Raw genomic sequence first — 56,016 nt, forward strand, 5'->3', positions numbered from 1 at the left:
GGTCTGCGCGATGATCCGCGCCCGCCACCCCGCCACCAACCCGGACAGCACTGCACCCCAGAGCCTGGGCAGGCGGTAGGCGACCTCCACACAGTCGGTGAGGAACCGACCAGCGGAGTCGTTGGTCCGACCCAGCATCGCCGCGAACTCCGGCACACAGAACTCATCGATCGACGGGGACCCCTCGCCGGCGAACGTCTTCGGAGACGTGAAGCACGCCTCCGCGAACTCCGGGTCCGCGATGTGCAGATCCGCCCAGTGCACCGCCAGGCGCATCATCTCGACATCGGCCTTGTCGGCGGCCTTCTTCTGCTCGCGCACCGCGCGCAACAGCTCGGCCGGGGAGTCCGGCAGAGCGGGTGCGGTGGTCGATGACATGACTCCAGCCAACACGAAGCCACCGACAATCAGGGGTCGAAAAGACCGGTTCTGACCGGATGGTGGACACGACTTTCGACGACTTGCACGGACCCCGGGGCCGGCGTGGTTTCGAGGCTCGCTGCGCTCGCACCTCAACCACCGAGAGCACGGTCCCGGCCGGGCGGATTAGAGGGTTTCGAGGGGCCTGCGCTGCTCACACCTCGACCACCGAGAGCACGGTCCCGGCCGCGCGGATGACAGGGTTTCGGGGCGTCCGCTCCGCTCACACCTCAATCACCGAGAGCACTGACCCGACCGGGCGGGCAGCTTGGTTTCGAGGCTCGCTGCGCTCGCACCTCAACCACCGACGGGATGGTCTGCGCTGGCACCTTCGACCACCGAGACCACGGTCCTGGCCGGGCGGATGACAGGGTCTGAGGGGCCCGCGCTGCTCACACCTCGACCACCGAGAGCAGAGGTCTCGACGTCGCTCGACCAGCCACGGCGTGGCACGCGGTAGCGTGGCGCGCGCCCCGATCTCCGTCCAGGAGGACCTGTGAACCGACACCAGCTGCTCCGCAGCCTGCACGAGACGATCGAGCCGAGGACCTACCTCGAGACCGGCGTCAACCGCGGCGCGAGCATGGCCCTCACCCGGGTGCCGAGCATCGGCGTGGACCCGGAGTTCCGGGTGGTCTCGGAGCTGCAGGCCGACGTCCACCTGGCCCGCACGACGAGTGATGAGTTCTTCGCCCGGCCGCGCCCGCTCGCCCACCTCCCGGTCCCGGTGGTGGACCTGGCGTTCGTCGACGGCATGCACCTGGCGGAGTACGCCCTGCGCGACTTCCTCGCGATCGAGCGCTTCACCCTCCCGACGAGCGTCGTCGTCATCGACGACATGCTCCCGCGGACGGTGGAGATGGCCAACCGGCAACGCACCACGCTCGGCTGGACCGGGGACGTCTACAAGGTCGCCGACGCGCTGCGGCGGCTCCGTCCCGACCTGCTGGTGCTCGACGTGGACACCCACCCCACCGGGACCTGCGTGGTGCTCTTCCCGGACGCCCGCCGCGACGGGGTCCTCGAGGGGTACGACGAGTGGGTCGCGACCGAGGCCGTGCGTCCCGACCCGCAGCCGGTGCCCGAGGCCGTGCTGGAGCGGACACAGGCGTTCGACCCCGAGGTGCTGATGGAGAGTCCCGGCTGGCGCCGGCTGGCCGACCTGCGTGGGTCCTCGCGACCGGGTGACGACGCGGACGTCCGCGAGGCGTTCAGCGACCTCGTCGGGGCAGCGTCCGCACGCGTCGGCTGACGGCTCGCTTCGTCCGTCCCGCGAGGGAACGAGCCCGCTGGACGGGAGTCCGACGCTCCTGAGGCCGCTCGTGCGGCACCGGGAGCCGCGACTTCGACGCCTCGGCGCCCCACAGGAGCACCAACGGTCGCGCGCCCTGGACGAGCAGCCGACAGCCGAGGGGCCGCTCGTCGGCACCGTCCGCGAGCAGTACGGCGTACTGGCCGTCGGTCAGGGCCGGACGACCGAACCGTACGACGCCGCGCCGGCCACCGTCCCCGTCGCCGTCGAGGAGACCGAGGGTGGCCCGGAAGGACGCTTCCCGCCGCCGCAGGACGATCGTGGCTCCGTCGGCGATCTCGGGACCGGGGGAGGCCAGCACGACCTCCACCTCCCCGCCCATCTGGCGGGCGTAGCTGTCGACCAGGTCGACATCGGCAGCGGGTGGCCTGGACGAGCCCACGGGTGCTCCTCGGGGGTGCGGGGTGCGGTCGTCAGCAGCCTAGCCACTCGTCCGCCTCGGCCGGCGCAGGCTCAGACGTCCCCGGGGTCGACCTGCTCGCCGGGCGCCCCGATGTCGAGGTCCCCCTCGACGATCATGGCCAGCATCCCGGTCGGGGAGCGTGTCTCGTGCACCTCACCGGGCTCCCAGACGGCGGCGTCGCCGGCCGCGAGGCGTCGTACGGACCCCTCGGCACCCGCGACCTCGGCCTCACCGGACAGCAGGACGAGCAGCTGGCGACCGTTGGCCGGGTGTGGCCCGATCACCCCGCCCGGCGCGAGGGTGACCGCGACCAGGTGTGCGTCGGCGCTGATCCCGAACGCCCCCACCGAGAAGCCCCGGCTCCCGTGGGCGTCTATCGACCGGTGGGGCAGGTCGGCCAGCGACAGGATCCGCACTCAGGACTCCGCGGGTGCCGAGTAGTCCGGGTCGGCGGCCGGGGTGTCGGACGACGCGCCGGCGCCGGCCTGGGCCTGCGAGGACCAGCTCTCGAGCTCGGTCATCACCTCGGCGTGCTTGTCCACGCAGACGACGACCAGGTCGCCCTTGTTGGCGCGGCCGAGAGCGTGCCGGACCGCCGAGATCTCGTCGAGCACCTCCTCGGCCTGCTTGCAGCGCGAGCCCTCGGCCATCGCCTGCCGCACGCCCTCGAGCACGAGCCCCGCGACGTCGCCGCGCTCGCGGCCCCGGAGGGACACGTCCTCACGGACGATGCAGACGTCGAAGTGCTGGGCCGCGATCTGCCCGAGCTCGCGCATGTCCTCGTCGCGCCGGTCGCCGGCGGTGGCGATGATGCCGATCCGCGAGGGACGGGCCAGGTCGTGCGACCCCTCCAGCGAGTCGCCGACCCGGTCGACGAAGTCGCCGAGCATCTTCATGCCGGGCGCGTTGTGGCAGTAGTCCACGATGACGTTGACGCCGTTGACCTCGACCTCGTTGAGGCGGCCGGGGGAGAGGTAGTAGTTGGTCGAGAAGCTTCGCAGGCCCTGCCGGATGTCGTGCAGGGGCGCACCGGCGGCGAACGCCGCGGCGGCCGCGGCCAGCGCGTTCTGGACGTTCATCCGGGCCCTCCCGCTGAAGGTCGCGGGGAGCAGGTGGGTCCAGGCGAGCTGCATCTCCCGGCGACCGTGGCGTACGACGATCATCTCGCCGCGCTCGGACGGGTCGAGGACCAGCGCCTTGCCGCCCCGGCGGCAGTGCGCGTCGATCATGTCGCGTGCCTCGGAGCCCGGCTCCTCCATCGAGAACCACACGACCTGCCCCGAACAGCGGCGCCGCATCTGGCGCACCAGCGGGTCGTCGGCGTTGAGGACCGCGTGGCCGTCGCGCGGGACCGCCTCGACGATGACCGCCTTGACGTCGGCGAGCTGCTCGACGGTGTCGATGCCGCGCAGGCCGAGGTGGTCGGGCTGGACGTTGAGGACCACGGCGACGTCGTTGCGCTCGTAGCCGAGGCCCTCGCGGAGGATTCCGCCGCGGGCGACCTCGAAGACGGCCGTGTCGACGCGGGGGTTCTGGAGCACCATCCGGGCCGAGCGGGGGCCGCTGGCGTCGGCGCGGATGACGAGGCGCTCGTCGATCACGACGCCGTCGGTGGAGGTCATGCCGACCTTGCGGCCCATGCCCTTGAAGATGTGGCTGATCATCCGGCTGGTGGTGGTCTTACCGTTGGTGCCGGTCACCGCGATGATCGGGATCCGCGACGTCGCACCGGGCGGGAAGAGCATGTCGACGACCGGCTTGGCGATGAACTGCGGCTCGCCGATGGTCGGGTGGGTGTGCATCCGGAAGCCCGGAGCCGCGTTGACCTCGCAGATCGCGCCGCCGGCCTCGCGCACCGGCTCGGTGATGTCCGGGCAGATGAAGTCGATGCCGGCGATGTCGAGGCCGACCATCCGGGCGGCCTCCTCGGCGATCTCGACGTTCTCCGGGTGGGCCTCGAAGGTGCGGTCGATCGAGATGCCACCGGTGGACATGTTGCCGGTCAGCGCGAGCTTGACCATCTCGCCCTCGGCGGGGACGGACTCCAGGGTGTGTCCCTGGCCGGCCAGCACCTCGAGGGCCCCGGCGTCGACCTTGATGCGGGTGAGGACCTTCTCGTGGCCGACGCCGCGGCGCGGGTCGGCGTTGGTGAGGTCGACGAGCTGCTCGACGGTGGACGTGCCGTCGCCGGTCACCGAGGCCGGCACGCGCTCGGCGATGGCGACCATCCGGCCGTCGATGATCAGGCAGCGGTAGTCCTTGCCGACGACGTGGGACTCCACGATCACGACCCCGCGACGCGACTGCTCGCGGGCGATCTCGAAGGCGCCGCGGACGTCGTCCTCGTCCTGCAGGTCCAGGCAGACGCCGCGGCCGTGGTTGCCGTCGAGCGGCTTGACGACGACGGGGTAGCCGATGCGCCGGGCCGCGGCGACAGCGGCGTCGGCGCTGCGGACGGACTCCTGCTTGGGGACGGGCAGCCCGGCCGCGCCGAGGAGCTTGGTGGTGAGGTCCTTGTCGGAGGCGATGTCGACGGCGATCGAGCTGGTCTCGCTGGTCATGGTCGCGCGGATGCGCTTGGCGTGGACGCCCTGGCCGAGCTGGACCAGGGAGTACTGGTTGAGCCGGATCCAGGGGATGTCGCGCGACACGGCCTCGTCGACGATCGCCTGCGTGGAGGGGCCGAATGCGGTCCGCTCGGCGCGGCGGATGAAGGAGTCGCGCTCGGTCTCCCAGTCGAAGTCCGGGTCGCCCTGCACGAGGTGGTTGACCAGGCGCACGGCGAGCTTGCCGGCCTCGAGGCCGACCTGCTCGTCGACATAGCCGTAGATGATGTTGTAGCGACCCTTGTGCCCCTTGACCGAGCGGGTCTTGCCGCGCCGGATGTCGTGGCCGACGACCTGCTGCAGCGCGAGCGCCGCGTGCTCGGCGACGTGGCCGAGCCACGTGCCCTCCTGCAGCCGCTCCAGGAAGCCGCCGCGCCGTCCCCGTGAACACGAGTGCTCCCGCAGGCCGGGCAGCATCGCGACGAGCTCGTCGGTGAAGCCGGGCAGCGTGTTGGTCGGGAACTCCTCCAGCGAGCCGAGGTCCACGACGAGGTGCACCGACTTGTCGTACGACCAGACGTTGGCGCCGCGGTAGACGCGGGTCTCGAGGATCGTCAGGTCAGGGGTGGGACGCTCGCTCATGCACGTACTCGCTTCGCTCCGTGCGCGCATGAGGCACATGTCGCACTGTGTTGGATGACTCGCTCGCTTCGCTCGCTCATGCATGGTCTCCGGTCTCGACGGGGGCGGTGGCGGGGGCAGTGGTGGCGGTGACGCGGCGCGCACGCGTCAGGCGGCGGCGCAGGTTGGACGGGGAGACGTCACCGGCCGCGATGTCGCGGGCCAGCTGGCGCAGGTCGCGCCCGGCCTCGGCGATCTCCGCGGCCTCGCTGGCGTCGACCACCGGCTCGCGGGGGACGAGCGCACGGACCGTGAGGTCGTACGCCGAACCGGCCGGCAGGACGTGCAGCGTGAGGCCGCTGGCGAGCAGGGGGGCTGACCGCCGGGCCTCGTGGGCGTTGGACACCATCTTCGCCGGGTCCATGATCGTGACCGCACCCTTGCCGGCCACGCGGAGCACCTCGTGCCCGTCCACGACCTCCACGATCGCCGCCGTGTCCTCGTCGACGCCGATGCCGAGCAGCTGCGGGCTCTGCGCCACGATCATCAGCAGCCGCCCGTAGCGGTTGCGTTGGTCGAAGTGCTGGTCGATCACGGTCGAGCCGACGAGCCCCAGGCCGGCGGCGACCTGGGTCATCCGCTGCTTGGGGGTGGCCCCGCCCGAGCCGAAGGCGACCATGTGCGACGACTGGATGCTCGCGCCCGCCGAGGTGCCGGCGACGACCGCACCCCGCTCGTGGGCCGCGACGATCGCGTCGCCGAAGGGCGTGCCGCAGACGACGCCGGACAGCTTGAGCTGGTTGCCGCCGGTCATGAAGATGCCGGTCGCGCCGTCGATCGCGGCCACGAGGTCGGGGTCGTGCGCGTCCTCGCGGCTCTCGGGCCGGGCGGCGCGCACCTCCCCGGCGCCGAGCTTGGTGAAGAGCGCCTCGTAGACCTCGACGATCTCGGGGCCGAGGGACGAGGCGGTGGGGATGACGACGATGCGGGCGTCGTGGCCGCCACTGGCGACGACGAACTCCTTGAGGATCGTGCGCTTGCGCAGCTTGTCCTCGGCGCCGCCGATGATCATGAGGGGTCCTGAGGGCATGACAGGCAGGCTATCGGCTGCCACAGTGACCCCGTGCACGAGACGCAGCCAACCCCCACGACACCCGCCCGCAGGCTGGTGGTCATGCGCCACGCCAAGGCCGAGTCCTGGGGTGAGTCCGACCAGGGACGCACCCTGGAGCCCCGCGGACGCGACGACGCAGCGGCCGCCGGACGGTGGCTGGCCGCCCTGGGCTTCGTGCCCGACCACGCCCTGGTCTCGACCTCGGTCCGCACCCGCGAGACGTGGGAGGCGGTCGCCGGGGCGGCGGGCTGGGAGTCCGAGCCCGACTACGACACGGGCCTGTACGCCGCAGGCCCCGAGGCCGCGCTGGACCTGATCCGCGAGGTCCCGCCGCACGCGACGGCCGTGATCGTCATCGGCCACAACCCGACGATGGCCTACCTCGCCCAGCTCCTCGACGACGGCGCAGGTGACGCCGACGCGGGCGCCGCGATGGCCGGCGGCTACCCGACCTCGGCGCTGACCGTCCTGGAGTACGACGGGGCGTGGGTCGAGCTGGACATGGCGTCCGCCTCGGTGGTCGCCTTCCACGTCGGCCGGGCCGAGTGAGCGACCGCTGACCGGTCCCGCGGTCCCTCCGGACCTCGTCGACCGGCTGCGGGCGGCCGGGTGCGTCTTCGCCGAGGACGAGGCCCGGCTGCTGTCCGGCAGCGGAGCCACCGGGGAGGTGCTCGAGGCCCTGGTCGTCCGACGTATCGCCGGTGAGCCGTTGGAGACGGTGCTCGGCTGGGTCGAGTTCGCCGGCCGGCGGCTGGTCGTCGCGCCGGGGGTCTTCGTGCCGCGCCGCCGCACCGAGCTGCTGGCGCGCGTCGCCGCGGCGTACGCCCATCCCCGGAGCATCCTCCTCGAGCTGTGCTGCGGCGTCGCCCCGGTCGCGGCCGTCGTCGAGGCCGGTGAGGTGCACGCGAGTGACGTGGACCCCGTGGCGCTCGGCTGCGCGCTACGCAACGTGCCGCACGGGCAGGTCCACCTGTCCGACCTGTACGACGCCCTTCCGGACGTCCTGCGCGGGCGCGTCGACGTGCTGGTGGCCAACGCGCCGTACGTGCCCACCGACCGGATCGCCCTGATGCCGCCCGAGGCACGCGACCACGAGCCGACCGCCGCGCTGGACGGCGGCCACGACGGCATGGACCTCCACCGGAGGATCGCCGCCGGTGCGCCGGGCTGGCTGGCGACCGGGGGAGTGCTGCTGGTCGAGACCAGCGCGGCCCAGGCCGGTCTGACCACCGAGGCGATGCGGGACGCCGGTCTCGCGCCGCATGTCGAGCACGACGACGACCTCGAGGGGTGCGTCGCCGTGGGCGTCAGACCGGGGGAGCCGGGGTGACGATTCCGTCGGCCATGTCGGCGGCCTCGATCTCCTCACGAGAGATGCCGAGCAGGTAGAGGATCGTGTCGAGGTAGGGCACGTTGACCGAGGCGTCCGCCGCGTCGCGCACGACCGGCTTGGCGTTGTAGGCGATGCCGAGGCCGGCCGCGTTGAGCATGTCGAGGTCGTTGGCGCCGTCGCCGATGGCGATCGTGGCGTCCACCGGGACCCCGATGTCGGCGGCGAACTCCCGCAGCGCGGTGGCCTTGCCGGCCCGGTCGACGACGTCGCCGACCACCCGGCCGGTGAGCCGGCCGTCGACGATCTCGAGCTCGTTGGCCCGTGAGTAGTGGATGCCGAGGTCCTCGGCCAGTCGGGCGGTGATGTGGGTGAAGCCGCCCGAGACGATGGCGAAGCGGTAGCCGAGCCGCCGCAGCACCCGCACCATGGTGCGGGCCCCCGGGGCCAGGGCGATCGACTCGTAGACCTCGTCGAGCGCCGTGGCCGGGACGTCCTTCAGCAGGGCCACCCGTGCGCGCAGCGACTCCTCGAAGTCCATCTCCCCGCGCATCGCCTGCTCGGTCACCGCGGCCACCTCGGCCTCGCAGCCGGCGTGCGCGGCGATCATCTCGATCACCTCGCCCTGGATGAGCGTGGAGTCGACGTCCATCACGATGAGTCGCATCGATCGACGCAGCAGGTCGGCGGGCTGCACGGCGATGTCGATGCCCTGCGTGGCGGCCTCGGTGGCCAGGAGCGGGCGCAGCACCTCGGGCTCCACCCCCGAGATGGCGAGGTCGATCGCGGTGACGGGGTAGCGCGCCATCCGCTCGATGCGGTCGATGTTGGCCCCGCAGTCGGCGATCCGGCCGGCGATGGCCGCCATCGCCGACGCCTTGAGCGGCGCGCCGAGCACGGTCACGTGGGAGCGTCCGGAGCCGCGTACGCGGTTGTCACCGACCCCGCGGTCCACGTCGACCTGCATGCCCAGCGACGCGGCGGTCTCCTCGATGGCGTCCCGCAACCTCTTCCAGTCCCGGGGGGCGGTGATGAGCACGCCCAGCACCAGCCGTCGCCGGAGCACGATCTGCTCGATGTCGAGCACCTCGACCCCCGCGGCCGAGAGGGTCGCGAACATCGCGGACGTGACACCCGGCCGGTCCTTGCCGGTCAGGGTCACGAGGAGGGTCCTGGGCTGCTCGTCGACGTCGCTCATCTCGGGCCCGAGGCTATCCCCGTCGCGGGGGGTGCTCAGGGATCCGGCCACACCTCGGGCGAGCACGCCGCGACCACGGCCCGGCGCGAGGCCCGCTCCAGCGGCGCCAGGGCGTCACGGCGCTGCCCGATCTCGTACGACGACAGCGCACCGCCGTCGTCCTCGAGCGCGAGGTCGACGATCGACCACCCCTGCAGCCCGCGCGCCGCCAGGTCGACGCACCGGGCGGGGATGCCCAGCGGGGGCTCGAGCGCCGGCCGGTGCCGCAGGTTCATCAGCCGGTCCGCCACCTCGGGACGCCAGCGCGCGACGTCCAGGTCCGCGAGCAGGTTGGCGGAGTCGACGAGGGCGGCCCGCATGGACCGGTCCGCTTCACCCACGTCGGGCAGCTGGCGCGGCGCCGCCGGCGCCACGCGCCACCGGACGACCTCGCCGACCACGGTGGGCACCAGCGCGAAACCGGCCAGCACCACCGCCTCGCCGGAGTCGAGGGCGGCGTCGTTGAGTTCGCGGGGCCCGCCCAGGCCCAGCAGGTCGCCCTCGACCGGCAGGGCCAGTCCGGCCCGGTCGGCGCCGGTGCGCCGGGCCGCGACGAAGGCGTCGAGCAGCGTCGTACCGCCGTCGGGCAGGCCCTCCACCACGTGCCCGAGGTCGCCGTGGGTCACGGCGTCGAGGGCGTGGTCGGTGACCTCGTCGCCGCGCAGCCACGCGGTCATCCACCAGGCGAGGCGGGCGGACAGGGGGAGTTCGGGTGACACGGCTGGAGACGATACGTCGGTGTCGTCGGGAGTGCGGCGCCCGCTGGATAGGGTGAGCCGCATGAGTGCCGTGATCGAGTGTGCAGGTCTCACGGTGCGCCGTGGCGAGGCGACGTTGCTCGACGACGTCGACTGGACGGTCGAGGAGGACGAGCGCTGGGTGCTCATCGGTCCCAACGGCGCCGGCAAGACCACCCTGCTGCAGGTCGCCTCGGCCCAGCTGCACCCGACCTCCGGCGTCACGGGCATCCTCGGCGAGGTGCTCGGCACCGTCGACGTCTTCGACCTGCGTCCCCGCATCGGCCTGACCAGCGCCGCCCTCGCCGACCGGATCCCGCGCGGCGAGCTGGTGCAGGACGTCGTCGTGTCGGCGTCGTACGGCGTGCTGGGCCGGTGGCGCGAGGAGTACGACACACTCGACCACGACCGGGCCGCAGACCTGCTCCGCGAGGTGGGCGCCGCGCACCTCGTCGACCGCACCTTCGGCACCCTCAGCGAGGGCGAGCGCAAGCGCGTCCAGATCGCTCGTGCCCTGATGACCGACCCCGAGCTGCTGCTGCTCGACGAGCCGGCCGCCGGCCTCGACCTCGGCGGTCGCGAGGACCTCGTGTCCACGCTCAGCGTCCTCGCCCTCGACCCCGACTCGCCCGCCACCGTGCTCGTCTCCCACCACGTGGAGGAGATCCCGCCCGGCTTCACCCACGCGATGATGCTGCGGCAGGGACGCGTCGTGGCGCAGGGGCCGCTGGAGCGCGTGGTCACCGAGGAGGCGCTCTCCGAGACCTTCCAGATGCCGCTGCGGCTCAGCGTCGAGGACGGTCGGTACGCCGCGCGGCGACGCACCCACCGCGCTACCGTTTGAGGCTGCGTCCCACCGGATAGGGTCGGGACATGGACTGGCTCGCGCGACACCTCTGGGAGGCCTGGCTGGGTCTTGCCATCGTGCTGGGCGTGGCCGAGATGTTCAGCCTGGACCTGATCGTGGGCATGCTCGCCATCGGCGCGCTCGTCGGGATGGTGCTCGCGATCGCCGACGTGCACGTCGCGATCCAGGTCCTCGGCGCCGCGGGGGCATCGATCGCGATGCTGGCGTTGGTGCGCCCCTCCATGATCAAGAAGCTCCACTCCGGGCCGGAGCTCGAGCTCGGCCACGGCAAGCTGGTCGGCACCCAGGGGATCGTCATCGCGGAGATGAGCGGACTCAGCACCGGCCGGATCACGATCGGCGGGGAGGACTGGTCGGCGCGTCCCTACGACGAGACCATGACCATCCCCGCGGGGGAGACCGTCGAGGTCCTCGCCATCAAGGGCGCGACGGCGTACGTCCACCCCGTCGCCCGACTCGACTACTGACCGCTCACCACCCATCACCTTCCACGGGGGAAATCCATGACAGCAGCCTTCGTCCTGTTCGTGCTGTTCCTGCTGTTCGTCGTCGTCCTGCTCGCCAAGACGGTCCGGATCGTGCCCCAGGCACGCGCGGGCATCGTCGAGCGGTTCGGCAAGTACAAGGGCACCCTGCCCGCCGGCCTCAACATCCTCGTCCCCTTCATCGACCGGCTGCGCTACCTCATCGACCTGCGCGAGCAGGTGGTGAGCTTCCCGCCGCAGCCGGTGATCACCGAGGACAACCTGGTGGTCTCCATCGACACCGTCATCTACTTCCAGGTCACCGACCCGGTCGCCGCGACCTACGAGATCGCCAACTACATCCAGGCGATCGAGCAGCTCACGATGACCACCTTGCGCAACATCGTCGGTGGCATGGACCTCGAGGAGACGCTGACGAGCCGCGACTCCATCAACTCCGGCCTGCGCGGCGTCCTCGACGAGGCCACCGGCAAGTGGGGCATCCGCGTCAACCGGGTCGAGCTCAAGGGCATCGACCCGCCGCCCTCCATCAAGGACTCGATGGAGAAGCAGATGCGTGCCGACCGCGAGAAGCGCGCGGTCATCCTCACCGCGGAGGGCCAGCGCCAGGCGGCGATCCTCACCGCCGAGGGCTCCAAGCAGTCGCAGATCCTCAACGCCCAGGGTGACCGGGAGTCGCAGATCCTGCGCGCACAGGCCGACCGCGAGGCCTCGATCCTGCGTGCGCAGGGTGAGGGCCAGGCCATCCAGACCGTCTTCCAGGCCATCCACGACGGCCAGCCGGACCAGTCGCTGCTGGCCTACCAGTACCTCCAGATGATGCCCAAGATCGCCGAGGGCAGCGCCAACAAGGTCTGGGTCATCCCCTCCGAGATCACCAAGGCGATGGAGGGCCTCGGCTCGTCGATCCACGAGATCGCCGGCATCCCCCGCGACGCCACGCCGCGCACCCGTGTCGACATGGGCCCGACCGAGCCGCAGGGCGGCATCAACGCCTCCGCCGACGCCGAGCTCAGCGACGCCAGCAAGGCCGTCGAGGAGGCCATTGCCGCCGCCGAGTCGGCCGCGCGCCCCAGCCGGGCCACCTCGGGCCTGACGCCCGACGCGCTGGGCGGGACCACCCCGCCGGTCGCCTCCGAGCCGACGGACCCGTCGGCCGGCGAGGGTCCGGTCGACCCGAGCGCCCCGGGGGCAGCCCCGGCGTGACCTGGGTCGAAGCCGTGCTGATCGCCCTCGCGGGCGTGGCGGCCGGCACCATCAACACCGTGGTGGGGTCGGGGACGTTGATCACGTTCCCGACCCTCCTCGCGTTCGGCGTACCGCCGGTGACGGCCAACGTCTCCAACTCGATCGGCCTGGTGCCGGGGTCGGTGACCGGGGCGATCGGCTACCGCCGTGAGCTCCGCGGGCAGCGCTCACGCCTGCTGCACCTGGCCAGCGCCTCGGGGCTGGGGGGCCTGCTGGGCGGCGGCCTGCTGCTCTGGGCGCCGGGTGCCTTCGAGGTCGTGGTGCCCGCGCTCATCCTGCTCGGCCTGCTGCTGGTGATCGCCGGTCCGCGCATCTCGGCGTACGTCGCCCGCCGCCACGAGGCGAGCGGCGGACTGCCTGAGCGCGGGGCCTGGTGGGTGTGGCCGGGGATGTTCGCGTGCGGCGTCTACGGCGGCTACTTCGGTGCCGCCCAGGGCGTGCTGATGATGGCGGTGCTCGGCATCGGCGTCGACGAGACCCTCCAGCGCCTCAACGGCGCCAAGAACGTCCTCGCGGCCCTGGTCAACGGGATCTCCGGGGTGCTCTTCGTGCTGCTCGCCGACGTCGACTGGAAGATCGTCGGCCTCATCGCGGTGGGCGCCGTCATCGGTGGCGTGATCGGCTCCTCGGTGGGTCGACGGCTGCCGGCGCCGGTCCTGCGCGGCTTCATCGTCGTGGTGGGCGTCGTGGCCCTCGTGGCGTTCCTCGTCTGACGGCCGCGGCTCAGCCGTCGACGTAGGTCGACAGCCAGCGGTCCATCTCGTCGTACACCCGCGCCCGGACGTCCGGTAGCGACAGCACCACGTCGTGGCGGGCGCCGTCCACGGCGATGCTGGTGACGTGGCGTCCCAGGCTGGAGGCCCAGCGCCGGATCTGCTCGACGTCCAGCACGACGTCGTTGCTGTGCACGGCCTCGCCCATGGTCGTGGGCCAGGCAGAGGTCGTCGAGGAGAGCACCAGGCACGGGGCGGGGACGTCGAGGCCGCGGTGCAGCTCGGCGTGGCCGCGGCGCACGGCGCGCAACCACCCGGCGTACACGGGGTAGGACTCGACGGGCTTCCAGTCGAGGTTGAAGTCGAACTCGCCGTGGTGGTCGCGGTGCAGCGACTGGGTGTAGACGCCGCTGACCTTGCGGGGGATCAGGCGGCGCGGCTGCCGGGCGCCCATCCGGTCGAGGGCCAGGCGCGCGGCGGGGTTGCGCAGCCAGGCGCTGCCCTGCAGGTCGAACCAGGGGGAGTTGAGGACGACGCCGGCCAGGCCGGCGGGCCGGCGGTCGTGCAGCCACAGCGGCAGGGTGAGGCCGCCGGTGGAGTGGGCGGTCGTGACGATCCGGGTGTGGTCCACCGCGACGCGCCCCCAGGCGGCGTCGAGGTCGGGGAAGTACTCGCGCAGGTCCTCGACGTAGTTGGGCGTCTGGTGCTCCCGCAGCGAGCGGCCGTACTTGCGCAGGTCGAGGGCGTAGAAGTCGTGGCCGCGGGCGTTCCACCACTCGGCGTACTCGGTGTGGAAGAAGTAGTCGGCGAAGCCGTGCACGTGCAGGACTGCCCGCTCGGTCGGCTCCGGGGCCGGGCGGTGCACCAGGGTCGCGTGCACCGGGCCCTCGGCGTCCTCGCCCAGGTCGAGGGTCTCGACGGTGTACGGCGCACCGAGCACGTCGTACGTCGGGTCAGGGGCCATGGCGCGCACGATAGCGGGCCGTCGCCCGGAGCCCCGGACGGCACGTGGGCCCCGGACGGTGTCCGGGGCCCACGTGGGTCAGGCAGGTGCCCGTGATCGATCAGCGGGCCGCGTGCGTGTCGCTCTCCGTGACCGGGTCCGAGGCGTCGTCCTGCGCGTCGTCGGGCTGTCCGCCGGGGTTGTCGTTCGGGCCACCGGCCCGCACGAGCTCCTCGATCTGCTTGCCGCAGTCGGCGTCGACCGCCTTCCAGTAGGCGAAGGCGCGCTCGAGGACGTCGCCCTCGACGCCGCCGAGGAGGTGGCCGGCGACGGTCTTGACGAAGTTGGCGCGGATCTCGTCGTCCCACACCTCGCGGACCAGCGTGCCGGCCTGGCCGAAGTCGTCGTCGTCCTCGCGCAGTGCGTAGGCCTGGCGCACCATTGCGCCGTCGGCCTCCCAGCCGTCGGAGACCTCGCCGACCTCGTCGGCGTAGCCGCGACCGAAGGAGTTGGGCGCGTAGACCGGGTCGTCCGAGCGGTGCTCGAAGGCCATCGGGCCGTCCTGGGTGTAGGTGTTCATCTCCACCCGGGGACGGTTGACCGGCAGCTGCAGGTAGTTGGGGCCGATCCGGTAGCGGTGCGTGTCGGAGTAGGCGAACGCCCGGCCCAGCAGCATCTTGTCGGGGGAGAAGCCGATGCCGGGCACCGTCGCGGACGGCTCGAAGGCCGCCTGCTCGATCTCGGCGAAGAAGTTTTCCGGGTTGCGGTTGAGGGTCATCGTGCCGACCTCGATGAGCGGGTAGTCGCTGTGCGGCCACACCTTGGTGAGGTCAAACGGGTTGTAGCGGTAGGTCTTCGCGTCCTCGTAGGGCATCGCCTGGATCGACAGCGTCCACGACGGGTGCTCGCCGCCCGCGATCGCGTCGTACAGGTCGCGGCGGTGGAAGTCGGCGTCCTCGCCGGCGATGCGGGTCGCGTCGGCGTCGCTGAGGCTCTCCACGCCCTGCTTGCTGTGGAAGTGGTACTTGACCCAGTGCTTCTCACCGGCGGCGTTGGTCCACAGGTAGGTGTGCGAGCCGTAGCCGTTCATGTGGCGGTAGGACTTCGGGATGCCGCGGTCGCCCATGAGGTAGGTGACCTGGTGGGCCGACTCGGGGTTGAGCGACCAGAAGTCCCACTGCATGTTGTTGTCGCGCAGGCCGCTGCCGCCGCGACGCTTCTGCGAGCGGATGAAGTGCGGGAACTTCATGGTGTCGCGGATGAAGAACACCGGGGTGTTGTTGCCGACGAGGTCGTAGTTGCCCTCGTCGGTGTAGAACTTCAGCGCGAAGCCGCGCGGGTCGCGCCAGGTGTCGGGGGAGCCCTGCTCGCCGGCGACGGTGGAGAAGCGGGCCAGCATCTCGGTCTTCACGCCGGGCTGGAAGAGGCCGGCGCGGGTGTAGGCGCTCACGTCCTCGGTGGTGACGAACTCGCCGAACGCGCCCGAGCCCTTGGCGTGCACGTTGCGCTCCGGGACCCGCTCACGGTTGAAGTGCGCCATCTGGCTCAGGAAGTGCACGTCGTGGAGCAGGATCGGGCCGTCGGACCCGAGCGTGAGCGAGTTGCGGTCGCTGGGGGCGGGTGCACCCGTGTCGGTGGTCGATCCGAGCCGGGCCTCCTCCGAGGGGGCCGTGGCGATCGAGCTGTCCGTGGGCTGGGGCAGGTCGGGCATGTCACTCCTTGGGGGCGGGGTCGGGTGGGGTCGGTACGACGGTGCAGGCCCCTGTCTCCAACGTCGCACTCACTCTGGAACAGGTCAAGAAAGTCCGCCCGTGGGGGTGGAGGTCGTGCGACCCCGTCACCCCAGCAGGTCGGAGCGGCCGAACATCTCGGCCGTGGCGCGGGCGGTGGGAGCCCCGGCATCGGGGTCGGCGCCGCCGGCGATCAGGCGGCGTACGACGTCGTCCTCGCCCTTGAAGACCGCACCGGCGAGCGGGGACTGACCCCGGGCGTTGAGCCGGTCGGGGTCGGCCCCGCGGTCGAGGAGCAGGCCGACCGTGCCGGCGTGGCCGTGGTAGGCGGCGAGCATGAGCACGGTGTTGCCGTCGGCGTCGGGGTGGTCGACCGGGAACCCGCCGTCGAGGTAGCGCGCCAGCAGGTCCGTCTCACCCTGGCGCGCGCAGTCCATCGCGAACGCGACCACCTCCGCGAGCAGGGCCGTGGGATCGGCGGCGCGATCGGGCTCGGGCTGGGTGGGCTGGTCCGGTGCATCGGTCATCAGGGTCCCGAGCCTAGGGGCCGGCGCCGACATCGCCCGATCGGCCCCGACGGCGGTCCCCGAGACCTATTCTCAGGAGGTGTCGACTGCTCTCGGGTCCGTGCCGCGCCGTCTGGCGCTGCACGTCCACGACCGGGTGGAGAGCTGGCGGACGGGGTCCCGGGGGAGCCAGGTCTACGTGCTCTGCCTGCTGCTGGGCGGCTCGGCCGCGTCCTTCGCCGCCGCGTGGGCGGCGCCGGAGCTGGTGCCGGTCACGGTGTGGTTCGTCTGGTTGCTGCTGGGCGTGCTGCTGCTGCGCACCCTGCCTCTGGTGGTGCTGTCCGGCTTCATCCTGGTCGCGGCCGGCGCCACCACCCTGCACGAGGGCGTGGACGGACCGGCGGTCGCGACCCTGGTGACCCTGGCGGTGTCGGTGGGCCTGGTCGTCTACCAGTCCAGCCGCCAGCGATCCGGCCTGCCGGTGGCCTTGAGCGAGCCGATGCTCGCCCAGCTCCGCGACCGGCTCCAGCGCCAGGGGGTCGTGCCGCCGCTGCCCGACCCGTGGCGCTCGCAGTCGGCGATGCTGAGCGCGCACGGCACCGGCTATGCGGGTGACTTCCTCGTGGCCGACCTGCGCGAGGACCGGCACCTGGAGATGGTGCTGGTCGACGTGTGCGGCAAGGGTGCCTCGGTGGGCCCGCAGGCGCTGCAGTTCGCCGGCGCGCTGGGCGGCCTGGTGGGCGCGCTGCCCCCGGACGCACTGATGCGGGCGGCCAACGCGTTCCTGCTCCGGCAGGAGTCCGACGAGTCCTTCGCCACCGCGGTGCACGTCCGCGTCGACCTGGTGACCGGTGACTACACGATCACCAGCGCCGGTCACCCGCCGGTGCTGCACTGGTTCCCCGCTCGCAGTGAGTGGGACGTCGACAACGCCCGGGGCACGGCGCTCGGCGTGGTGCCCGACCCCGAGCTGCACGCCAGCGAGGGCCGGCTCGGGGCGGGCGAAGCGCTGATGTTCTACACCGACGGGGTCATCGAGACCCGCGGTCGCGACCTCGACGACGGCCTGGAGTGGCTGCGCGGGGTCGCCCGGACCCGGGTGCTGGCCGCGGGGTTCGCCGGCTTCGCCCGCGCGGTGCTGACGAAGGTGCCCCGCGGCGACGACGACCGGGCCGTGCTCGTCCTGGACCTGCGCGCCGACTGACCCCGGCGGCCCTCAGGCCCCGCGGGAGTAGAGGTCACGGATGACCTCCTCGATGTCCGGCTCCTGGATGGACAGGTCGGCCACGTCGTACGACGCCGCGACGGCCGCGACGATCGGTGCGGCACTCGCCTCGGTCGGGAAGGACAGCCACTGGCGCGGTCCCTCGATCCGGCGCACCACCGCGCCCGGGACCTCGATCGCGGGTGCCTCGTCGACCAGGTCGACCACCAGCGTGCGCGTCGAGCCGCCCTGCGCGTGCAGGGCGGGGAGCGGCCCGTCGAAGACGGCCGTGCCGTGGTCGATGACGATGACCCGGTCGCAGAGCGCCTCGATGTCCTGCAGGTCGTGCGTGGTCAGCACCAGCGTGGTGCCGCGCTCGGCGTTGAGGGCCCGCAGGAACTCGCGCAGCCGCCCCTTGCTCACCACGTCGAGCCCGATCGTGGGCTCGTCGAGGTAGAGGATCTCCGGGTCGTGGAGCAGCGCGGCCGTGATGTCACCCCGCATCCGCTGCCCGAGCGACAGCTGGCGCACCGGGGTGTCGAGCTGGTCGCGTAGGTCGAGCAGCTCGACGAACCGCTCGAGGTTGGCGCGGAAGCGCTCGGGCGGGATCCGGTACATCTTCTGGAGCAGCGCGAAGGAGTCCCGCAGCGGGAGGTCCCACCACAGCGTGGTGCGCTGGCCGAAGACCACGCCGATCCGGCGCGCCAGGGCCACCCGGTCCCGGCTCGGGTCGAGGCCGGCGACGCGGAGGTGGCCGTCGGTGGGGACCAGGATCCCGGTCAGCATCTTGATGGTCGTGGACTTCCCCGCGCCGTTGGGGCCGATGTAGCCGACCATCTCGCCGGCCTCGACGGAGAACGTGAGGTCGTGGACCGCCCGCACCTCGTCGCGCAGCCGGCGGCGACCGCCGTCGACCTTGCGGCGCACCACGAAGGTCCGCTCCAGGTCGCGTACGTCGATCAGGGCCATGTCAGCTCCCGGTGGAGGTGTAGTGGCGCACGCCGGTGCGCCAGACGAGCAGGGCGAGGACGACCGTCACCAGGGCGGCGATCGGCGAGCTGAACTGCAGCCACTCAGGCATCCCGAAGGGGTCCTCGCGGCCCAGGATGTAGAGCGCGGGGTACCAGTTGGCGAACGCCACCGGGACGACCAGGGTGAGGGCCACCACCACCTCGCGGTTGAAGATGGTCAACGGGTACTGGGTGACGGTGGCGCCCCCGTAGGTGAAGGCGTTGGCGAACTCGGTCGCGTCGGTCGTCCAGAACTGGATGCAGGAGAAGCCCACGAAGAGGCCGAAGAAGATCGCCGCCCCGCTCAGCACCATCGAGACCGCGACCAGCACCCGCAACGGCATCCACTCGACGTACGTGCAGGCCCAGCCGAAGACGATCGAGGCCTGGGTGATCCGTCCCAGCCGGCGCAGCGTGAACTGGTCGGCGCACACCTGCACGAGCAGCGGCACCGGCTTGGTCATCATCTGGTCGAGCCGCCCGGTGCGCACGTAGGTGCCGATCCGCTCGACGCTGCCGATGGCGGTGTCGGCGATGCCCAGGGCCAGCGACCCCGCGCCGTACAGGAGGGCGACCTCCTGCAGCGTGAAGCCGGCGAGGTCGTCGAGGTGGGCGAACATGATCCACAGGCCGACGAAGTCCAGGCCGGTGATGAGGCCGTTGCCGACGGCGAGCAGCACGAAGGAGGTGGGGTACTGCCAGGCGGCGCGGATCCAGAGCCAGGCGATCTGCCCGTAGGTCCGCAGGTGGCCGGCACCGCTGACGGGCGCCGACGTGGGGGAGACCTCAGCCACCCTGGACCACCACCTTGCGGGTCGCGGCACGCAGCACGGCGTGGCAGCAGCCGAGCAGCACGACGATCCAGAACACCTGGAAACCGAGCGCGGCCAGCAGGTCGGTGCCCGTGTGCTTGCCCAGCCAGATGTCGGCCGGGACCTGCACGTAGGACGCCCACGGCAGCGCGTTGGCCAGCGTGCCCAACCAGCCCGGGAACAGCACGAGCGGCAGCATCATCCCGCTGAAGAAGATGGCGAAGGCTCCGCTCATCACCTTCACCCCGGACTGGTCGAGCAGCCAGAAGGCCGAGCTCGCCACCAGGAACCGGATCGTGAAGCTCACCACCACCGCCAGCACCAGCGAGACCGCGAAGCCGACGGCCGCCGCCGGGCCGGCGGGCAGCCGGATGTCGAAGATGATGAAGCCGATCAGGGTGGGACCGATGCCGCGGGCGAGGAAGTGGTACGCCGCGCGGCCGAGGTCGGCGGCGAGGTACCAGCCCACGATCCCCACGGGTCGGTAGAGGTCGATGGCCACGTCGCCGGTGCGGATCCGCTCGGCCAGGTCGTCGGTGGTGCCCCCGCCCCACAGGGCGATGGTCATCAGCAGTGCCTGGCCGAGCCAGACGTAGGTCACCGCGTCGACCTTGTCGTAGCCGCCCGCCGTCGGGTTGGCCTCCCACAGCGCCAGGTAGGCGAAGGAGTAGATGACGCCGAAGACCGAGTTGGTGAAGACGCCGGCGAGCGTGGCCGCCCGGTACGTCGAGTAGCGGCGGAACGCGCGCGTCGCGATGGCGACGTAGAGCATCCCGGCCTCCCGTGATCGGCGACCGGGATCCTCTCACACGTCAGCGCTGGATCGAGCCGGGTCGCTCAGCGCCGGATCGAGCCGGGTCCGCTCAGTGCTGGTAGGTCCCGTGGATGATCGCGCGTCCCAGGGTCTTGAAGGCCAGGTTGAACGAGACCACCGCGTTGGAGGCGTCGGCGTCGACACCGAGGGTCTCCTCCTTCACCGCGTGCACCACGAAGAAGTAGCGGTGGGGCTGGTCGCCCTGCGGGGGAGCGGCGCCCATGAAGCCGGCCTCGCCGCCGTCGTTGCGCACGTGGAAGGCCTTGCCGGGGAGGTCGCCGGAGGAGGCGCCGGTGTCGAGCGAGGTGACGTCGGCGGGGATGTCGACCAGGGACCAGTGCCAGAAGCCGCTGGGGGTCGGGGCGTCGGGGTCGAAGCAGGTGACCACGTAGCTCTTCGTCCCCTCCGGAGCACCCTCCCAGCTCAGCTGGGGAGAGGTGTTGCCGTGCTCGGCGACCTGGTCGTCCTTGAGGGGCTGGCCGTCGGTCACGTCGGTGCTGGTGACCGTGAAGGACGGCACCGCGGGGAGGAGGTCGTAGGGGTGGGGGGCGATGGGGCGCTCGAGGCTCATACCCCGAACCTAGGAGTCCCGTGGTTGCCGTTTCAAGCGTGGACGCCGGTGCCGCAGAACCCGGGGCGCGGGAGAATGGCGAGATGAGCGACCCCACGCCGTACCTCTCGGGACTGATCCTGCGCGACCGCAGGGTCGTGGTGGTGGGCGGCGGTCACGTGGCGCAACGGCGCGTGCCGATGCTCATCGCGGCTGGTGCCCGGGTCACCGTGGTGTCACCCGTGGTGACGCCCGCTCTGGAGGGCATGGGCGGCGAGATCACCCTCGAGCTGCGCCGCTTCGAGCCCACCGACCTCGACGGGGCGTGGTACGTCATCGCCGCCACAGACGACCACGCGGCCAACACCCTGGTCTCCGAGGCCGCCGAGGAGCGCCGGATCTTCTGCGTGCGCAGCGACGACGCGACCGAGGCGACCGCCTGGACCCCCGCCGTGGGGCGGCACGGCACCGCCACGGTCGGCGTGCTCGGCAACCGCGAGCCCCGCCAGTCGGCGACGTTGCGCGACGACATCATCACCGCGCTCCGCGACGGGCACCTGACGGCGTCCGGAGCCCTGGACCGCTCGCCCGGCGTCGTGCTGGTCGGCGGGGGACCGGGGGACCCCGAGCTGGTGACGGTGGCCGCCCGGCATGCGCTGGCGTCGGCCGACGTGGTGGTGGCCGACCGCCTCGCACCGCGGGAGCTGCTCGACGAGCTCGACCCGGGCGTGGAGCTGATCGACGTGGCCAAGCTGCCGCGCGGCCGGTCGGCCCTCCAGGAGCACATCAACGAGATCATCGTCGACCGGGCGCGCGCCGGGAAGCGGGTCGTGCGCTTCAAGGGCGGCGACAACTTCGTCTTCGGCCGGGGCTACGAGGAGGTCCTGGCCTGCGAGGCCGCCGGCGTGCCGGTCACGGTGATCCCCGGGCTCTCCTCCTCGGTGGCCGTGCCCGGCGTCGCCCAGATCCCGGTCACCCACCGGGGCATCACCCACGAGTTCACCGTCGTCTCGGGGCACCTCCCGCCCGGGCACCCCGAGTCGCTGGTGGTCTGGCCCGCGCTCGCCCAGCTGCGGGGCACCCTCGTGCTGATGATGGCCGTCGAGAACGCCCCCCACATCGCCGCCGCGCTCGTCGAGGGAGGCCGTCCGGCCGAGACCCCCGTCGCGGTCGTGGTGGAGGGAACGATGCCGGAGGAGCGGACGGTGCTGGCCACCCTGGGCACGCTGGCCGACGAGCTCGCGGCGCACGAGGTGCGGCCGCCGGCCATCATCGTGGTCGGCGAGGTGGTGGCGGTGGCACACCCCGTCCACTACGGGCGGCATGCTGCTCCCCGTGGCTGACCTGATCGAGATCACCGACCCCGCCGACCCGCGGCTGGCCGACTACCGCGACCTGCGCGACGTCGAGCTCCGCAAGCACCTCGAGGCCGAGCACGGGCTCTTCCTGGCCGAGGGGGAGAAGGTCGTACGCCGCGCGCTCGAGGCGGGCTTCGCCCCGCGGTCGCTGCTGATGGCGCCCCGCTGGCTCGACGGCCTCGCCGACGTCCTGGCGGCGACCGACGCTCCCTGCTTCGTTCTCGACGAGGCCCTGGCCGAGCAGGTCACCGGCTTCCACGTGCACCGCGGGGCGCTGGCCTCGCTCGAGCGTCGACCGCTGCCCCCGGTGGCCGACGTGCTCGAGGGTGCCCGCTCGGTGCTGGTGCTGGAGGACATCGTCGACCACACCAACGTCGGGGCCATCCTGCGCAGCGGCGCCGCCCTCGGCTTCGACGCCGTCCTGCTCTCGCCGCGCTGCGCCGACCCGCTCTACCGCCGCGCGATCAAGGTGGCGATGGGCGCGGTGTTCACCATGCCGTGGACCCGCCTGCCCGACTGGTACGACGCCCTCCCGGACCTGTCGGCGGCCGGCTTCACCACGGTGGCGCTGACGCTCGCCCCGGACTCCACCCCGGTCGAGGAGGCTGTGGCCGGGGTCGAGCGGCTGGCCCTCGTCCTCGGCTCCGAGGGCCACGGACTGTCGTCGCGGTGGGAGCAGTCCGCCGACCGTCGGGCGATCATCCCCATGCGGGAGGGGATCGACTCGCTCAACGTGGCCGCCGCGACCGCCGTCGCCTGCTACGTGGCCGCCCGCCGCTGACCGGATCGCTACCGTCCGACCCGACGCTGGCGGGCCGCTTCGTCCAGCACGATCGACCCGGCGGTCGCGGCGTTGAGGGAGCTCGCCGAGCCGGCCATTGGGATGGACACGAGCTCGTCGCAGGCCTCTCGCCAGGCCGCGGTCATCCCGGACGTCTCGTTGCCGACGACCACCACGAGGGGACCGGTGAGGTCCGCGGCCCGCAGGTCCGTGGTGCCCGTCTCGTCGGTGCCCACCACGCGGACGCCCTCCGGCCGCGCCCAGTCGAGCACCTCGCGGTGCGAGGGCGCCCGGACGACGGTGAGCGCGAAGAGGGACCCGGTGCTCGCCCGGACCGCGCGCGGGTCGTAGGGGTCGGCGGCGTGTCCGGTGACGACCAGTCCGGTGGCGCCGAAGGCGTCGGCCGAGCGGGCCAGGGTGCCGATGTTGCCCGGCTGGGTCGGGCGGTCGAAGACCACGGTGAGGCCGGTCGGGTCCAGGCGGGAGAGGTCGTCCGCGGGCATGCCCACGATCGCCAGCAGCTCGGAGGGCTCGTCCTTCTCGCCCAGCTCGGCGACGAGCTCGGGCGCCATCACCACCCGCTCGGCGTCCGTGGTGCCCCACACGCCGGCCGCCCAGGCCGACATCCGGGGCCGACCGTCGGAGATGATCGCCTGGATCGGCCAGCCGTGCTCGATCGCCTGGCTGATCGGCCGGACACCCTGGACGACGAGCTCGCCGAGCCGGTGTCGCTTGGTCCGGTTGTGCAGCAACGACTCCCACTGCTGGAAGCGCGCGTTGCGGCTGGTGATCCGGACGGTCACGACCCGGCCGGCCAGTCCAGCGGATAGTCGTCGGCCGCCTTGTCGTGCTGCTTCTGCAGCTTCTTGCGGGCCTTGTTTGGCAACCGGTCGCCGAAGACGGTCCCCAGCGTGTGGTCGGTCTCGTGCTGCAGGCACCGGGCCAGCAGCCCGTCGCCCTCGAAGTGCACCGGCTCACCGTCGAGCCCGGTGCCGTCGACCGCCGCCCAGTCCGGTCGCGCACACTCCACGAACGCGCCCGGGTAGGACAGGCAGCCCTCGTCGGCGTCGTCGAGGTTGCGCTCGCGGCCCTCCGGGAGCGTGATGACGGGGTTGCAGACGAGTCCGACGGTGTGCTCGCCGCTCTCGTCGGGGCAGTCGAAGACGAACATCGCCACGTCCTGCCCGATCTGGCAGGCGGCGAGACCGACGCCGTCGGCGGCGTACATCGTCGCGACCATGTCGGCGGCCAGGGACCGCAGGGAGTCGTCGTACGACGTCACGAGCTGCTGCGGCGCGTGCATGACCGGCGTGCCCCAACGGGTGACGGGGCGGACGGTGCCGCCGGTGGGGAGCTCGCCGTGCGGGGCGTGGACAGGGGGGCCCGAGGGGTCGGTCGGCATGGCGCAGATCCTAGTGAGGTGCCTCGTGACGCCCGACACGCAGACTGGCCCGGGAAGGTGTGGCGTCGTGTGTAACTCGGAGTTACATTAGGGCCATGTACTTCACCGCAGACTTCCTCAGGCGAGGGCTCCGGCCGGGCGGCAGGCACGGCCTGTCGTCCCGTGAGAGCCGCGACCCGATCGGTCTGGCCGTGGCCGGTCTCAACCGGCTGGCGCAGAGCGAGGTCATCGACCGGCTGGGGCTGCGCCGGCAGACCGAGCAGGCGGTCTTCACCGTGACCCGCAGCGGCTTCCGCGGGGCCACCGCCGCCGGCCGCACGTTCGCCCGGATGGGCACGCGCGGAGCCCCCGGCACCCGGCCCGCGGCCGCGCGGGCGGACGACCGCTTCGACCTGACACCGACCGAGGACGAGCAGATGCTCGTCGACGTGGTGGGGGAGTTCGCCGCCGAGGTCGTGCGACCGGCCGCCGCCGACGCGGACGCGGCCTGCGCCGCCCCCGAGTCACTCCTGCAGGCGAGTCTCGAGATCGGGCTGCCGATCCTGGGGGTGCCCGAGGCCCTCGGCGGGATCTCCGAGGAGCGCTCCGCCATGGCCGGCACCCTGGTCGCCGAGGCCCTCGCGAAGGGCGACATGGGTCTGGCCGTCGCGGCCCTCGCCCCCGGCTCCGTCACCACGGCCCTCGGGCTGTGGGGCACCGACGCCCAGCAGCAGACCTACCTCCCCGCCTTCACCGGTGACGACGTGCCCGCCGCCGCGCTGGCGCTCACCGAGCCGACGGTGCTCTTCGACCCGCTGACGCCGGCCACCACGGCCCGGCGCGACGGTGACGGCTTCGTGCTCGACGGCCTCAAGTCCGCGGTGGTGCGCGGGGCCGAGGCCGAGCTGTTCGTCGTCGGCGCCGAGCTCGAGGGCCGACCCGTCCTCTTCCTGGTCGAGTCGTCCGCCGCGGGACTGACGATCGAGGCCGACCCGGCCATGGGGGTCCGCGCCGCGTCGCTGACCCGTCTGGGCCTGTCCGGCGTGCGGGTTCCGGCCGACGCCGTCCTCGGCGAGACCGACGGCTCGACGTACACCGAGTGCGTGCGGCTGTCCCGCCTCGCCTGGTGCGCCCTCGCGGTCGGCACCGGGCAGGCCGTGCTCGACTACGTCACCGCCTACGTCAACGAGCGCGAGGCCTTCGGCGAGCCGATCAGCCACCGCCAGGCCGTGGCCTTCATGGTCGCCGACATCGCGATCGAGCTCCAGGCCATGCGGCTCGTGACCTACAAGGCGGCGTCCCGCGCCGCCCGGGGTGAGGACTTCGCCCGCGAGGTCGCCCTCGCGCGCTCGCTGTGTGCCGACAAGGGCATGCGGATCGGCCTCGACGGCGTCCAGCTGCTCGGCGGCCACGGCTTCGTCAAGGAGCACCCGGTCGAGCGGTGGTACCGCGACCTGCGTGCCATCGGGATCATGGAAGGGACGGTGCTCGTCTGATGATCAACCTCGAGACCCCCAGGAAGCACCGCACGCTCGTCGACCAGGCCCACCAGGTCGCGATGAACATGCTGCGGCCCATCTCGCGCAAGTACGACCGCGAGGAGCACGCCTACCCCCAGGAGCTCGACCTGCTCGCCGCGATGATCGACGGGCTCTCCGAGTCCGGGTCGGCGGAGGGTGCGGGCGCGTCCGGCGTACGTCGCGACGAGGCGGAGGACGACTCCGGCGGCGTCCGCAACGGCGCCAACCTCGCCTCCGTGATGTCGATCGCCGAGATGTGCTGGGGCGACACGGGGCTGCTGCTCTCCATGCCGCGCCAGGGCCTCGGCAACTCGGCGATAGCGTCCGTCGCGACGCCCGAGCAGCAGGAGCGGTACGCCGGGACGTGGGCGGCAATGGCGATCACCGAGCCCAGCACCGGCTCGGACTCCGCGAGCATCTCCACGACCGCTCGCCTGGACGGCGACGAGTACGTCATCAACGGCGAGAAGATCTACGTCACCTCCGGCGAGCGCGCCGACAGCGTGGTCGTGTGGGCGACGCTGGACAAGTCCCTGGGCCGGGCGGCGATCAAGTCGTTCGTGGTCCGTAAGGACAACCCCGGGATGAAGGTCGAGCGCCTCGAGCACAAGCTCGGCATCCGGGCCTCCGACACCGCCGCCATCACCTTCACCGACTGCCGCGTGCCAGCCGAGGACCTCCTCGGCTCCCCGGACATCGACGTCAAGCAGGGCTTCGCGGGGGCGATGGCGACCTTCGACAACACCCGGCCGCTGGTGGCCGCGATGGCCGTGGGCTGCGCCCGGGCGTCCCTGGACCTCACCCGCGACCTGCTCGAGCAGGCCGGTGTCGAGATCGACTACGACCGCCCGGCCCAGGTGCAGTCCGCCGCCGCTGCGACGTTCCTCCGGCTCGAGGCCGACTGGGAGGGCGCCCAGCTGCTGACCATGCAGGCCGCCTGGATGGCCGACAACCGCCGGCCCAACTCGCTGGAGGCCTCGATGGCCAAGGCGAAGGCCGGCCGGGTCGGCTCCGACATCACGCTCTCGTGCGTCCAGCTGGCCGGCTCGCTGGGCTACAGCGAGGTCGAGCTGCTGGAGAAGTGGTCCCGCGACTCCAAGATCCTCGACATCTTCGAGGGGACGCAGCAGATCCAGCTGCTCATCGTCGCCCGGCGGCTGCTGGGGCTGACGAGCGCGCAGCTGCGCTGAGAGACGCCCGCCGGTCAGGCGGACTTGAAGGGGTCGTGCTGCGACAGCGCCTTGTCGAGGCGGGCCTGGTCGAGCCGGTGCATCACGGTCGTGTCCTCCTGCATGTCGCGCACGACCTTGGCGAGCGTGAACGTCGAGGTCGTCAGGTAGAGCGTCCCCAGGGCGAGGAAGCCCTTGACCCACGGGTCGGCGTCCATGAAGTAGACGGCGACGAGCATCGCGAAGAGCGCGGCCCCGAAGGAGATCGCGGCCTGGGCGGCGAACGCGGTGGTGTTCTTGGCGGTGGTGCTGGCTGTGTTGGGCATGGGAGGAGCCTCGTCGCGGCCGGGCCGCGGCGGACCGGTCGCACTACCCGACGTCCCCTGAGTACGACGGCTCAACCGCGCGCAGTACCTTCGGGCCATGTCTGACAACGCCGGGCACATGTCCCCCGAGGAGTTCCGCCGGCAGGGGTACGCCACCATCGACTGGATCGCCGACTACTGGGCGTCCCTCGACGACCTGCCGGTGCTCTCACAGGTCGCGCCCGGCGACGTACGACGCGCGCTCCCGGCCTCGCCGCCCGAGCAGGCCGAGGGGTTCGACGCCCTCCTCGCCGACCTCGACGAGGTCGTCGTGCCGGGCCTGACGCACTGGCAGCACCCGCGCTACTTCGCCTACTTCCCGGCCAACTCCTCGCCGGCCGCCATCCTCGGCGACCTCCTCTCCAGCGGGATCGGCGCGCAGGGGATGATCTGGGCCACCAGCCCGGCGGTGACCGAGGTCGAGCAGGTCGTCGTCGACTGGCTGGCCCAGGCCCTCGGGCTGCCCGAGCAGTTCCAGCACCGCGCGGAAGGTCCCGGTGGTGGCGTCATCCAGGACACCGCCTCGACGGCGACCTTCACCGCCCTCCTCGCCGCGCTCCAGTCCGCGGGCGCCGGCACTGTCCGCGAGGCGGGCCTCGGCGACGCGCGCTGGACCGTCTACGGCTCCTCCCAGGCCCACTCGTCCTTGGTGAAGGCCGCCATGATGGCGGGGATCGGTGCCGGGAACGTCCGCATGGTCGAGGTTGACCCGGTCACCCAGGCCATGGACGTGGCCCACCTCGAGCGGCTGCTGGCCGACGACATCGACGACGGCTGCCGCCCCGTCTTCGTCCAGGCCTGTGTCGGCACCACCTCCACCGGGGCGATCGACGACGTGCAGGCCATCGCGGAGGCCCTCGACGGCGTCGGTGCGTGGCTGCACGTCGACGCGGCCTGGGCCGGGGTCGCCGCTGTCTGCCCCGAGCACCGGGAGGTCCTCACCCGTGGCCTGCACCTCGCCCAGTCGTTCGTGACCAACCCTCACAAGTGGCTGCTCACGACCTTCGACTGCAGCGTCCTGTGGGTCCCGGACCGCGAGGCGGTGGTCGACGCCCTCTCCCTGACACCGGAGTACCTCCGCAACGCGGCCTCCGAGTCCGGCGAGGTCGTGGACTACCGCGACTGGCACCCGCAGCTCGGCCGGCGGTTCCGGTCGCTCAAGCTCTGGGCGGTGCTGCGCACCTACGGGCTGGAGGGGCTGCGCGCCCACATCCGCGACGGCGTGGAGCTCGCCCGTCGCGTCGAGGACCTGGTGGCGGAGGACGACCGCTTCGAGCTGGTCACCGCCAGAAGCCTCAGCCTGGTGGTCTTCCGCGCCGTGGCGGGTGACGAGGAGACGATGGCGATCATGGATCGCGTCAACGCCTCCGGGGTCGCCTACCTGAGCCACACGCGGGTCGAGGGCCGGGCCGCGATCCGGTGGGCCGTCGGGAGCTGGCGCACCACGGCTGCGGACATCGACCGCACGTGGGCCGCCCTCACGGAGGTGGCCGCCGGCCCCCGGTGATGCTCGGATGGGGGCATGAAGCTCTACGCCGACAGCCCCGGCCGCCGTACCGTCCAGATCGTCGCCGACCTCCTCGTCCTCGGGTGGATCGTCCTGTGGATCCGGGTCGGGACGGCCGTCCACGACGGGACCACGGCGCTGGCCGAGCCCGGCCGGCAGACCGACGAGTCGGCCACGGCGATGGCCGGCCAGCTGCGCGACGCGGGCGGGCGGCTCGGTGAGGCACCCTTGGTCGGCGACGAGCTGGCGACGCCCTTCGACCGGGCGGCCGACGCCTCGGAGGGCATCGCCTCCGCAGGACGGGCATCGGTGGAGGCCGTCGAGCAGCTGGCCGTCGTGCTCGGCCTGGCCATAGCCCTCATCCCGATCCTGGTGATCCTGGCCGTCCACCTGCCCCGGCGCTGGCGGTTCGTGCGCGAGGCCACGGCCGGCGCACGTTTCATCGACTCCGTCGACGACCTCGACCTGTTCGCACTGCGGGCCCTCGCGCACCAGCCGATGCGGGTGCTGGCGCGGGTGAGCGACGACCCGGCGGGGGACTGGCGACGCCAGGACCCAGACGTCGTACGCCGCCTGGCCGAGCTCGAGTTCGAGGACGTCGGCCTGCGCCCGCAGCGCCGACTCACGTAGATTCCCGACACGTGCGCTTCCTCCACGACGCGGCCCCGCCGCACGACCTGACCTACGACGACGTCTTCATGGTCCCGCGCCACTCGGCCGTGGCCAGCCGGTACGACGTCGACCTCGCCACCCACGACGGCACCGGAGCGACGCTGCCACTGGTGGTGGCCAACATGACCGCCATCGCCGGCAAGCGGATGGCCGAGACGACGGCCCGCCGCGGCGGCCTCACCGTCATCCCGCAGGACATCCCGATCCCTGTTGTCACCGACGTCGTGCAGTGGGTCAAGCGACGCCACCTCGTCTTCGACACCCCGATCGAGCTGGCGCCCACCCAGACGGTGGCCGAGGCGCTGTCGCTGATCCCCAAGCGGTCCCACCACGCCGCCGTGGTCGTCGAGGACGGTCGCCCCGTGGGCGTCGTCTCCGAGGCCGACTGCGCCGAGGTCGACCGCTTCGCCCAGGTGGGTGCGGTGATGCGCCGCGACCTCGTGACGGTCGACGCCGACGCGGACCCGCGGGTCGTCTTCGACCGGCTGGACGCCGCCAAGGCACCGCTCGCCGTCGCGGTCGGCGAGGACGGCTCGCTGGTGGGCGTCCTCACCCGGCTGGGGGCGCTGCGGGCCACGCTCTACACTCCGGCGGTCGACGCGTCCGGCGGCCTGCGGATCGCGGCAGCGGTGGGGGTCAACGGCGAGGTCGCGGCCAGGGCGGCCGCCCTGCTGGACGCCGGCGTCGACTGCCTCGTGGTGGACACCGCCCACGGGCACCAGGACCGGATGCTCGAGGCGCTCCGCGCGGTGCGGGCGCTCTCACCGGCGGTGCCGATCGTGGCGGGCAACGTGGTCTCCGCCGAGGGCACCCGCGCGCTGGTCGAGGCGGGCGCCGACATCGTCAAGGTCGGTGTCGGCCCGGGCGCCATGTGCACCACCCGGATGATGACCGGCGTCGGTCGCCCGCAGTTCAGCGCGGTGCTCGAGTGCGCTGCTGCTGCTCGCGAGCTCGGCAAGCACGTATGGGCCGACGGGGGAGTGCGGCACCCGCGGGACGTCGCGCTCGCCCTGGCCGCCGGTGCCAGCTCGGTGATGATCGGCTCGTGGTTCGCCGGGACGCACGAGTCGCCCGGCGACCTCATGCACGACGCCGACGGGCGGGCCTTCAAGGTGTCCTTCGGGATGGCCTCCGCGCGGGCCGTCGCCCACCGCACGTCGACCGAGTCGGCGTACGACCGGGCCCGCAAGGGCCTCTACGAGGAGGGCATCTCCTCGTCGCGGATGTATCTCGAGCTGGCCCGGCCCGGCGTCGAGGACCTCATCGACCAGATCTGCTCCGGGTTGCGGTCGTCCTGCACCTACGCCGGCGCCACGACGCTCGAGGAGCTCCACGAGCGCGCGGTCGTCGGCCTGCAGTCCGCCGCCGGCTTCCACGAAGGACGGCCGCTGAGCACCTCCTGGTGAGGAGGCGCCCAGCGGCCGCCGGGGTGGTGCTGGGTCAGGCCTTCGTCTGCGAGGGGCGCGCGGTGGACGTGTCGTCCGTGCCGGGCTCCTGCTCGACCGAGAGGCGGAAGTCGTCCCCGTGCTCGGTGACGCCCGCGATCACGGCGTCGTGGACGGCCTCGCGGGCCACCCGCGTCCGGACGATCATCGGGTCCTGGCTGAGGTCCTTCACCAGGGACACGCACAGTCCGATCATCACCAGCACGAAGGGCACGGCCGCCACGATGGTGATGGTCTTGAGGCCGTCGAGGGCGGTGTCGCCACCGACCAGCAGCATGACCGCGGCCACGCCGCCGGTCGCGACGCCCCAGAAGATCACCGGTGCCTTGCTGGGCTCGATGGCACCGTTCTGCGAGAGCGACCCCATCACGATCGACGCCGCATCGGCGCCGGAGATGAAGAAGATCGCCACCAGGACCATCACCAGGATGCTGGAGACGGTGGCCAGCGGGAACTGGTCGAGCACGGTGAAGAGCTGGTCCTCGAGGGCACCGGCGCCGTAGACGTCGGTACCGTCCATCTGGAGCTTGATGGCCGCGCCGCCAAAGATCGCGAACCAGACCAGGGTCACCAGGCTGGGGACCAGCAGCACGCCGGTGACGAACTGGCGGATCGTGCGCCCGCGCGAGATCCGTGCGATGAACATCCCGACGAAGGGGGTCCACGAGATCCACCAGGCCCAGTAGAAGACCGTGTAGCTGCTGAGCCACGCGGCCGCGGCCTCGCCGTCGGCGTTGGTGCGACCGGCCATGGTGGGCAGCTCGCGCACGTAGGAGGCGATCGACGTCGGGATGATGTCGAGGATGAACATCGTCGGCCCGACGACGAACACGAACACCGCGAGCGTCAGCGCCAGCACCATGTTGATGTTGGAGAGCCACTGGATGCCCTTGGCGACGCCCGAGACGGCCGACAGCACGAAGCAGACGGTCAGGACCGCGATGATGGCGACGAGCACGCCGTTGCCGACCTCGCCGAGGCCGGTGACGATGCGCAGGCCGCTGGCGATCTGGATGGCACCGAGCCCCAGCGACGCCGCCGAGCCGAAGAGCGTCGCGAAGATCGCGAGGATGTCGATGACCTTGCCGGCGGGACCGTTGGCGTGCTTGCCGAGCAGGGGCTCGAAGGCCGCGCTGATGAGCTGGAGGCGACCCTTGCGGTAGACGCCGTACGCGATGGCGAGACCGACGACCGCGTAGATGGCCCACGGGTGCAGGGTCCAGTGGAACAGCGTGTGCGCCATCGCGGTCTCGGCGCGCTGCGGGTCGGAGAGCCCCTCGGAGCCGGGCGGCGCGAAGCCGTCGGTGTCGGCGAAGAACGTGAGCGGCTCGTTGACGCCGTAGAACATGAGCCCGATGCCCATGCCCGCGGAGAACATCATGGCGACCCACGAGGTGGTGGAGAACTCCGGCTCGTCCCCGTCGCGACCGAGGGGGATGTTGCCGTACTTGCCCAGGGCGAGCCACAGGGCGAAGACGACGAAGGCGGACGACGTGAGGACGAACAGCCAGCCGAGGTACTCCATGGTGCCGGTGAGCGCCGTGCCCGAGGCGCTGGCCAGCGAGGCCGTGTCGAGGAACCCCCACAGCAGGAAGCCGATCGCGATCGCGGCGGTGACGCCGAAGACGACCTTGTCGAGGAGCTGGGGGCGCTCGGACTCGGCGGAGGGCTCGACGTCCAGAGCGGGGTGGGGGATCACCGTGTCGGTGGGTGACTTGAGGGAGTCGGAGAGCGGTCGCTCCGAGGTCTTTTCCTGGGTCACTGGAAGGTGACACCTCCTGCGGGTACTCGGGTGAACGGGCCCGTCGACAGTAGGGGCTGGGTTGTCAAAGGGCTAACCAGAACGGGCTAGCGTGACGAGGTGCACACCCTCGTCGTGGCCGCCACCGCGGCCGAAGCAGCCCACGTCCCGTCCGACCTCCCGCTCGTCGTCACGGGTCTCGGCAAGACCGCAGCGGCAGTCGCGACGGCGCGTGCGCTGGCGGCGTACGACGACGTCGCGGGGCTCACGGTCGTCAACATCGGCACTGCCGGCGCGCTGCGTGACGGGCTCACCGGCCTGCACGAGCCGGGCGTCGTGATCAACCACGACATCAACGCCGACATCGTGCGCTCGCTCGGCTACGACCCCGAGGAGCGGCTGGTGGTGGGGGAGTCCGACGTGGTGCTGGCGACCGGCGACGTGTTCGTCACCGACCCGCTGGTCCGCGACCGGCTGGCGCTCGCTGCGCACCTCGTCGACATGGAGGGGTACGCCGTCGCGTTCGCCGCGCGGTCCTTCGGCGTGCCGGTCCGGCTGGTCAAGCACGTGAGCGACGAGGCCGACGAGTCGGCGATGGACTGGCCGAGCCGGGTGGAGGCCAGCGCGGTCGTGCTGGGCCGGTGGCTCGAGGAGTGGCTCAGCGCGAGCTCGTGACCCGGCGTCCCCGGACCACGCCGACGAAGGCCTGCGTCACGTCGTCGTCGCGGTCCCGGAGCCAGACCAGCGCGATGGTGGTGGGCTCCAGGTCCGTCACCGGCCGGGTCACCACGTCCTTGCGCTGGTGGAGCCGGGCCACGCTCATCGGCACGACCACCACGCCGGTCCCGGCGGCGACGGTCTCGATGGCGTCCTTCTCCGACATCGGCGGCCACTCGAGCTGCTCGGCGGTGGGCGTCCAGCCGCTGGCGTGCGGGCGCACCAGCTGCTCGTCGGCCAGGTCCTCGAGGGTCACCTCGTCGACCGCGCCGACGACGTGCTCGAGGCCGGCGACGACGACCGGCACCTCGTCGTACAACCGGATGCAGTGGAGGTCGTCGGTGTCGACCGGCAGCCGGACGAGCGCCATGTCGAGGCTGCCGTCACGGACCCCCTCGACCTGCTCGTCCTCGGTGACGGGGACCAGCTCGAGCCGCTCACGCCGGCGCTCGCGCCAGGCGCGTGCCCACTTGTCGGGGGTGGCACCGGTCACGAAGCCGACCCGCAGGGTCGGGCGCAGGTTGGCGGTCACCCGGCGAGCCTAGGCTGAGCCCCGTGATCACGCACGTGCTGCTCGACGCCGACGGCGTCGTCCAGGACCTCCCCGGCGGCTGGTACGCCGCGATGGAGCCCTTCCTCGGTGACCGCTCGCGCGAGTTCCTCCACCGGACGTGGGCCGACGAGGAGCCCACCCTGGCCGGCGAGGGCGACTACCTCCCGATGCTGGAGGCGACGCTGCTCGAGTACGGCGTCACGACCCCGGTCGCCGAGGTGTACGCCGCGGTGTGGCACCGCATCGACGAGGTCGGCTCGTCCTTCGAGGTCGTGGCGGCGCTGCGCAGCGCCGGCTACGGGGTGCACCTGGCCACCAACCAGGAGCGCCACCGCGGCAGGTACATGCACGACGTGCTCGGCTACCGGGACCGCTTCGGCGTGAGCGCCTACTCGTGGGAGGTCGGGGCCGCCAAGCCGGACCCGGAGTTCTTCCACCGCGTCGTACGACGGATCGGGGTGCCGGCGCGCGAGGTGCTCTTCGTCGACGACAACGAGGCCAACGTGGAGGGAGCGCGGACGGCCGGACTGGTCGCCGAGCACTGGCACTTCGAGCGGGGGCCCGGCTCCCTGGTCGACCTGCTGGCCGCGCACGGGATCCGGCTCGGCACTCCCTGAACGGCCGCTGCGGGCGTAGTGTCGCGGCATGGTGTGGCTCGTGATCGGCGCCCTGGTCGCCTACTTCTCGGTCGCCGGCTGGTTCCTCGAACGCCGCTGGCGACGGGACCCCGACGGGTTGATGGAGTCTGACGCCCCGGGGGTGTGGGGCCTCGGTGAGGCACCGGCCCGGGTGCACCACCGGATGGGCCCGTCGGGCCGCCCGCGCCGCGGGCGTTGACCCGCTCCTCGGTGGCCCCGAAATGAAGAAAAGGCCCCGTGGAGCCGGGGCCTTCTCAGTGTCCGAGGGGGGACTTGAACCCCCACGCCCTAATACGGGCACTAGCACCTCAAGCTAGCGCGTCTGCCAATTCCGCCACCCGGACGAGTGCTGGAGAACCGTAGCAAAACGCCTGCCCAACACTCGAATCGGGGTCCCCCCGTCCCTGGGGCAGGATGGGGGCATGGCTGACGAGACCTCGGTGACCTCTCTCGACCCCGCCCACGACCCCGCTGGCGAGGTCGTGGACCTGTGCCGCGACCTGATCCGCATCGACACCTCCAACTACGGCGACGAGGACGGCCCGGGGGAGCGGAAGGCGGCCGAGTACGTCGCCACGCTGCTCGACGAGGTCGGCATCGAGTCGCGTCTCTACGAGTCCGAGCCGGGCCGGACCAACCTCGTCGCCCGGTGGGGCGGGTCGCCCGGCTCGACGAAGCCGCCCCTGCTGGTGCACGGGCACCTCGACGTGGTCCCCGCCGCGGCGGAGGACTGGCAGGTCCACCCCTTCTCCGGCGAGGTGCAGGACGGCTTCGTGTGGGGTCGCGGCGCCGTCGACATGAAGGACTTCGACGCCATGCTCCTCAGCGTGGTCCGCGCCCGGGCCCGGGCCGGCCGGCTGCCCGATCGCGAGCTGGTGCTGTGCCTGACGGCCGACGAGGAGGCCGGCGGCCACAAGGGCGCCGAGGTGCTCGTGGAGCAGCACCCGGACGAGATCGCCGACTGCACCGAGGCGATCGGGGAGGTCGGCGGCTTCAGCGCAACCGTCCGCGGGCGCCGGGTCTACCTCATCGAGGCCGCCGAGAAGGGCATGGCCTGGATGAAGCTCACGGCCCGCGGGCGCGCCGGCCACGGCTCGATGATCAACACCGACAACGCGGTCACCCGCCTCAGCGGCGCCGTCGCCCGGATCGGCGCCCACGAGTGGCCGGTGCGGCTGACGCCGACCATGGAGGTCCTGCTGGCCACCGTCGCCGACATCGCCGGCACCGAGGCCACCCCGGACAACGCGGTGGAGCTGATCGACGAGTTCGGCAGTGCCGCGCGGATGCTCGGCGCGGTGATCCGCAACACCGCCAACCCGACGATGCTCGGCGCCGGCTACAAGGTCAACGTGATCCCCACCGAGGCGACCGCGCACGTCGACGGCCGCTTCCTGCCGGGCTACGAGGACGAGTTCTTCACGACCCTGCGCGAGCTGTGCGGGGAGGGGGTCGAGATCGACTTCCTCTCCCACCAGCAGCCGTGGGAGATGCCCTACGAGGGCCACCTGGTCGACGCGATGACCCGCTCCCTGATGGCCGAGGACCCGGACGCCGTCGTCGCGCCGTACCTCATGAGCGGCGGCACCGACGCCAAGCACTTCACCAAGCTGGGCATGACCTCCTACGGCTTCGCGCCGCTGCGGCTGCCGGCGGACCTGGACTTCACGGCGCTCTTCCACGGCGTCGACGAGCGGGTGCCGGTCGATGCCCTGGAGTTCGGGGCGCGGGTCTTCGACCGCTTCCTCGACGAGCTCTGAGCGGGCTCACCACCCGTGGTCCCACGGGTGGTCGTCGTAGCGGGAGCGGGAAGACGTGAGCCCGCGGGCCCGGTCCAGCCGGGCCGTCGCGGCGTAGCGCGCCTCGTCGGGGGTGGCAGGAGGGACGCGGCACAGCAGCGCGGACACCAGCCGAGCCGTCAGCTCGTGGTCGAGGCCACGGCCGACGACCTCGTCGCAGACCTCGTGCACCGCGCCGGCGTCGGCGGTCTCGCAGTGGAGGAGGGCCCACGCCACCTCGACCAGCAGGGCCGGCTCGAGCCCGGCGACGCCCGCGTGGTGCACGACGCGTTGGACGACGGGCGCCGGGGGCGGGAGCCGGACCATGACCTCGGCCCAGGGGTAGTCCGGCTGCTCCCTGACGTGGCCCCGCAGCGTCGGGAGCACCCGGTCGGCCAGGATGGCCCGCTGCTCGGGCGGCAGCAGCGCGCGCAGTCGCGGGGTGACGGCGCCCTCCGTGCGCTCCAGCGCGTCGGCGATCGCGGGCACGTCGTGGCCCTCGCGGACCAGCGCCACCAGCCGCTCGTAGTCCTCGTCGCCCCAGGGCTGACCGGAGCGGCCGGGGCGCCCGCGGGCGTCACGACGGGGACGCGGGACCTGGGGTGGCGTGCCGTGCGGGGCGTTGACGTCGTGGAACGGGGTCATGCGTCCAGCGTGCGCCGACGCCGGGATCGCGTCGAACGCTCCTCCACAGGGTGCGCGGCACGCGGGCCCTCCACAGGTCCGGCGGCCGCAGGTGGTCCGTTCCCGGCCGGGGTGACCCGCAGGAGGCTCAGCCGGCGAAGAGCGTCAGGCGCTGGCGGATGATCTTGCGGCGCAGCACGACGCGTCGTACGCCGTCGTTGCCGATCCGCAGCCGGTCGAGCTCCCAGCCACCGTGCTCGGCGCGGTCGACGAGCATCCGGGTCACCACGTTGCGCGAGAAGTCACGGGGGAGGGTCAGCGTCTCGAACTCCCACTCCACCCCCGCCCGCGGCGGTCGCCGGTGCGCCCGAGCCATCAGTCGCCGCTCACGTCGTCGAGGGCGTCCACGATCTCCCGGGGCAGCGTGAGCTCCTCGATGCCGAGCGCGCCGCGGAGCTGGGCCGCAGTCCGTGCACCCACGATCGGGGCGGTGACACCGGGCCGGTCGCGCACCCACACCAGCGCCACCTCGAGCGGGGACCAGCCCAGGCCGTCCGCCGCCCGGGCCACGCCCTCGACGATGGAGCGGCCCCGGTCGTCGAGGTAGACACCGACGAAGCGACCGAAGTGCTCGGTGGCGCCGCGGGAGTCGGACGGCGTGCCGGAGCGGTACTTGCCGGTCAGCACCCCGCGTCCCAGCGGCGACCAGGGGAGCACGCCGAGGCCGAGCGCCCGGGCCGCGGGGACGACCTCGTGCTCGATCCCACGGTTGAGCAGGGAGTACTCCACCTGGGTGGACGCCAGGGTGGCCCGCCCGGGCACGGCCCGCTGCCACGTGGCGGCCTGCGCGGTCTGCCAGCCGGTGTAGTTGGAGACACCGACGTACGACGCGCGCCCGGACGTGATCGCCAGGTCCAGCGCGGTGAGGGTCTCCTCGATCGGGGTCTCGTCGGTCCACAGGTGCACCTGCCAGAGGTCCACGTGGTCGACGCCGAGGCGCTTGAGGGAGGCGTCAAGGGAGGTGAGCATGTGCCCGCGCGAGGTGTTGGCGACCCGCTCGCCGGTGCGCCGCGAGATGCCGGCCTTGGTCGCCAGCACGATCTCGTCGCGGCCGACCACGTCGCCGATGAGGGTGCCGATCAGCTCCTCGCTGGCGCCGTCGCCGTAGCCCGCAGCGGTGTCCAGGAGGGTGCCGCCGGCCTCGGCGAAGGCGATCAGCTGGTCACGCGCCTCGTGCTCGTCGGTGTCACGTCCCCAGGTCATGGTGCCGAGACCGAGCCGGGAGACCTTCAGGCCGGTCGAGCCGAGCGAGCGCTGCTGCATGCGGCAGAGATTAGTCATGCCCGCCCCGGCGGGCCCTTCGGCTCGCCGCAACCACCTCCCCGTAGGCTCCTGCGGCGTGTCAGATTTCCTCAAGGCCATCGTCCTCGGGACCATCCAGGGACTCACCGAGTTCCTGCCGATCTCCAGCAGCGCGCACCTGCGGATCTTCCCCGAGCTCTTCGGGTGGGGCGACCCCGGCGCCGCCTTCACCGCGGTGATCCAGATCGGCACCGAGCTGGCCGTGCTCATCTACTTCCGCCACGACATCTGGCGCATCGGCAAGGCGTGGCTGCTCTCGCTCTTCAAGCCGGAGTGGCGCGGGCAGTTCGACGCCCGCATGGGCTGGTTCATCATCATCGGCTCGCTGCCGATCGTGGTGCTCGGCGTGCTGCTCAAGGACGTCATCGAGGAGGACTTCCGCAACCTCTGGATCGTCGGCACCACCCTGGTCGTGATGGGCATCGTGCTCGGCCTGGCCGACCGCTTCAGCAGTGACGACCGCGAGATCAAGCAGATCACCCTCAAGGACGCCGTGCTGATGGGCGTCGCCCAGGCCATGGCGCTCATCCCCGGCGTCTCCCGCAGCGGCGCGACGATCTCGATGGGCCGGGTCCTCGGCTTCGAGCGCGAGGCCGCCACGCGCTACGCCTTCCTGCTCGCCATCCCGGCCGTCGTCGGAGCGGGGCTCTTCGAGCTGAAGGAGATCCCCGGCGGCGGCAACTCCTACGGCTGGGGCCCGACCCTCGTCGCCACGGTGGTGTCGTTCCTCGTCGGGTACGCCGCCATCGCCTGGCTGCTGCGCTACGTCTCCACGAACTCCTACACGCCGTTCGTCATCTACCGCGTCCTGCTCGGCACGGCGACGCTCATCCTGCTCGCGACCGGCGTGCTGTCCGCCTGAAGGTCTGCAGCAGGAGCGCCAGCGCCAGCAGCTGGCTGATCGCGACGACGACGACCAGCGCCGCGAGCGAGCGCTCGTAGAGCCAGCCGGCGCCGGCCCCGCCGACGATCGCCAGCAGGCCCTGGATGCCTGCGAAGACGCCGTACGCCGTGGCGCGCCGCGGCGCCTCGACCAGGTCGGCGACGACCGCCTTGATCGTGGAGTCCTGGACACCGTGGGCGAATCCCCACACGACCACGCCGACGACCACGGTCGCGAGGGTGGGACCGAGCGCCAGTGCGGGCACCAGCGCCACGAGCACCGGCACGACCAGCAGGACCGCCGCGCCCGTGCGGTCGTAGACCCAGCCGACGAGCAGCGCCGCGACCGCCTCGACGGCCATCGCGGCGGCGTACACGAGGGGCACGGCGGCGACCGGGACGATCCCCTCGACGGTCAGGTGGTAGCCGATGATCCCGAAGGTCACCAGGGCGCCGGTCGTGAGCGAGGCCGCGACGGCGTACCGGAAGAAGTCGCCGGGCAGACCGGCGCCGACCGCCTCGGCCCACCAGCCGCGGGTCGGTGCCTCGGCGGCGTCGAGGGAGGGGGACGACGACGGGTCGTAGACGCTCGGGTCAGGCACCCGTCGACGCAGCGTGAGCAGCAGCACCATCGTGATCGCCCCGGGGATCGCCAGCACCGCCATGCCGGCCCACAACGTCGCGCCGGCCACCACGGCGGCCACGAGCAGCGGTCCCGCGAAGGCGCCGACCTGGTCGAGGGCCTTGTGCACCCCGAAGCCGCGTCCGCGGCCCACGGCGCCCGCCACGTGGGCGAGCAGCGCCGACTTGGAGGGTGAGCGCACGGCCTTGCCGAGCCGCTCGAGGAGGATCAGCGTGACGGCGAAGGCGAGTCCTGCGGACCCGAGCCGGGGTGCCAGGAAGAGCAGCGGCACGCACACGGCCGTCAACCCGTAGCCGACGATCGTGAGGGTCCAGTAGCGACCGGTCCGGTCCGCGACCGGCCCGAAGACCAGCCGCAGCACCAGCGCCATCGCGTCGCCGGCACCGGTGACCGCCCCGACGAGGACCGCCGACGCCCCCAGGGCGGCGAGCACCGGGCCGTACATGGACCGGGCGCCCTCGTAGACCATGTCGGCGGCCAGGCTGACGAAGCCGAACCACCAGACCACCCGCCAGGCGCTCGGCCGGGTGGTCGCGGGACCGCTCAGAGCCATCCGGACTTCTTGAAGAACCACAGCAGGACGGCCGACACGCTGACCATGAGGGCGATCGCGAACGGGTAGCCGAAGGTCCATTGCAGCTCGGGCATGCGGTCGAAGTTCATGCCGTAGATCCCGGCGATGAGCGTCGGTACGACGACGAGCGCGGCGCCGGCGGAGATCTTGCGCATGTCCTCGTTCTGCTGGACCGAGATGCGGGCCAGGTGCGCGTCGAACGCGGTGGACAGCAGCACGTCGAGGTTGTCGATGACCTCCGAGACCCGGTGGAGGTGGTCGGCGACGTCGCGGAAGTAGGTGGCGGTCGCCTCGTCGATGCCCGCCACCTCGGCCTGCACGAAGCGGCGCATCGGCTCGCGCAGCGGCATCACCGCGCGACGTACCTCCGCGATCTCCCGCTTGAGCGTGTAGATGCGGACCGAGTCGTCGGTGCGGGCGGGGGAGAAGACCGACTCCTCGACCTCGTCCACGTCGATCTCGAGGGAGGCGCCGACCTTCTCGTACTCGTCGACCACGCGGTCGCAGATGGCGTACATCACCGCCATCGGGCCGTGCTCGAGCACCTGGGCCCGCTGCTCCAGGTCCCGGCGGGCCGTGCTCAGGTCGATGCCCTGCCCGTGCCGGACGGTCACGACGAAGTCGGGGCCGATGAACAGGTTGATCTCGCCGGTCTCCACGGCGTCGTCCTCGTCGACGTACCAGAGCGTCTTGAGGACGAGGAAGAGCGTGTCGCCGTAGCGCTCCACCTTGGGGCGCTGGTGGGAGTCGCCCGCGTCCTCGACCGCCAGCGGGTGCAGGTCGAACGTGCGGGCGATCTGGCGGAGCTCCTCCTCGGTCGGGTCGTGGATGCCCACCCATTGGAAGTCGCCGCGGCCGCACGGGACCCGGGCGTGACCGAGGCTGGGGTCCCCGTCGTCGAGGGGGACGCGGACACCCTCGTGGTAGAGCGCGTTGTCGACGATCACCCGATCAGGCTATGCCCACTGGCCCATGGAGCGAGCGCGTCGGCTCCGCCGCCACGCTGCCGCTAGTGTCGCGAGCATGGCAACCGTGATCCTCGTGCGACACGGCCGGACCACCGCCAACGCCACGGGCGTGCTGGCGGGTCGGCTGCCCGGTGTCCGGCTCGACGACCGGGGCACCGAGCAGGCGGTCGCGACTGCCGACCGGCTCGCCCCGGTGCGCCTGGTGGCGGCCGTCTCGAGCCCGCTCGAGCGCTGCAAGCAGACGACCCGGGCCATCACCCGGGCCCAGGCCGGCGACCTGGCCATCACCACCGAGCGCCGGCTCAGCGAGTGCGACTACGGCGAGTGGCAGGGCCGCGAGCTCAAGGACCTCGCCAAGGAGCCGCTCTGGAAGGTCGTGCAGGGACAGCCGTCGGCCGCCGCCTTCCCGGGCGGAGAGTCGATGCGGGCCATGCAGGACCGCGCCGTGGAGGCCGTACGACGCCACGACCGCCTGGTCGAGGCCGAACACGGCCCCGGCGCGGTGTGGCTCGCGGTGAGCCACGGCGACGTCATCAAGGCGATCCTGGCCGATGCCCTCGGCACCCACCTCGATCTCTTCCAGCGCATCCAGGTCGACCCGGCGTCGGTGTCGATCGTCCGCTACACGGAGTCGCGCCCCTACGTCCTGGGCACCAACACGTCCGCGGGCGACCTGTCCTGGCTCACACCGCCGCCGGCGAAGAAGGCCTCCAGGCGTCGTCGTACCGCGGACGCGCCGGTCGGCGGTGGTGCCGGGCCGGACACGTCCCCGGCAGGGTCCTAGGGTGAGTGGCATGCCTCTCGTCCACGCCTTCGACCCGCCCGAGCGCTTCGTCGCCGGCACCGTCGGCGAGCCCGGTCAGCGGACCTTCTTCCTGCAGGCCCGCGACGGCGCCCGCCTCACCAGCGTCGCCCTCGAGAAGCAGCAGGTCGAGGCGCTCGCCGAGCGTGTCGACGAGCTGCTCGACGAGGTCATGCAGGCCGCCGGCGGCAGTGCACTCGTGCCCGCCGTCGCTCCCTTCGACCTCGTCGACAACGACCCCCTCGAGCAGCCCATCGAGGAGGAGTTCCGCGCCGGCACCATGACGCTGTCCTGGGACTCCGCGACCGAGCGGATCGTCATCGAGGTGTTCCCCTACACCGAGGCCGCGGTCGTGTCCCCCGAGCAGCTCGACGAGGACCTCGAGGAGCCGGAGCCCGACGAGATCTTCCTCGTCCGGCTGACCGCCGGCGCCGCGCGCGCCTTCGTCGGACGAGCCCGCACGGTCATCGGGGCCGGTCGGCCCGACTGCCCGTTCTGCGGCAACCCGGTCGACCCCGCCGGCCACCTGTGCGTGCGCGCCAACGGCTTCAAGCGTCGCGACCCGCAGGCCTGACCCGCCCGTGACCGAGCGGACCGGCGCCGACGTGCTCGCGGGCGAGATCACGCTCCACGGGCGCGTCATGCCCGCCTCCAACGCGACCTTCGTCGGTGAGATCGACGGGGTGCGCTGCGTCTACAAGCCCATCCGCGGGGAGCGCCCGCTGTGGGACTTCCCGGACGGCACGCTCGCGGCCCGCGAGGTGGCGTCGTACGCCGTGTCGGAGGCGTTCGGGTGGGACGTCGTCCCGCTCACGATCCTGCGCGAGGGACCGCACGGGCCCGGCATGGTCCAGCTGTGGCGCGAGCCCGACCCGGGCCAGGACGCGGTGGACCTGGTGCCCGGTGGCCGGGTGCCGGACGGCTACCGCCACGTCTTCGACGGCCTCGACGAGTCCGACCGGCCGATCTCGCTCGTCCACGAGGACACCGACGCGCTGCGCCGGATGGCGGTCCTCGACGTCGTCGTCAACAACGCCGACCGCAAGGGCGGTCACGTGCTGGCCATGCCCGACGGGCACCGCTACGGCGTCGACCACGGCGTCACCTTCCACGTCGAGCACAAGCTGCGCACCGTGCTGTGGGGCTGGGCCGGCGAGCCGCTGACCGAGGAGGAGATCGCCGGGGTCGAGACGGTGCTCGACGCACTGCGTGGCGACCTGGGGGAGCGGCTCGAGGACCTGCTCGCGGTCAGCGAGGTCGACGCCACCCGCCGGCGCGCCGAGCGGTTGCTGCGCACCGGCGTGCTGCCCGATCCGGAGGGATCGTGGCCGGTCATCCCCTGGCCGCCCTTCTAGGTCCCGCGTCCGCACCGCCGGATAGGCTGCCCGGCATGCGCAGCTGGTCCTCTCCCGACGTCCCCGTCCTCCCCGCCGGAGGGCCCGTCGTGCGGGTGCACGACACCGCGACGGGTGAGCTCGTCGAGACCCGTCCCGAGGGCCCGGCCCGCCTCTACGTCTGCGGCATCACGCCCTACGACGCCACGCACATGGGCCACGCCGCGACGTACGTCGCCTTCGACCTCCTCAACCGGGCCTGGCGAAGTGCCGGGCACGAGGTCCGCTACGTCCAGAACGTCACCGACGTCGACGACCCGCTGCTCGAGCGGGCCACCAGGGTCGGCGTCGACTGGGTCGAGCTGGCCGAGCGCGAGACCGAGCTCTTCCGCCACGACATGGAGGCGCTGCGGGTCCTCGCCCCGGACCACTACATCGGTGCCGTCGAGTCGATCCCGCTCGTCATCGACCTCATCCAACGGCTCCAGGAGGCCGGCGCCGTCTACCAGGTGGAGACCGACCTCTACTTCTCCGTCACCGCGGACCCGGCCTTCGGCGACGTGTCCGGCTGGGACCGCGAGACCATGCTGCGCGTCTTCCCCGACCGCGGCGGCGACCCCGACCGCCCGGGCAAGAAGGACCCCCTCGACTGCATCGTGTGGCGTGGGGAGCGCGACGGCGAGCCGGCGTGGGACAGCCCCTTCGGTCCGGGACGACCCGGGTGGCACATCGAGTGCAGCGCGATCGCGCTCGAGCACCTCGGCTCGGCGTTCGACGTGCAGGGCGGCGGCAGCGACCTGGTCTTCCCGCACCACGAGATGTCCGCGGGTCACGCGCAGGTCGCCTCGCCGGGCGAGCGCCTGGCCCGCGCCTACGCCCACGCCGGGATGGTGGCCTACGACGGCGAGAAGATGTCCAAGTCCAAGGGCAACCTGGTCTTCGTCTCGGCGCTGCGCAACAGCGACGTCGACCCGATGGCCATCCGCCTGGTGCTGCTGCGCCACCACTACCGCAGCGACTGGGAGTGGACCGACGCCCAGCTCTGGGACGCCGTGGACACCCTCGACTCCTGGCGCAAGGCGTTCTCCCTCGGCGCCGGCGCCCCGTCCGGGCCCGTCGTCGAGGCCGTGCTCGCGGCGCTGGCCGACGACCTCGACGCCCCGACGGCCGTCGCCGCGGTCGAGGCCTGGGTGGCGGCCACCCTGGGAGACCACGGGCTCGCCGACACCAGCGACCGGGACGCGGCCGCGACCCTGCTGCCGGTGCTCGACGCGGCGCTCGGGCTCGCCCTCTGATCAGTCCTGGTCGCGGCGCTTGAGATAGCGCTCGAACTCGCGGGCGATCGCCTCGCCGCTGGCCTCGGGGAGGTCGGCGGTGTCCCGCGTCTCCTCGAGCGCCCGGATGTAGTCGGCGACGTCCTCGTCCTCCTCGGCGAGCTCGTCGACCCCTCGCTCCCAGGCCTTGGCGTCCTCGGGGAGGTCGCCGAGGGGGATGCTGCACTCCAGCAGGTCCTCGAGCTGCCCGATGAGGGCCAGGGTCGCCTTGGGGCAGGGCGGCTGCGCGACGTAGTGCGGCACGGCGGCCCAGTAGGACGCGGCCGGGATGTCGAGCTGGATGCACGCGTCCTGGAAGACGCCGACGATGCCCGTCGGACCCTCGTACGTCGACTGCTCGAGCTTGAGACGGTCCACCAGGTCGGGCTCGGTGGCGGTCCCGGTGACGGGGATCGGGCGGGTGTGCGGTGCGTCGGCCAGCAGCGCCCCGAGGGTCACCACGAGCTCGCCGCCGAGGTCGTCGCAAGCGGCGAGCAGCTCGGCGCAGAACTGGCGCCAGCGCATGTTGGGCTCGATGCCCCGGATGAGGATCACGTCGCGGTGCAGGCCCGGGGGAGACGCGATGGCGATCCGGGTCGTCGGCCACGTGAGCCGCCGGTGGCCGTTGTCGTCGGTGCCCACCATCGGCCGGTTGACCTGGAAGTCGTAGAACTCCTCGGGGTCGATGGCCCCGATGACGTGGGCGTCCCACACGTCCATGAGGTGGTCGACGACCGAGGACGCGGCGTCGGCGGCGTCGTTCCAGCCCTCGAAGGCCGCGATCACCACGGGAGACACCAGGTCCTGGACATCGTCGAACTCGATCACCGTTCCAGCGTAGTCCGAGCGCCGGCCCGAGCGGCGGTCAACCGCGGCAGCGGGTCCGAGCGAGCGCCGCCGCCCCCGTCACGGCGGCGGTCGCTCCCCACGCACAAGGTCCCCGGCCCCCTGGCCCGAACACCCCACGCCGCGACGCTAGGCGTCCCGGGCGGCGCGGGGATCCCCCGACCGGTCGGCGCTCGACCCCCACGCGGGCCATGCCCGGCACCCGGACGGCACCCCCGAGCCCGGCTCCGGGGCGGCGCCCGGGATTTCGGGGGCACCGCCGGGCGGTGTCACGATCTGGGAATGGTGTCCACGCAGTGGAACGCCGAACCTAGGCTGGCAATCCCAGCCGAGAGGAGCCGAGAGCCCTGTGAGTCCCGAGTCCGTGAGCCAGCACCGCCCCGATGCCACCGAGGAGCTCGCCGCCACCATGCGGGAGCGGATCCTGGTCATCGACGGCGCCATGGGCACGGCCATCCAGCGGGACCGCCCGGACGAGGCGGGCTACCGGGGCGAGCGCTTCGCGGACTGGGAGAGCGACCTGGTCGGCAACAACGACCTGCTGACGCTGACCCAGCCGCACATCATCGAGGAGATCCACCGCGAGTACCTCGAGGCCGGCGCGGACATCATCGAGACCAACACGTTCAACGCCAACTCGATCTCGCTCTCCGACTACGGGTTGGAGGAGCTGGCCTACGAGATCAACCTCGAGGCCGCCCGCCTCGCCCGCACCGTCTGCGACGAGGTGAGCGCCCGGACGCCCGAGCGTCCGCGCTACGTCGCCGGCGCGCTGGGGCCCACGACCCGCACGGCGTCGATCTCGCCCGACGTCAACGACCCGGGCGCCCGCAACGTCTCCTACGACGAGCTGGTCGCGGCGTACTCCGAGGCGACCCGCGGCCTGCTTGACGGGGGCGCCGACCTCGTCATCATCGAGACGATCTTCGACACCCTCAACGCCAAGGCGGCCATCTCGGCGGTCGACCAGGTCTTCACCGACCTCGGCCGTCGCTGGCCGATCGTCATCAGCGGCACCATCACCGACGCGTCCGGTCGCACCCTGTCCGGCCAGACGACCGAGGCGTTCTGGAACTCCGTGCGCCACGCGCGCCCGCTGCTCGTCGGGCTCAACTGCGCCCTCGGCGCACGGGAGATGCGTCCGTACGTCGCCGAGCTGTCGCGCATCGCCGACGTCTTCGTGTCGGCGTACCCCAACGCCGGCCTGCCCAACGCCTTCGGTGAGTACGACGAGGCGGCCGAGGAGACCGCGGCCATCGTGTCGGAGTTCGCCGAGAGCGGCCTCGTCAACCTCGTCGGCGGCTGCTGCGGCACCACGCCCGCCCACATCCGCGCCATCGCGGACGCCGTCGCGGACAAGGCCCCGCGGGTCCCGGTCGAGGTCGCCCCCGCCATGCGGCTGTCGGGCCTCGAGCCGTTCACGATCAACGCCGAGAGCCTCTTCGTCAACGTCGGCGAGCGCACCAACATCACCGGCTCCGCGCGCTTCCGCACGCTCATCAAGGACGGCGACTACGACGCCGCCCTGTCGGTGGCCGCGCAGCAGGTGGAGAACGGCGCCCAGGTCATCGACGTCAACATGGACGAGGGGATGATCGACGGGGTCGCGGCCATGGACCGCTTCCTCAAGCTGATTGCCTCCGAGCCCGACATCAGCCGGGTGCCGGTGATGGTCGACTCCTCCAAGTGGGAGGTGATCGAGGCCGGCCTCAAGTGCGTCCAGGGCAAGGCGATCGTCAACTCCATCTCCATGAAGGAGGGGGAGGACACGTTCCGCGAGCAGGCACGCCTGTGCCGCCAGTACGGCGCGGCCGCGGTCGTGATGGCCTTCGACGAGGACGGCCAGGCCGACAACCTCGAGCGCCGCAAGCAGATCTGCGAGCGGGCCTACCGGATCCTCGTCGACGAGGTCGACTTCCCGCCCGAGGACATCATCTTCGACCCCAACGTCTTCGCCGTGGCGACCGGCATCGAGGAGCACGCGTCGTACGGCCTCGACTTCATCGAGGCGACCCGCTGGATCAAGCAGAACCTCCCCGGCGCCAAGGTCAGCGGCGGCATCTCCAACGTCTCGTTCTCGTTCCGCGGCAACAACCCGGTGCGCGAGGCCATCCACGCCGTCTTCCTCTTCCACGCCATCGAGGCGGGCCTCGACATGGGCATCGTCAACGCCGGCGCCCTGACCGTCTACGACGAGGTGGACCCGGCCCTGCGGGAGCGGATCGAGGACGTGGTCCTCAACCGCCGCCCCGACGCCGCCGAGCGGTTGCTCGAGATCGCCGAGGAGCACAACCGGGCCGGTCAGGCGGCCGAGGTCACCGAGGAGGAGTGGCGCGCCCTGCCGATCGGGGAGCGCATCACGCACGCCCTGGTGAAGGGCATCGACGCCCACGTCGAGTCGGACACCGAGATCCTGCGCGCCGAGATCGCCGAGCGCGGCGGCCGCCCGATCGAGGTGATCGAGGGACCGCTGATGGACGGCATGAACGTCGTCGGCGACCTGTTCGGCGCCGGCAAGATGTTCCTCCCGCAGGTGGTCAAGAGCGCCCGGGTGATGAAGAAGGCGGTCGCCTACCTGATCCCCTTCATCGAGCAGGAGAAGCTCGACAACCCGGAGTACGCCACCGCGAAGGACACCAACGGCACGATCGTGATGGCCACCGTCAAGGGCGACGTCCACGACATCGGCAAGAACATCGTCGGCGTGGTCCTCCAGTGCAACAACTACGAGGTCATCGACCTCGGGGTGATGGTGCCGGCGCAGAAGATCCTCGACACCGCCGCCGAGGTGGGCGCCGACATCATCGGCCTGTCCGGGCTGATCACCCCGTCGCTCGACGAGATGGTCAACTTCGCGACCGAGATGCAGCGCCAGGGCCTCGACATCCCGCTCATGATCGGCGGCGCGACGACCTCGCGCGCCCACACGGCGGTCAAGGTGGACCCGAAGTACGACGGCCCCGTCGTCTGGGTCAAGGACGCCTCGCGCTCGGTGCCGACGGCTGCCGCGCTGCTGGACTCCAAGCAGCGCACCCGGCTGCTCGCCGACGTCAAGGCCGACTACGACTCCCTGCGCGTCCGGCACTCGGCCAAGCACGACCGCCCGATGCTCACCCTCGAGGGCGCGCGCGCCAACGCGACGCCGATCGACTGGAGCGACTACCGGCCGCCGGCGCCCGCGCAGGGCGGCGTGCACGTGCTCGACGACTACGACCTCGGCGAGCTGCGCGACTACATCGACTGGCAGCCGTTCTTCAACGCCTGGGAGATGAAGGGCAAGTTCCCCGACATCCTCAACAACCCGACCACCGCCGAGGTGGCCCGCAAGCTGTACGACGACGCGCAGGACATGCTCGACCGGGTCGTCGAGGAGGGCTGGCTCACCGCCCGTGGGGTCTACGGCTTCTTCCCGGCCAACGGGCTGGGCGACGACGTGGAGGTCTACACCGACGACACCCGTTCCGAGGTGCTGACCACGCTCCGCCACCTGCGCCAGCAGGGCGAGCACCGCTCCGGGGTCCCCAACCGGGCGCTCAGCGACTTCGTGGCCCCCCGGGAGACCGGGCTCGCCGACCACGTGGGCGGCTTCGCCGTCACGGCCGGGCACGGCATCCGGGAGCGGATCGAGAAGTTCAAGGCCGAGCACGACGACTACTCGGCGATCCTGCTCGAGTCGCTCGCCGACCGGCTGGCCGAGGCCTTCGCCGAACGCCTCCACCAGCGGGTGCGCACCGAGTTCTGGGGTCACGCGAGCGACGAGACCCTGGCCAACGAGGACCTCATCGCCGAGCGCTACAGCGGGATCCGTCCCGCGCCGGGCTATCCCGCGTGCCCCGACCACACCGAGAAGCTCACCCTGTGGGAGCTCCTCGACGTGGAGGCCCGCACGGGCATCGAGCTCACCGAGTCGATGGCGATGTGGCCGGGTGCCGCGGTGTCGGGCTGGTACTTCTCCCACCCGCAGTCGCAGTACTTCGTCGTCGGTCGCCTCGGCCGCGACCAGGTCGCCGACTACGCCGAGCGCAAGGGCTGGAGCCTCACCGAGACGGAGCGCTGGCTGTCGCCCAACCTGGGCTACGACCCGGAGGACTGAGGGGAGTCCTCCGGCGCCTCGTCGGCTTCGAGGTCGCCCCCGGTCGGGTCCGGGGCGGCCAGGTCGTCGAGCCACGCACCGCCGATGGGCTCGCGGTGCCACGACGCGACCGTCCAGCCCTCGTGAGGGTTCCCGTCGAGGGTGATGCAGCCCGTGTTGTGCAGGCCCTCGTGGATCGGCGCATGGTCGCCGCGAGCCCGGTGGGTGACCCAGGTGCGGATGGCGGCACCGTGGCTCACGACCAGCGTGACGTCGCTGCCCTGGCCGCAGACGCGGGCGACCGCGGCGTCGTACCTCGCGAGGAACTCGTGCCCCGTCTCGCCGCCGGGCATCCGGCGGACGAGATCGCCCTCGAGCCACCCGCCGATGGTGCCGAGGTAGCCCTCGATCGCCGCGTGGTCGTTGCGCATCTCGAAGTCCCCGGCCGCGATCTCCCGGAGCCCGTCGTGCCGGACCGGCTCCAGGCCGAGCGAGGTGACGAGCGGCATCGCGGTCTGGCTCGTGCGCGTGGCCGTGGAGACCGCGACGAGGCCGATGCCGAGCGTGCCGAGGGCGCGGGCGGCTGCCTGCGCCTGACGGAGGCCGAGGTCGGTGAGCTCGTGGCCGGGGGCGGCGGTGTCCAGCGCGGCGGTCGTGTTGGCAGAGGTCTGACCATGGCGGAGGAGCAGCAGGCGCATGGGTCAAGGCTAGGTGAATCCGAACGACTCACCCGCTACGGATGATGCGGCGCCCGCGGGGAGTGCTCATCGTGGATGCACCAGCCAGTGGGCCAGGGGCCCGAGGACACTGAGAGCGGAAAGCGGGCCAGCCATGACGATCGAGGTCGACGACCCGGGTCCGCGCACCCCGGTCCGGCGAGGTGAGCTGGACGAGGGCCAGGCGATGGACTCGCTCGTGCTCGAGCTGCAGGCCGAGTTTCCCTCCCTCCCGGGCGACCAGGTGTCCGTGCTCGTGCAGTGCCTCTGGTCGCACTACGACAGCGCGCCGGTCCGGGACTTCGTGGTGCTCCTGGTCCGGAAGCAGGCGAAGGAGGAGCTGTCCGACCACCTTGGTCCTGCCGAGGAGGCGCCAGCGCGATCGCCCCTGCCGGCACCTCGCCGTTGGGGCTCGTGGCAGCACGCCCCCGCGGCCGACAACCCGGTCTGACGTCCCACCCGAGGAACGGAGCGCACGATGCCAGGCACCGCAGAGGAGCACCCGGCCCGACTCACCGATGCGCAGGTCGCCGAGGTGCTGGCGCTGGCCAGGGAGGCCGACAGCGTCGAGCTCAAGATGACGGTGCCCGACTCCCACCGACGCGCGGCTGCGGTGGCCCTGGGCGTGGACCCGCTCGACGCGCAGATACGTCAGGTCTACTTCTTCGACACCCCCGACCTCGCGCTCAACGCGGCCGGCGTGGTCGTCCGCGCCCGCCGGGTGCAGGGGCGGGGCGACGACTCGGTGGTCAAGCTGCGGCCCGTCGTCCCGGCCACCGTCCAGAAGCTGAGGAGCTCCGACAACCTGGTGGTCGAGGTCGACGCGATGCCGGGCGGCTTCGTGTGCTCGGCCTCCATGAAGGGCACCCTCGGCACCAAGGACGTGCAGGACGTCGCGGCGGGACGCAAGGGCATCCGTTCGCTCTACTCCAAGGAGCAGCGGCAGTTCTACCGGGCGCACGCACCCGAGGGCGTCGAGCTGGACGACCTGTCGATCCTCGGCCCCATCACGGTCTTCAAGCTCAAGCTCCATCCCCCCGAGCTGCGCATGCGCCTGATCGCGGAGCTCTGGTTCTATCCCGACGGGTCGCGGATCGTGGAGCTCTCGGCCAAGAGCCTTCCCGCCGAGGCCTTCCAGGCCGCCGCGGAGCTGAGGGCCTTCCTGGCCACCAAGGGCCTCGACCTGTCGGGGGAGCAGCAGACGAAGACGAAGACAGCGCTCGAGTTCTTCTCCTCCGAGCTCGCCGAGGAGCAGCGCGCGCAGCCGGCCCACGGGCCGGCGTGAGTCGGGTGGGTCGGCCATGACGGCGGAGGCCGCGCCCACCCGCTGGCGGGTCCTGCAGATCCTGCCGATCGTCGAGCAGCTGCGCGGCTACCAGTCGGCCTGGCTGCGGGGCGACCTCGTCGCCGGTGTCGTGGTGGCGGCCCTCATCATCCCCAAGAACCTCGGCTACGCCGAGATCGCGGGGGTGCCCCTCGAGAACGGCCTGTACGCCGCGGCTGCCGGGACGATCCTCTACGCGCTGTTCGGGAGCTGTCGCCAGATCTCCATGGGACCCAGCTCGGGGCTCGCGGCGGTCGCCGGCGGCGCGGTGCTGGCGACCGGGCTGACAGATCCCTCCGACATCGCCACCCTGGTCGCCGGGATCACGCTGACCAGCGGTCTGTTCTTCCTGGCGCTCGCCGTGTTCAAGATGGGGTGGCTGTCGCAGTTCCTCTCCCGGGCGGTCGTGACCGGGTTCCTCTTCGGTGCTGCCATCGACGTCGTGATCGGGGAGCTGCCCAAGCTGACGGGCACCGACAGCGAGGGCGACAATTCGTTCCAGGAGCTCTGGTCGTGGCTGTCCACGCTCGACCAGGCGCACGCCGCCACGGTGGTGGTCGGGGTCGTGGCGCTCGCCGTCGTCTTCGGCCTCCGGTGGGTCGCTCCCCAGGTCCCCGGCGCCCTGGTCCTGCTGGTGGGCGGCCTCGTCGCGGCGGCGGTGCTCGACCTCGCCGCGCGCGGCGTGGCCCTGGTCGGCGACATCCCCCGCGGGTTGCCGTCGTTCGACGTGCCCGACCCCGGGCTGCTGGTGGACCACGCGGGGACGGTCCTGGTGGCCGCCTTCGCGCTGGTGATGATCGGGTTCTCCCAGACCGCCGGGGACGCCCGGGCCATGGCCGCCAGGCATCGCTACCAGGTCGACATCGACCAGGAGTCGGTCGCCCAGTCGGCCGCCAACATCGGTGCCGGGCTGCTCAACGGGATGCCCGTCTCGACCAGCCTGTCCGCCAGCTCGCTCAACGACCGGTCGGGGGCGCGGACCGGCCTGGCGTCGCTCACCTCGGGCGTCACCGTCCTGCTGGCGCTCCTCGTGCTGGCTCCGCTCTTCTCGTCCCTGCCCAAGCCGGTCCTCGCCGCACTCATCGTCGAGGCCGTCGTCATGGGGATGATGGACGTGGGGGAGATGCGCCGGCTGCGCCGCGTGTCGAGGTCCGACTTCTGGGTGGCGACGGCGGCGATCCTCGGGACCCTCGTCTTCGGCATCCTCGCCGGAGTGGTCATCGGCATCGCGCTGTCGCTGTTGTGGCTCGTGTACGTCGCGACGCACCCACAGGTCTCGACGCTGGGACGTGAGCGCGGGACCCAGGTCTTCCGTCCCCTCGACCAGCACCCCGAGGACGAGACGCTGCCCGGGATCGTGGTGATGCGCATGGACGGCGGTGTCTTCTTCGCGACCGCGGACGCGATCGAGGACCGGATGCGCACCGTCATGCTGACCCCCGAGCTCCGCGGCGTGGTGCTGCACTTCGCCGGGGTCAACTTCGTGGACTCCCAAGGGGCCGCGACGGTGTCGGAGATCATCCGGATGGCGGAGGAGTCGGGGATCGAGCTCCGGCTGGCGGCGGTCCGGCCGGCCGTCCGCACCGTGCTCGAGCGGGACGGTGCCGTGGAGCGGCTCGGGTCCGACCGGATCCACGGCAACGTCCACCGGGCCGTGGCCGCCCTGTCGGCGTCGAGTGCGGCACCGGACGCACGGCCCGAAGGTCAGGGCCCTGCCGCCGCGTCGACCGTGGGTGCCACCCACTCACCGCGGCGCGTCCGCGCTGCGGGGCGTCGGTTCCGTCGGAGGTGAGTGTCGGCCTCCTCGGACGTCCGGCCCGGAGGCTCCGTGGCGGGCGTGTGGCCCTCGCCACGCGGAGCGCGTTCGGGCGTCCGGGGATGTGGGTCGGCCCCGGAGCCGCGGATACGCTCACTGATCGTGAGCGCACACCCGGCAGCAGTCCTGTGGGACATGGACGACCGAGGTGGTGCGCGGGACTACCCAATGACGCGTTAAAACGCATGTTACCGCAGGTCAGACGCCATACGAAGGACTTGTCTCGCCCCGGCGTGCGTCTGGCGTGTTTGACGATCCGAGCCGTCTGTCGCATGACTCGTCGCATGGGATGTCGCATGGGATCCGGGACGGCAATGCTCGGTACAGGAAAGTAGTCGGGTCAGACAGCCGGCTCGATACCGGTGCATAGGACGCTTGTTGGCGAACCGCAAGAGTCGCCTCACCGCCCGGACGACATCGGAGGCCAGAGGACGACGACGCCGGACGGGCATCGCCCCCTCACCATGGCGCTCACCATCGGGCTCACCACTTCCGTCGAATTGGAAGACTTTGTTCGCATGCCGTGGGCGCATCCCCGCGGCAGGCAACGTCGATGACGAGCGTGATCGCGTTCTCGATGCCTAGACCCCGGCTTGGTGCCCGCCCAGTTCGCCGCCTGTCGGCGCCGCGTCAAACCACCCGATCAGCCGATGTGCGCGCGAGCGAATCTTCGTGATGCAGCGTGCCGTCGGTGACGGCTTGAGGAGGCAGGCCACCCACGATCTCCTACGCGATCGTGGCAAGCGCAGGGGAGCGAGTTCCGACTAGTCCGATGTCCGATTAGTCCGATGTGGCGGTGATGTCCATAGGACGGAAAGGCCACTATGAAAAGTGACGCTCGGGGCATCCGATCAATAAGGAGCAATACCATGCATCACGCACTGCGACTCTCGCTTGCCGGAACTTGTTCGGTGTTCCTCATCGCTCTGGCAGCCTCCTCCGCGGCTCAGCCCGCCGGTGATGTCCCGCCGCATCGTCACTTCCTCGAGGTCGGAACCAAGCTCGTGCCGATCGGCCCTCAGGTCTGCGGAAATCTTCAGATGCAGCACGCTTTCAACCAGTTCCACGCGAACGTGCACGTGGGTACGCCCGGAACTTTCGCGATGGACCATGAGCACAACCGCACCGATGTGGTAGCCCGCGGCTGCTGACGCGGGCAGTTGCCGGCCACAGTACGAAGCACGATGGCAACCCAGCGCCTTGGGGCAAGTGGCCCGGGCTGGGTGAACGGAAGAGCGGGCTCCGTTTGGCCCGAGACCGATCGCTTGGGGCAATCCCAATGGGAGCATCTCCTCGCGTGGGCGCCTGGAACTAAGCGCATCTGCCGCGATGAGTGTGTCTATCCGCCGCCGACGCCGCACCCGGCAGGCTGAGGTCCACCAGCTGGCGCCGAGGCGAGGCGGGGCGCCGCTCGCGCAGTTCGCGGCAGATCAACTAGTGCGGCGCCGGCTGACGGGGCCGTCGCGTAGGAACTTCTTCACGCCGCCGGCCACCGTCCGGGGTCTGAGGACGGCCGAAGCGTCCGCCGCTCCGTCCTGCATCCCCTGCACCGTTTCGGCCAGGACCCAGCTCGCGCTCGTCGTAGGTGACCAGCCCAGCTCGGACTGTGCACGTGATGTGTCCATGAGAGGCACTGCGAAGGCCAGATCGATCCATCCGGCGTCCAGCGGCTGCAGCCGGGCGTGCCAGCTCGCGGAGACCGCGGCTCGCACGGCGGCTGCCGGCACGTGCACCAGCCGGGCGCCCAGCACCCCGGCGATGTCCTCGGCCGTGATGGCTGGCGCGGCCGCCAGGTTGAATGGCCCAGTAGCCAGTGACTCGAGCGCCAGCACGGTCGCCTCGGCGAGGTCGTCGGCGTGCACCATCGGGATTGCCAACCGGCGGTCCAGCGGCAGCACGGGGATGTGGGAGAGCAACGATCGAGGTACCAGGCTCGGCAGGCCGTAGCGCAGCAGGGCGCTGCCCGCGCTGCCCTGACCGACGATGCCGGGGCGCAGCCGCGTGACTACCGGACCCGACCCCTCGGCCTCCAAGTCATCGAGCAACCGCTCCGCCGCCGCTTTGTGCCGGCTGTACATCGAGGTGGTGACACCCCGTGTCGGCCAGGACTCGTCCACCGGGCTGTCGTCCTGCTTGGGCGAGTACGCCCCGACCGACGACATGTGCACGAGGTGCGGCACCCCGGCGGAGACGCCGGCTGCGATCACGCGGCGGGTGCCCCCGACGCCGAGCTCGGCGAGGTAGTCCTCGCGGTGGGTGGGCTGGAAGCCCCACGCGAGGTGCACCACCGCGTCACAGCCGACGAAGGCCGCGGCCAGGGCAGGCTCGTCCTGGTCTTCGGACAGGTCCACCGCGTGCCACTCGACCCCGGCAAACGGCTCGACCTCCGACGGTGTGCGCCGGACGACGCCAACGACGTCGTGGCCCCCGCGCTCGGCCAGCCTGCGCAGCAGCGCCGACCCCACGTTCCCGCTGGCCCCGGTGATGGCGATTCGCATGTGGTCTCCCTGGT

At 71.9% G+C, this 56,016-nt stretch carries 55 protein-coding genes, 1 tRNA gene and 1 pseudogene; 29 read left to right on the forward strand and 28 right to left on the reverse strand.

What is annotated here, in order from left to right; genetic code table 11:
- Positions 1-378 (reverse strand): annotated as a pseudogene (locus ASG88_RS06520) (HNH endonuclease); the annotation flags it as partial.
- Between the two features lie 538 nt (positions 379-916).
- Here ASG88_RS06520 and ASG88_RS06525 point away from each other — a divergent pair.
- Complete coding sequence (locus tag ASG88_RS06525) at positions 917-1,672, forward strand: class I SAM-dependent methyltransferase (protein WP_082600041.1); 756 nt, start codon at positions 917-919, stop codon at positions 1,670-1,672.
- Here ASG88_RS06525 and ASG88_RS06530 read toward each other — a convergent pair.
- The 4 genes from ASG88_RS06530 to ASG88_RS06545 all read right to left on the reverse strand — a co-directional run bounded on the left by ASG88_RS06530 (position 1,632) and on the right by ASG88_RS06545 (position 6,392).
- Positions 1,632-2,114: a hypothetical protein gene (locus ASG88_RS06530; protein WP_056886631.1), complete on the reverse strand. Its 483-nt coding sequence runs from the start codon at positions 2,112-2,114 to the stop codon at positions 1,632-1,634. The two genes, ASG88_RS06525 and ASG88_RS06530, sit on opposite strands and share 41 nt — an antisense overlap.
- A gap of 71 nt (positions 2,115-2,185) precedes the next feature.
- On the reverse strand, positions 2,186-2,551 hold the full coding sequence (locus ASG88_RS06535; protein ID WP_056886632.1) for a cupin domain-containing protein: 366 nt from the start codon (positions 2,549-2,551) through the stop codon (positions 2,186-2,188).
- Complete coding sequence (cphA, locus tag ASG88_RS06540) at positions 2,552-5,323, reverse strand: cyanophycin synthetase (RefSeq protein ID WP_235534755.1); 2,772 nt, start codon at positions 5,321-5,323, stop codon at positions 2,552-2,554.
- Between the two features lie 76 nt (positions 5,324-5,399).
- Entirely contained in the window at positions 5,400-6,392 is a 993-nt protein-coding gene (locus ASG88_RS06545) for a cyanophycinase (protein WP_056886633.1), read from the reverse strand.
- Positions 6,393-6,476: 84 nt separating this feature from the next.
- On the opposite strand from ASG88_RS06545, the gene ASG88_RS06550 reads away from it, so the two are divergent.
- Positions 6,477-6,965: a SixA phosphatase family protein gene (locus ASG88_RS06550; protein WP_056886680.1), complete on the forward strand. Its 489-nt coding sequence runs from the start codon at positions 6,477-6,479 to the stop codon at positions 6,963-6,965.
- A gap of 7 nt (positions 6,966-6,972) precedes the next feature.
- Entirely contained in the window at positions 6,973-7,746 is a 774-nt protein-coding gene (locus tag ASG88_RS06555) for a putative protein N(5)-glutamine methyltransferase (protein WP_056886634.1), read from the forward strand.
- Here the strand turns inward: ASG88_RS06555 and serB are convergent.
- Both serB and ASG88_RS06565 read right to left on the reverse strand, forming a co-directional pair.
- Positions 7,724-8,944, reverse strand: coding sequence for a phosphoserine phosphatase SerB (serB, locus tag ASG88_RS06560; RefSeq protein WP_056886635.1), 1,221 nt, complete (start codon positions 8,942-8,944; stop codon positions 7,724-7,726). The genes ASG88_RS06555 and serB overlap by 23 nt on opposite strands.
- A gap of 35 nt (positions 8,945-8,979) precedes the next feature.
- Positions 8,980-9,702, reverse strand: coding sequence for a hypothetical protein (locus ASG88_RS06565; RefSeq protein ID WP_056886636.1), 723 nt, complete (start codon positions 9,700-9,702; stop codon positions 8,980-8,982).
- A gap of 61 nt (positions 9,703-9,763) precedes the next feature.
- Here ASG88_RS06565 and ASG88_RS06570 point away from each other — a divergent pair, with 61 nt between their 5' ends.
- The 4 genes from ASG88_RS06570 to ASG88_RS06585 are packed head-to-tail and all read left to right on the forward strand — an operon-like array spanning position 9,764 to position 13,034.
- Positions 9,764-10,564: an ABC transporter ATP-binding protein gene (locus ASG88_RS06570; protein ID WP_056886637.1), complete on the forward strand. Its 801-nt coding sequence runs from the start codon at positions 9,764-9,766 to the stop codon at positions 10,562-10,564.
- A gap of 29 nt (positions 10,565-10,593) precedes the next feature.
- A complete protein-coding gene (locus tag ASG88_RS06575) occupies positions 10,594-11,055 on the forward strand; it encodes an NfeD family protein (protein WP_056886638.1) in 462 nt (153 codons plus the stop codon).
- 36 nt (positions 11,056-11,091) lie between these two features.
- Positions 11,092-12,279: an SPFH domain-containing protein gene (locus ASG88_RS06580; RefSeq protein WP_082600044.1), complete on the forward strand. Its 1,188-nt coding sequence runs from the start codon at positions 11,092-11,094 to the stop codon at positions 12,277-12,279.
- On the forward strand, positions 12,276-13,034 hold the full coding sequence (locus tag ASG88_RS06585; protein ID WP_056886639.1) for a sulfite exporter TauE/SafE family protein: 759 nt from the start codon (positions 12,276-12,278) through the stop codon (positions 13,032-13,034). The genes ASG88_RS06580 and ASG88_RS06585 overlap by 4 nt, the downstream gene beginning before the upstream one ends.
- A 10-nt stretch (positions 13,035-13,044) precedes the next feature.
- Here ASG88_RS06585 and ASG88_RS06590 read toward each other — a convergent pair whose 3' ends face one another.
- The 3 genes from ASG88_RS06590 to ASG88_RS06600 form a co-directional block, all read right to left on the reverse strand.
- Complete coding sequence (locus ASG88_RS06590) at positions 13,045-13,998, reverse strand: alpha/beta hydrolase (RefSeq protein ID WP_056886640.1); 954 nt, start codon at positions 13,996-13,998, stop codon at positions 13,045-13,047.
- Positions 13,999-14,098: 100 nt separating this feature from the next.
- Positions 14,099-15,688, reverse strand: coding sequence for a catalase (locus tag ASG88_RS06595; RefSeq protein ID WP_082600046.1), 1,590 nt, complete (start codon positions 15,686-15,688; stop codon positions 14,099-14,101).
- Between the two features lie 126 nt (positions 15,689-15,814).
- Positions 15,815-16,234 (reverse strand): ankyrin repeat domain-containing protein, encoded by a 420-nt coding sequence (locus ASG88_RS06600; RefSeq protein ID WP_082600048.1) that lies wholly within the window; start codon positions 16,232-16,234, stop codon positions 15,815-15,817.
- A gap of 79 nt (positions 16,235-16,313) precedes the next feature.
- On the opposite strand from ASG88_RS06600, the gene ASG88_RS06605 reads away from it, so the two are divergent.
- Complete coding sequence (locus ASG88_RS06605; protein ID WP_157559594.1) at positions 16,314-17,417, forward strand: PP2C family protein-serine/threonine phosphatase; 1,104 nt, start codon at positions 16,314-16,316, stop codon at positions 17,415-17,417.
- Positions 17,418-17,429: 12 nt separating this feature from the next.
- Here the strand turns inward: ASG88_RS06605 and ASG88_RS06610 are convergent, their stop codons facing one another.
- The 4 genes from ASG88_RS06610 to ASG88_RS06625 all read right to left on the reverse strand — a co-directional run bounded on the left by ASG88_RS06610 (position 17,430) and on the right by ASG88_RS06625 (position 20,624).
- Positions 17,430-18,386, reverse strand: coding sequence for an ATP-binding cassette domain-containing protein (locus tag ASG88_RS06610; RefSeq protein ID WP_056886642.1), 957 nt, complete (start codon positions 18,384-18,386; stop codon positions 17,430-17,432).
- A 1-nt stretch (position 18,387) separates the two neighbouring features.
- Positions 18,388-19,221, reverse strand: coding sequence for an ABC transporter permease (locus ASG88_RS06615; RefSeq protein WP_056886643.1), 834 nt, complete (start codon positions 19,219-19,221; stop codon positions 18,388-18,390).
- Positions 19,214-20,011 carry an ABC transporter permease gene (locus ASG88_RS06620; protein WP_056886644.1) on the reverse strand — a complete coding sequence of 266 codons (798 nt, stop codon included), beginning with the start codon at positions 20,009-20,011 and terminating at the stop codon, positions 19,214-19,216. Before ASG88_RS06620 ends, ASG88_RS06615 begins: the two co-directional genes overlap by 8 nt.
- A gap of 91 nt (positions 20,012-20,102) precedes the next feature.
- Positions 20,103-20,624, reverse strand: a complete 522-nt coding sequence (locus ASG88_RS06625; protein ID WP_056886645.1) for a YbhB/YbcL family Raf kinase inhibitor-like protein — start codon at positions 20,622-20,624, stop codon at positions 20,103-20,105.
- An 83-nt stretch (positions 20,625-20,707) separates the two neighbouring features.
- Between ASG88_RS06625 and cobA the strand changes: the two genes are divergently transcribed.
- Positions 20,708-21,946, forward strand: a complete 1,239-nt coding sequence (cobA, locus tag ASG88_RS06630) for a uroporphyrinogen-III C-methyltransferase (RefSeq protein WP_056886646.1) — start codon at positions 20,708-20,710, stop codon at positions 21,944-21,946.
- A complete protein-coding gene (locus ASG88_RS06635; protein WP_056886683.1) occupies positions 21,939-22,742 on the forward strand; it encodes a TrmH family RNA methyltransferase in 804 nt (267 codons plus the stop codon). The genes cobA and ASG88_RS06635 overlap by 8 nt, the downstream gene beginning before the upstream one ends.
- A gap of 8 nt (positions 22,743-22,750) precedes the next feature.
- On the opposite strand, the gene ASG88_RS06640 is transcribed toward ASG88_RS06635, so the two are convergent.
- Both ASG88_RS06640 and def read right to left on the reverse strand, forming a co-directional pair.
- On the reverse strand, positions 22,751-23,545 hold the full coding sequence (locus tag ASG88_RS06640; protein WP_056886647.1) for a TrmH family RNA methyltransferase: 795 nt from the start codon (positions 23,543-23,545) through the stop codon (positions 22,751-22,753).
- On the reverse strand, positions 23,542-24,144 hold the full coding sequence (def, locus tag ASG88_RS06645; RefSeq protein ID WP_056886648.1) for a peptide deformylase: 603 nt from the start codon (positions 24,142-24,144) through the stop codon (positions 23,542-23,544). Before def ends, ASG88_RS06640 begins: the two co-directional genes overlap by 4 nt.
- A gap of 95 nt (positions 24,145-24,239) precedes the next feature.
- On the opposite strand from def, the gene ASG88_RS06650 reads away from it, so the two are divergent.
- Together ASG88_RS06650 and ASG88_RS06655 are read left to right on the forward strand one after the other, a co-directional pair.
- A complete protein-coding gene (locus tag ASG88_RS06650; RefSeq protein ID WP_200956380.1) occupies positions 24,240-25,619 on the forward strand; it encodes an acyl-CoA dehydrogenase family protein in 1,380 nt (459 codons plus the stop codon).
- Positions 25,619-26,833 (forward strand): acyl-CoA dehydrogenase family protein, encoded by a 1,215-nt coding sequence (locus tag ASG88_RS06655; protein WP_056886649.1) that lies wholly within the window; start codon positions 25,619-25,621, stop codon positions 26,831-26,833. Before ASG88_RS06650 ends, ASG88_RS06655 begins: the two co-directional genes overlap by 1 nt.
- 14 nt (positions 26,834-26,847) lie before the next feature.
- On the opposite strand, the gene ASG88_RS06660 is transcribed toward ASG88_RS06655, so the two are convergent.
- Entirely contained in the window at positions 26,848-27,138 is a 291-nt protein-coding gene (locus ASG88_RS06660) for a YiaA/YiaB family inner membrane protein (protein ID WP_056886650.1), read from the reverse strand.
- 97 nt (positions 27,139-27,235) lie between these two features.
- Between ASG88_RS06660 and ASG88_RS06665 the strand changes: the two genes are divergently transcribed.
- From ASG88_RS06665 to ASG88_RS06675, 3 genes are read left to right on the forward strand one after another with little or no spacing between them, the layout of a single operon-like run.
- Complete coding sequence (locus tag ASG88_RS06665; RefSeq protein ID WP_200956381.1) at positions 27,236-28,684, forward strand: pyridoxal phosphate-dependent decarboxylase family protein; 1,449 nt, start codon at positions 27,236-27,238, stop codon at positions 28,682-28,684.
- 15 nt (positions 28,685-28,699) lie between these two features.
- On the forward strand, positions 28,700-29,314 hold the full coding sequence (locus ASG88_RS06670) for a hypothetical protein (RefSeq protein WP_056886652.1): 615 nt from the start codon (positions 28,700-28,702) through the stop codon (positions 29,312-29,314).
- A gap of 11 nt (positions 29,315-29,325) precedes the next feature.
- Positions 29,326-30,762: a GuaB1 family IMP dehydrogenase-related protein gene (locus ASG88_RS06675; RefSeq protein WP_056886653.1), complete on the forward strand. Its 1,437-nt coding sequence runs from the start codon at positions 29,326-29,328 to the stop codon at positions 30,760-30,762.
- Between the two features lie 34 nt (positions 30,763-30,796).
- Here the strand turns inward: ASG88_RS06675 and ASG88_RS06680 are convergent, their stop codons facing one another.
- Positions 30,797-32,563, reverse strand: a complete 1,767-nt coding sequence (locus ASG88_RS06680; protein ID WP_056886654.1) for a BCCT family transporter — start codon at positions 32,561-32,563, stop codon at positions 30,797-30,799.
- 99 nt (positions 32,564-32,662) lie between these two features.
- On the opposite strand from ASG88_RS06680, the gene ASG88_RS06685 reads away from it, so the two are divergent.
- Positions 32,663-33,217 (forward strand): nucleosidase, encoded by a 555-nt coding sequence (locus ASG88_RS06685; protein WP_056886655.1) that lies wholly within the window; start codon positions 32,663-32,665, stop codon positions 33,215-33,217.
- Here the strand turns inward: ASG88_RS06685 and ASG88_RS06690 are convergent.
- A complete protein-coding gene (locus tag ASG88_RS06690; protein WP_235534756.1) occupies positions 33,201-33,791 on the reverse strand; it encodes a LysR substrate-binding domain-containing protein in 591 nt (196 codons plus the stop codon). The two genes, ASG88_RS06685 and ASG88_RS06690, sit on opposite strands and share 17 nt — an antisense overlap.
- Positions 33,792-33,814: 23 nt before the next feature.
- On the opposite strand from ASG88_RS06690, the gene ASG88_RS06695 reads away from it, so the two are divergent.
- A complete protein-coding gene (locus ASG88_RS06695) occupies positions 33,815-34,429 on the forward strand; it encodes an HAD family hydrolase (protein ID WP_056886656.1) in 615 nt (204 codons plus the stop codon).
- A 28-nt stretch (positions 34,430-34,457) separates the two neighbouring features.
- On the forward strand, positions 34,458-34,649 hold the full coding sequence (locus ASG88_RS06700; RefSeq protein ID WP_056886657.1) for a hypothetical protein: 192 nt from the start codon (positions 34,458-34,460) through the stop codon (positions 34,647-34,649).
- A gap of 59 nt (positions 34,650-34,708) precedes the next feature.
- Here ASG88_RS06700 and ASG88_RS06705 read toward each other — a convergent pair.
- Positions 34,709-34,794, reverse strand: a tRNA-Leu gene (locus ASG88_RS06705).
- 78 nt (positions 34,795-34,872) lie between these two features.
- Here ASG88_RS06705 and ASG88_RS06710 point away from each other — a divergent pair.
- On the forward strand, positions 34,873-36,210 hold the full coding sequence (locus tag ASG88_RS06710) for a M20/M25/M40 family metallo-hydrolase (RefSeq protein WP_056886658.1): 1,338 nt from the start codon (positions 34,873-34,875) through the stop codon (positions 36,208-36,210).
- A 6-nt stretch (positions 36,211-36,216) separates the two neighbouring features.
- Here the strand turns inward: ASG88_RS06710 and ASG88_RS06715 are convergent, their stop codons facing one another.
- From ASG88_RS06715 to ASG88_RS06725, 3 genes are all read right to left on the reverse strand, one after another.
- Positions 36,217-36,873, reverse strand: coding sequence for a hypothetical protein (locus ASG88_RS06715; protein ID WP_056886659.1), 657 nt, complete (start codon positions 36,871-36,873; stop codon positions 36,217-36,219).
- A gap of 127 nt (positions 36,874-37,000) precedes the next feature.
- Complete coding sequence (locus tag ASG88_RS06720; RefSeq protein WP_056886660.1) at positions 37,001-37,228, reverse strand: DUF5703 family protein; 228 nt, start codon at positions 37,226-37,228, stop codon at positions 37,001-37,003.
- A complete protein-coding gene (locus ASG88_RS06725; protein ID WP_056886661.1) occupies positions 37,228-38,175 on the reverse strand; it encodes an aldo/keto reductase in 948 nt (315 codons plus the stop codon). Before ASG88_RS06725 ends, ASG88_RS06720 begins: the two co-directional genes overlap by 1 nt.
- A 76-nt stretch (positions 38,176-38,251) precedes the next feature.
- On the opposite strand from ASG88_RS06725, the gene ASG88_RS06730 reads away from it, so the two are divergent.
- Positions 38,252-39,076, forward strand: coding sequence for an undecaprenyl-diphosphate phosphatase (locus ASG88_RS06730; protein WP_056886662.1), 825 nt, complete (start codon positions 38,252-38,254; stop codon positions 39,074-39,076).
- Here the strand turns inward: ASG88_RS06730 and ASG88_RS06735 are convergent.
- Positions 39,042-40,292, reverse strand: coding sequence for an MFS transporter (locus tag ASG88_RS06735; protein ID WP_056886663.1), 1,251 nt, complete (start codon positions 40,290-40,292; stop codon positions 39,042-39,044). The genes ASG88_RS06730 and ASG88_RS06735 overlap by 35 nt on opposite strands.
- Positions 40,283-41,260: a magnesium/cobalt transporter CorA gene (corA, locus tag ASG88_RS06740; protein WP_056886664.1), complete on the reverse strand. Its 978-nt coding sequence runs from the start codon at positions 41,258-41,260 to the stop codon at positions 40,283-40,285. Before corA ends, ASG88_RS06735 begins: the two co-directional genes overlap by 10 nt.
- Positions 41,261-41,336: 76 nt before the next feature.
- Between corA and ASG88_RS06745 the strand changes: the two genes are divergently transcribed.
- Genes ASG88_RS06745 through mshC form a run of 4 tightly spaced genes read left to right on the forward strand, consistent with a single transcriptional unit; the run spans position 41,337 to position 44,712 of the window.
- A complete protein-coding gene (locus ASG88_RS06745) occupies positions 41,337-42,065 on the forward strand; it encodes a histidine phosphatase family protein (protein WP_200956382.1) in 729 nt (242 codons plus the stop codon).
- A 10-nt stretch (positions 42,066-42,075) separates the two neighbouring features.
- Positions 42,076-42,657 (forward strand): DUF3090 domain-containing protein, encoded by a 582-nt coding sequence (locus tag ASG88_RS06750; RefSeq protein WP_056886665.1) that lies wholly within the window; start codon positions 42,076-42,078, stop codon positions 42,655-42,657.
- Positions 42,658-42,664: 7 nt separating this feature from the next.
- Positions 42,665-43,438, forward strand: a complete 774-nt coding sequence (locus ASG88_RS06755) for an SCO1664 family protein (RefSeq protein WP_082600054.1) — start codon at positions 42,665-42,667, stop codon at positions 43,436-43,438.
- A 35-nt stretch (positions 43,439-43,473) separates the two neighbouring features.
- Entirely contained in the window at positions 43,474-44,712 is a 1,239-nt protein-coding gene (mshC, locus tag ASG88_RS06760) for a cysteine--1-D-myo-inosityl 2-amino-2-deoxy-alpha-D-glucopyranoside ligase (RefSeq protein WP_056886666.1), read from the forward strand.
- Here mshC and ASG88_RS06765 read toward each other — a convergent pair whose 3' ends face one another.
- Positions 44,713-45,558 (reverse strand): PAC2 family protein, encoded by an 846-nt coding sequence (locus ASG88_RS06765; RefSeq protein ID WP_056886667.1) that lies wholly within the window; start codon positions 45,556-45,558, stop codon positions 44,713-44,715.
- A 427-nt stretch (positions 45,559-45,985) separates the two neighbouring features.
- Here ASG88_RS06765 and metH point away from each other — a divergent pair, with 427 nt between their 5' ends.
- Positions 45,986-49,669: a methionine synthase gene (metH, locus tag ASG88_RS06770; protein WP_157559599.1), complete on the forward strand. Its 3,684-nt coding sequence runs from the start codon at positions 45,986-45,988 to the stop codon at positions 49,667-49,669.
- Here metH and ASG88_RS06775 read toward each other — a convergent pair.
- Positions 49,651-50,346, reverse strand: coding sequence for a histidine phosphatase family protein (locus ASG88_RS06775; protein ID WP_056886669.1), 696 nt, complete (start codon positions 50,344-50,346; stop codon positions 49,651-49,653). The two genes, metH and ASG88_RS06775, sit on opposite strands and share 19 nt — an antisense overlap.
- A gap of 133 nt (positions 50,347-50,479) precedes the next feature.
- On the opposite strand from ASG88_RS06775, the gene ASG88_RS06780 reads away from it, so the two are divergent.
- From ASG88_RS06780 to ASG88_RS22970, 4 genes are all read left to right on the forward strand, one after another.
- Positions 50,480-50,815 (forward strand): three-helix bundle dimerization domain-containing protein, encoded by a 336-nt coding sequence (locus tag ASG88_RS06780; protein WP_056886670.1) that lies wholly within the window; start codon positions 50,480-50,482, stop codon positions 50,813-50,815.
- Between the two features lie 27 nt (positions 50,816-50,842).
- Positions 50,843-51,649: a hypothetical protein gene (locus tag ASG88_RS06785; RefSeq protein WP_056886671.1), complete on the forward strand. Its 807-nt coding sequence runs from the start codon at positions 50,843-50,845 to the stop codon at positions 51,647-51,649.
- A 16-nt stretch (positions 51,650-51,665) separates the two neighbouring features.
- The gene (locus tag ASG88_RS06790) at positions 51,666-53,480 is read left to right on the forward strand and encodes a SulP family inorganic anion transporter (RefSeq protein ID WP_082600055.1); all 1,815 of its coding nucleotides are present in this window, start codon (positions 51,666-51,668) and stop codon (positions 53,478-53,480) included.
- A gap of 893 nt (positions 53,481-54,373) precedes the next feature.
- Positions 54,374-54,655 carry a hypothetical protein gene (locus tag ASG88_RS22970; protein WP_157559595.1) on the forward strand — a complete coding sequence of 94 codons (282 nt, stop codon included), beginning with the start codon at positions 54,374-54,376 and terminating at the stop codon, positions 54,653-54,655.
- Positions 54,656-54,934: 279 nt separating this feature from the next.
- Here the strand turns inward: ASG88_RS22970 and ASG88_RS06795 are convergent, their stop codons facing one another.
- Positions 54,935-56,002: an NAD-dependent epimerase/dehydratase family protein gene (locus tag ASG88_RS06795; protein WP_056886672.1), complete on the reverse strand. Its 1,068-nt coding sequence runs from the start codon at positions 56,000-56,002 to the stop codon at positions 54,935-54,937.
- Positions 56,003-56,016 lie beyond the last annotated feature (14 nt).

Source organism: Nocardioides sp. Soil777 (genome assembly GCF_001428425.1).
In the GTDB taxonomy this organism is placed as follows: domain Bacteria; phylum Actinomycetota; class Actinomycetes; order Propionibacteriales; family Nocardioidaceae; genus Nocardioides; species Nocardioides terrigena.

Coding starts and splice junctions, on each gene's coding strand:
- cphA (WP_235534755.1), bottom strand. CDS start 5,323: ATGAGCGAGCGTCCCACCCCTGACCTGACGATCCTCGAGACCCGCGTC.
- ASG88_RS06545 (WP_056886633.1), bottom strand. CDS start 6,392: ATGCCCTCAGGACCCCTCATGATCATCGGCGGCGCCGAGGACAAGCTG.
- ASG88_RS06550 (WP_056886680.1), top strand. CDS start 6,477: ATGCGCCACGCCAAGGCCGAGTCCTGGGGTGAGTCCGACCAGGGACGC.
- serB (WP_056886635.1), bottom strand. CDS start 8,944: ATGAGCGACGTCGACGAGCAGCCCAGGACCCTCCTCGTGACCCTGACC.
- ASG88_RS06570 (WP_056886637.1), top strand. CDS start 9,764: ATGAGTGCCGTGATCGAGTGTGCAGGTCTCACGGTGCGCCGTGGCGAG.
- ASG88_RS06575 (WP_056886638.1), top strand. CDS start 10,594: ATGGACTGGCTCGCGCGACACCTCTGGGAGGCCTGGCTGGGTCTTGCC.
- ASG88_RS06580 (WP_082600044.1), top strand. CDS start 11,092: ATGACAGCAGCCTTCGTCCTGTTCGTGCTGTTCCTGCTGTTCGTCGTC.
- ASG88_RS06590 (WP_056886640.1), bottom strand. CDS start 13,998: ATGGCCCCTGACCCGACGTACGACGTGCTCGGTGCGCCGTACACCGTC.
- ASG88_RS06595 (WP_082600046.1), bottom strand. CDS start 15,688: ATGCCCGACCTGCCCCAGCCCACGGACAGCTCGATCGCCACGGCCCCC.
- ASG88_RS06600 (WP_082600048.1), bottom strand. CDS start 16,234: ATGACCGATGCACCGGACCAGCCCACCCAGCCCGAGCCCGATCGCGCC.
- ASG88_RS06610 (WP_056886642.1), bottom strand. CDS start 18,386: ATGGCCCTGATCGACGTACGCGACCTGGAGCGGACCTTCGTGGTGCGC.
- ASG88_RS06620 (WP_056886644.1), bottom strand. CDS start 20,011: ATGCTCTACGTCGCCATCGCGACGCGCGCGTTCCGCCGCTACTCGACG.
- ASG88_RS06625 (WP_056886645.1), bottom strand. CDS start 20,624: ATGAGCCTCGAGCGCCCCATCGCCCCCCACCCCTACGACCTCCTCCCC.
- cobA (WP_056886646.1), top strand. CDS start 20,708: ATGAGCGACCCCACGCCGTACCTCTCGGGACTGATCCTGCGCGACCGC.
- def (WP_056886648.1), bottom strand. CDS start 24,144: ATGCCGACCGACCCCTCGGGCCCCCCTGTCCACGCCCCGCACGGCGAG.
- ASG88_RS06650 (WP_200956380.1), top strand. CDS start 24,240: ATGTACTTCACCGCAGACTTCCTCAGGCGAGGGCTCCGGCCGGGCGGC.
- ASG88_RS06655 (WP_056886649.1), top strand. CDS start 25,619: ATGATCAACCTCGAGACCCCCAGGAAGCACCGCACGCTCGTCGACCAG.
- ASG88_RS06660 (WP_056886650.1), bottom strand. CDS start 27,138: ATGCCCAACACAGCCAGCACCACCGCCAAGAACACCACCGCGTTCGCC.
- ASG88_RS06665 (WP_200956381.1), top strand. CDS start 27,236: ATGTCTGACAACGCCGGGCACATGTCCCCCGAGGAGTTCCGCCGGCAG.
- ASG88_RS06670 (WP_056886652.1), top strand. CDS start 28,700: ATGAAGCTCTACGCCGACAGCCCCGGCCGCCGTACCGTCCAGATCGTC.
- ASG88_RS06700 (WP_056886657.1), top strand. CDS start 34,458: ATGGTGTGGCTCGTGATCGGCGCCCTGGTCGCCTACTTCTCGGTCGCC.
- ASG88_RS06710 (WP_056886658.1), top strand. CDS start 34,873: ATGGCTGACGAGACCTCGGTGACCTCTCTCGACCCCGCCCACGACCCC.
- ASG88_RS06715 (WP_056886659.1), bottom strand. CDS start 36,873: ATGACCCCGTTCCACGACGTCAACGCCCCGCACGGCACGCCACCCCAG.
- ASG88_RS06720 (WP_056886660.1), bottom strand. CDS start 37,228: ATGGCTCGGGCGCACCGGCGACCGCCGCGGGCGGGGGTGGAGTGGGAG.
- ASG88_RS06725 (WP_056886661.1), bottom strand. CDS start 38,175: ATGCAGCAGCGCTCGCTCGGCTCGACCGGCCTGAAGGTCTCCCGGCTC.
- ASG88_RS06735 (WP_056886663.1), bottom strand. CDS start 40,292: ATGGCTCTGAGCGGTCCCGCGACCACCCGGCCGAGCGCCTGGCGGGTG.
- ASG88_RS06745 (WP_200956382.1), top strand. CDS start 41,337: ATGGCAACCGTGATCCTCGTGCGACACGGCCGGACCACCGCCAACGCC.
- ASG88_RS06750 (WP_056886665.1), top strand. CDS start 42,076: ATGCCTCTCGTCCACGCCTTCGACCCGCCCGAGCGCTTCGTCGCCGGC.
- mshC (WP_056886666.1), top strand. CDS start 43,474: ATGCGCAGCTGGTCCTCTCCCGACGTCCCCGTCCTCCCCGCCGGAGGG.
- metH (WP_157559599.1), top strand. CDS start 45,986: ATGCGGGAGCGGATCCTGGTCATCGACGGCGCCATGGGCACGGCCATC.
- ASG88_RS06775 (WP_056886669.1), bottom strand. CDS start 50,346: ATGCGCCTGCTGCTCCTCCGCCATGGTCAGACCTCTGCCAACACGACC.
- ASG88_RS06780 (WP_056886670.1), top strand. CDS start 50,480: ATGACGATCGAGGTCGACGACCCGGGTCCGCGCACCCCGGTCCGGCGA.
- ASG88_RS06785 (WP_056886671.1), top strand. CDS start 50,843: ATGCCAGGCACCGCAGAGGAGCACCCGGCCCGACTCACCGATGCGCAG.
- ASG88_RS06790 (WP_082600055.1), top strand. CDS start 51,666: ATGACGGCGGAGGCCGCGCCCACCCGCTGGCGGGTCCTGCAGATCCTG.
- ASG88_RS22970 (WP_157559595.1), top strand. CDS start 54,374: ATGCATCACGCACTGCGACTCTCGCTTGCCGGAACTTGTTCGGTGTTC.
- ASG88_RS06795 (WP_056886672.1), bottom strand. CDS start 56,002: ATGCGAATCGCCATCACCGGGGCCAGCGGGAACGTGGGGTCGGCGCTG.